The 54494-nt window shown below is 72.2% G+C and carries 48 protein-coding genes and 1 pseudogene; 30 read left to right on the top strand and 19 right to left on the bottom strand.

Annotated elements, in window-relative coordinates:
• The first annotated feature begins 349 nt into the window (after window positions 1–349).
• The 3 genes from groES (at window position 350) to ABZ807_RS15810 (ending at window position 4239) form a co-directional block, all read left to right on the top strand.
• Window positions 350–664, top strand: coding sequence for a co-chaperone GroES (gene groES, locus ABZ807_RS15800; RefSeq protein ID WP_121399825.1), 315 nt, complete (start codon window positions 350–352; stop codon window positions 662–664).
• 70 nt (window positions 665–734) lie between these two features.
• On the top strand, window positions 735–2381 hold the full coding sequence (groL, locus tag ABZ807_RS15805; RefSeq protein WP_357157420.1) for a chaperonin GroEL: 1647 nt from the start codon (window positions 735–737) through the stop codon (window positions 2379–2381).
• A gap of 121 nt (window positions 2382–2502) precedes the next feature.
• Entirely contained in the window at window positions 2503–4239 is a 1737-nt protein-coding gene (locus ABZ807_RS15810) for a molybdopterin-dependent oxidoreductase (protein WP_357157423.1), read from the top strand.
• A 195-nt stretch (window positions 4240–4434) separates the two neighbouring features.
• On the opposite strand, the gene ABZ807_RS15815 is transcribed toward ABZ807_RS15810, so the two are convergent.
• Window positions 4435–4818, bottom strand: a complete 384-nt coding sequence (locus tag ABZ807_RS15815; protein WP_357157426.1) for a WhiB family transcriptional regulator — start codon at window positions 4816–4818, stop codon at window positions 4435–4437.
• A gap of 255 nt (window positions 4819–5073) precedes the next feature.
• Here ABZ807_RS15815 and ABZ807_RS15820 point away from each other — a divergent pair, with 255 nt between their 5' ends.
• Window positions 5074–5898 (top strand): LuxR C-terminal-related transcriptional regulator, encoded by an 825-nt coding sequence (locus ABZ807_RS15820; RefSeq protein ID WP_357157429.1) that lies wholly within the window; start codon window positions 5074–5076, stop codon window positions 5896–5898.
• Window positions 5899–5980: 82 nt separating this feature from the next.
• Here ABZ807_RS15820 and ABZ807_RS15825 read toward each other — a convergent pair whose 3' ends face one another.
• Window positions 5981–6391, bottom strand: coding sequence for a DUF5319 domain-containing protein (locus ABZ807_RS15825; RefSeq protein WP_357157432.1), 411 nt, complete (start codon window positions 6389–6391; stop codon window positions 5981–5983).
• A gap of 196 nt (window positions 6392–6587) precedes the next feature.
• Between ABZ807_RS15825 and guaB the strand changes: the two genes are divergently transcribed.
• From guaB to ABZ807_RS15845, 4 genes are all read left to right on the top strand, one after another.
• Window positions 6588–8150 carry an IMP dehydrogenase gene (guaB, locus tag ABZ807_RS15830; protein WP_357157435.1) on the top strand — a complete coding sequence of 521 codons (1563 nt, stop codon included), beginning with the start codon at window positions 6588–6590 and terminating at the stop codon, window positions 8148–8150.
• Window positions 8151–8177: 27 nt separating this feature from the next.
• The gene (locus ABZ807_RS15835; RefSeq protein ID WP_357157438.1) at window positions 8178–9296 is read left to right on the top strand and encodes a GuaB3 family IMP dehydrogenase-related protein; all 1119 of its coding nucleotides are present in this window, start codon (window positions 8178–8180) and stop codon (window positions 9294–9296) included.
• A gap of 64 nt (window positions 9297–9360) precedes the next feature.
• Window positions 9361–10755, top strand: coding sequence for a M1 family metallopeptidase (locus ABZ807_RS15840; RefSeq protein ID WP_357157859.1), 1395 nt, complete (start codon window positions 9361–9363; stop codon window positions 10753–10755).
• Between the two features lie 60 nt (window positions 10756–10815).
• The gene (locus tag ABZ807_RS15845; RefSeq protein ID WP_357157862.1) at window positions 10816–12264 is read left to right on the top strand and encodes a M1 family metallopeptidase; all 1449 of its coding nucleotides are present in this window, start codon (window positions 10816–10818) and stop codon (window positions 12262–12264) included.
• On the opposite strand, the gene ABZ807_RS15850 is transcribed toward ABZ807_RS15845, so the two are convergent.
• On the bottom strand, window positions 12261–13391 hold the full coding sequence (locus ABZ807_RS15850) for an LCP family protein (RefSeq protein ID WP_357157441.1): 1131 nt from the start codon (window positions 13389–13391) through the stop codon (window positions 12261–12263). The two genes, ABZ807_RS15845 and ABZ807_RS15850, sit on opposite strands and share 4 nt — an antisense overlap.
• Before the next feature lie 138 nt (window positions 13392–13529).
• On the opposite strand from ABZ807_RS15850, the pseudogene ABZ807_RS15855 reads away from it, so the two are divergent.
• The 3 genes and pseudogenes from ABZ807_RS15855 to guaA form a co-directional block, all read left to right on the top strand.
• Window positions 13530–13639 (top strand): annotated as a pseudogene (locus tag ABZ807_RS15855) (FAD-binding protein); the annotation flags it as partial.
• The gene (locus ABZ807_RS15860) at window positions 13616–13870 is read left to right on the top strand and encodes a hypothetical protein (RefSeq protein WP_357157906.1); all 255 of its coding nucleotides are present in this window, start codon (window positions 13616–13618) and stop codon (window positions 13868–13870) included. The pseudogene ABZ807_RS15855 and the gene ABZ807_RS15860, both read left to right, overlap by 24 nt.
• A gap of 11 nt (window positions 13871–13881) precedes the next feature.
• Window positions 13882–15438, top strand: coding sequence for a glutamine-hydrolyzing GMP synthase (gene guaA, locus ABZ807_RS15865; RefSeq protein ID WP_357157444.1), 1557 nt, complete (start codon window positions 13882–13884; stop codon window positions 15436–15438).
• A 10-nt stretch (window positions 15439–15448) separates the two neighbouring features.
• Here guaA and ABZ807_RS15870 read toward each other — a convergent pair whose 3' ends face one another.
• Window positions 15449–15859, bottom strand: coding sequence for a PspC domain-containing protein (locus tag ABZ807_RS15870; protein ID WP_357157448.1), 411 nt, complete (start codon window positions 15857–15859; stop codon window positions 15449–15451).
• A gap of 144 nt (window positions 15860–16003) precedes the next feature.
• Between ABZ807_RS15870 and ABZ807_RS15875 the strand changes: the two genes are divergently transcribed.
• The 3 genes from ABZ807_RS15875 to ABZ807_RS15885 all read left to right on the top strand — a co-directional run bounded on the left by ABZ807_RS15875 (window position 16004) and on the right by ABZ807_RS15885 (window position 19268).
• Window positions 16004–16951: an NUDIX hydrolase gene (locus tag ABZ807_RS15875; RefSeq protein ID WP_357157451.1), complete on the top strand. Its 948-nt coding sequence runs from the start codon at window positions 16004–16006 to the stop codon at window positions 16949–16951.
• A 123-nt stretch (window positions 16952–17074) separates the two neighbouring features.
• Window positions 17075–18001, top strand: a complete 927-nt coding sequence (locus ABZ807_RS15880) for an NUDIX domain-containing protein (protein WP_357157865.1) — start codon at window positions 17075–17077, stop codon at window positions 17999–18001.
• 349 nt (window positions 18002–18350) lie between these two features.
• On the top strand, window positions 18351–19268 hold the full coding sequence (locus ABZ807_RS15885; RefSeq protein WP_357157454.1) for a CDP-alcohol phosphatidyltransferase family protein: 918 nt from the start codon (window positions 18351–18353) through the stop codon (window positions 19266–19268).
• Window positions 19269–19325: 57 nt separating this feature from the next.
• On the opposite strand, the gene ABZ807_RS15890 is transcribed toward ABZ807_RS15885, so the two are convergent.
• From ABZ807_RS15890 to ABZ807_RS15900, 3 genes are all read right to left on the bottom strand, one after another.
• Window positions 19326–20573 (bottom strand): phosphatidylserine decarboxylase, encoded by a 1248-nt coding sequence (locus ABZ807_RS15890; protein ID WP_357157457.1) that lies wholly within the window; start codon window positions 20571–20573, stop codon window positions 19326–19328.
• A 200-nt stretch (window positions 20574–20773) separates the two neighbouring features.
• Complete coding sequence (locus tag ABZ807_RS15895) at window positions 20774–21523, bottom strand: hypothetical protein (protein WP_357157909.1); 750 nt, start codon at window positions 21521–21523, stop codon at window positions 20774–20776.
• Window positions 21520–23130: a PspC domain-containing protein gene (locus ABZ807_RS15900; RefSeq protein ID WP_357157460.1), complete on the bottom strand. Its 1611-nt coding sequence runs from the start codon at window positions 23128–23130 to the stop codon at window positions 21520–21522. The genes ABZ807_RS15895 and ABZ807_RS15900 overlap by 4 nt, the downstream gene beginning before the upstream one ends.
• Before the next feature lie 191 nt (window positions 23131–23321).
• Between ABZ807_RS15900 and ABZ807_RS15905 the strand changes: the two genes are divergently transcribed.
• Both ABZ807_RS15905 and ABZ807_RS15910 read left to right on the top strand, forming a co-directional pair.
• Entirely contained in the window at window positions 23322–24572 is a 1251-nt protein-coding gene (locus ABZ807_RS15905; protein WP_357157868.1) for a PspC domain-containing protein, read from the top strand.
• 2 nt (window positions 24573–24574) lie between these two features.
• Window positions 24575–25261 carry a response regulator transcription factor gene (locus ABZ807_RS15910; RefSeq protein ID WP_357157871.1) on the top strand — a complete coding sequence of 229 codons (687 nt, stop codon included), beginning with the start codon at window positions 24575–24577 and terminating at the stop codon, window positions 25259–25261.
• A gap of 58 nt (window positions 25262–25319) precedes the next feature.
• Here the strand turns inward: ABZ807_RS15910 and ABZ807_RS15915 are convergent, their stop codons facing one another.
• The gene (locus tag ABZ807_RS15915; RefSeq protein ID WP_357157463.1) at window positions 25320–26054 is read right to left on the bottom strand and encodes a PIG-L deacetylase family protein; all 735 of its coding nucleotides are present in this window, start codon (window positions 26052–26054) and stop codon (window positions 25320–25322) included.
• Between the two features lie 430 nt (window positions 26055–26484).
• Between ABZ807_RS15915 and ABZ807_RS15920 the strand changes: the two genes are divergently transcribed.
• The 5 genes from ABZ807_RS15920 to ABZ807_RS15940 all read left to right on the top strand — a co-directional run bounded on the left by ABZ807_RS15920 (window position 26485) and on the right by ABZ807_RS15940 (window position 32223).
• Window positions 26485–28125 carry an ABC transporter substrate-binding protein gene (locus ABZ807_RS15920; RefSeq protein WP_357157466.1) on the top strand — a complete coding sequence of 547 codons (1641 nt, stop codon included), beginning with the start codon at window positions 26485–26487 and terminating at the stop codon, window positions 28123–28125.
• A 143-nt stretch (window positions 28126–28268) separates the two neighbouring features.
• Window positions 28269–29195: an ABC transporter permease gene (locus ABZ807_RS15925; protein ID WP_357157469.1), complete on the top strand. Its 927-nt coding sequence runs from the start codon at window positions 28269–28271 to the stop codon at window positions 29193–29195.
• The gene (locus tag ABZ807_RS15930; protein ID WP_357157472.1) at window positions 29188–30162 is read left to right on the top strand and encodes an ABC transporter permease; all 975 of its coding nucleotides are present in this window, start codon (window positions 29188–29190) and stop codon (window positions 30160–30162) included. The genes ABZ807_RS15925 and ABZ807_RS15930 overlap by 8 nt, the downstream gene beginning before the upstream one ends.
• Window positions 30163–30188: 26 nt before the next feature.
• Window positions 30189–31217 carry an ABC transporter ATP-binding protein gene (locus tag ABZ807_RS15935; protein ID WP_357157874.1) on the top strand — a complete coding sequence of 343 codons (1029 nt, stop codon included), beginning with the start codon at window positions 30189–30191 and terminating at the stop codon, window positions 31215–31217.
• Window positions 31210–32223 carry a dipeptide ABC transporter ATP-binding protein gene (locus ABZ807_RS15940; protein WP_357157476.1) on the top strand — a complete coding sequence of 338 codons (1014 nt, stop codon included), beginning with the start codon at window positions 31210–31212 and terminating at the stop codon, window positions 32221–32223. The genes ABZ807_RS15935 and ABZ807_RS15940 overlap by 8 nt, the downstream gene beginning before the upstream one ends.
• A gap of 161 nt (window positions 32224–32384) precedes the next feature.
• Here the strand turns inward: ABZ807_RS15940 and ABZ807_RS15945 are convergent, their stop codons facing one another.
• A complete protein-coding gene (locus ABZ807_RS15945) occupies window positions 32385–32729 on the bottom strand; it encodes a chorismate mutase (protein ID WP_357157479.1) in 345 nt (114 codons plus the stop codon).
• Between the two features lie 385 nt (window positions 32730–33114).
• Here ABZ807_RS15945 and pcrA point away from each other — a divergent pair, with 385 nt between their 5' ends.
• Window positions 33115–35520 carry a DNA helicase PcrA gene (gene pcrA / locus ABZ807_RS15950; RefSeq protein ID WP_357157482.1) on the top strand — a complete coding sequence of 802 codons (2406 nt, stop codon included), beginning with the start codon at window positions 33115–33117 and terminating at the stop codon, window positions 35518–35520.
• Window positions 35521–35587: 67 nt separating this feature from the next.
• On the opposite strand, the gene ABZ807_RS15955 is transcribed toward pcrA, so the two are convergent.
• Together ABZ807_RS15955 and ABZ807_RS15960 are read right to left on the bottom strand one after the other, a co-directional pair.
• On the bottom strand, window positions 35588–36391 hold the full coding sequence (locus ABZ807_RS15955; RefSeq protein ID WP_357157485.1) for a M23 family metallopeptidase: 804 nt from the start codon (window positions 36389–36391) through the stop codon (window positions 35588–35590).
• Between the two features lie 260 nt (window positions 36392–36651).
• Window positions 36652–37368: a M23 family metallopeptidase gene (locus ABZ807_RS15960; protein WP_357157488.1), complete on the bottom strand. Its 717-nt coding sequence runs from the start codon at window positions 37366–37368 to the stop codon at window positions 36652–36654.
• Between the two features lie 387 nt (window positions 37369–37755).
• On the opposite strand from ABZ807_RS15960, the gene ABZ807_RS15965 reads away from it, so the two are divergent.
• The 3 genes from ABZ807_RS15965 (at window position 37756) to sucD (ending at window position 40854) form a co-directional block, all read left to right on the top strand.
• The gene (locus ABZ807_RS15965; protein ID WP_357157492.1) at window positions 37756–38160 is read left to right on the top strand and encodes a cobalamin B12-binding domain-containing protein; all 405 of its coding nucleotides are present in this window, start codon (window positions 37756–37758) and stop codon (window positions 38158–38160) included.
• Between the two features lie 625 nt (window positions 38161–38785).
• Window positions 38786–39964 (top strand): ADP-forming succinate--CoA ligase subunit beta, encoded by a 1179-nt coding sequence (gene sucC / locus ABZ807_RS15970; protein ID WP_357157495.1) that lies wholly within the window; start codon window positions 38786–38788, stop codon window positions 39962–39964.
• 2 nt (window positions 39965–39966) lie between these two features.
• Complete coding sequence (gene sucD, locus ABZ807_RS15975; RefSeq protein ID WP_357157499.1) at window positions 39967–40854, top strand: succinate--CoA ligase subunit alpha; 888 nt, start codon at window positions 39967–39969, stop codon at window positions 40852–40854.
• A gap of 110 nt (window positions 40855–40964) precedes the next feature.
• On the opposite strand, the gene ABZ807_RS15980 is transcribed toward sucD, so the two are convergent.
• Window positions 40965–41231 (bottom strand): DUF4190 domain-containing protein, encoded by a 267-nt coding sequence (locus ABZ807_RS15980; RefSeq protein ID WP_357157502.1) that lies wholly within the window; start codon window positions 41229–41231, stop codon window positions 40965–40967.
• 156 nt (window positions 41232–41387) lie between these two features.
• On the opposite strand from ABZ807_RS15980, the gene ABZ807_RS15985 reads away from it, so the two are divergent.
• Window positions 41388–42725 carry a DUF6350 family protein gene (locus ABZ807_RS15985; protein WP_357157505.1) on the top strand — a complete coding sequence of 446 codons (1338 nt, stop codon included), beginning with the start codon at window positions 41388–41390 and terminating at the stop codon, window positions 42723–42725.
• Between the two features lie 57 nt (window positions 42726–42782).
• Here ABZ807_RS15985 and ABZ807_RS15990 read toward each other — a convergent pair whose 3' ends face one another.
• On the bottom strand, window positions 42783–43421 hold the full coding sequence (locus ABZ807_RS15990) for a hypothetical protein (RefSeq protein ID WP_357157508.1): 639 nt from the start codon (window positions 43419–43421) through the stop codon (window positions 42783–42785).
• A 27-nt stretch (window positions 43422–43448) separates the two neighbouring features.
• Entirely contained in the window at window positions 43449–43757 is a 309-nt protein-coding gene (locus ABZ807_RS15995) for a CD225/dispanin family protein (RefSeq protein WP_357157511.1), read from the bottom strand.
• Between the two features lie 178 nt (window positions 43758–43935).
• On the opposite strand from ABZ807_RS15995, the gene purN reads away from it, so the two are divergent.
• Window positions 43936–44556, top strand: a complete 621-nt coding sequence (gene purN, locus ABZ807_RS16000) for a phosphoribosylglycinamide formyltransferase (RefSeq protein ID WP_357157514.1) — start codon at window positions 43936–43938, stop codon at window positions 44554–44556.
• Window positions 44553–46124, top strand: a complete 1572-nt coding sequence (purH, locus tag ABZ807_RS16005) for a bifunctional phosphoribosylaminoimidazolecarboxamide formyltransferase/IMP cyclohydrolase (protein WP_357157517.1) — start codon at window positions 44553–44555, stop codon at window positions 46122–46124. The genes purN and purH overlap by 4 nt, the downstream gene beginning before the upstream one ends.
• A 214-nt stretch (window positions 46125–46338) precedes the next feature.
• On the opposite strand, the gene ABZ807_RS16010 is transcribed toward purH, so the two are convergent.
• The 5 genes from ABZ807_RS16010 to ABZ807_RS16030 all read right to left on the bottom strand — a co-directional run bounded on the left by ABZ807_RS16010 (window position 46339) and on the right by ABZ807_RS16030 (window position 52122).
• Window positions 46339–47367, bottom strand: coding sequence for a dipeptide ABC transporter ATP-binding protein (locus ABZ807_RS16010; RefSeq protein WP_357157520.1), 1029 nt, complete (start codon window positions 47365–47367; stop codon window positions 46339–46341).
• On the bottom strand, window positions 47351–48388 hold the full coding sequence (locus tag ABZ807_RS16015; protein ID WP_357157524.1) for an ABC transporter ATP-binding protein: 1038 nt from the start codon (window positions 48386–48388) through the stop codon (window positions 47351–47353). The genes ABZ807_RS16010 and ABZ807_RS16015 overlap by 17 nt, the downstream gene beginning before the upstream one ends.
• Before the next feature lie 4 nt (window positions 48389–48392).
• A complete protein-coding gene (locus ABZ807_RS16020; protein WP_357157527.1) occupies window positions 48393–49349 on the bottom strand; it encodes an ABC transporter permease in 957 nt (318 codons plus the stop codon).
• Between the two features lie 150 nt (window positions 49350–49499).
• Window positions 49500–50438: an ABC transporter permease gene (locus ABZ807_RS16025; protein WP_357157530.1), complete on the bottom strand. Its 939-nt coding sequence runs from the start codon at window positions 50436–50438 to the stop codon at window positions 49500–49502.
• A gap of 79 nt (window positions 50439–50517) precedes the next feature.
• The gene (locus ABZ807_RS16030) at window positions 50518–52122 is read right to left on the bottom strand and encodes an ABC transporter substrate-binding protein (protein ID WP_357157533.1); all 1605 of its coding nucleotides are present in this window, start codon (window positions 52120–52122) and stop codon (window positions 50518–50520) included.
• Between the two features lie 414 nt (window positions 52123–52536).
• On the opposite strand from ABZ807_RS16030, the gene ABZ807_RS16035 reads away from it, so the two are divergent.
• The gene (locus tag ABZ807_RS16035) at window positions 52537–53397 is read left to right on the top strand and encodes a bifunctional methylenetetrahydrofolate dehydrogenase/methenyltetrahydrofolate cyclohydrolase (protein ID WP_357157536.1); all 861 of its coding nucleotides are present in this window, start codon (window positions 52537–52539) and stop codon (window positions 53395–53397) included.
• A gap of 101 nt (window positions 53398–53498) precedes the next feature.
• Window positions 53499–54449 carry a malate dehydrogenase gene (gene mdh, locus ABZ807_RS16040; RefSeq protein ID WP_357157539.1) on the top strand — a complete coding sequence of 317 codons (951 nt, stop codon included), beginning with the start codon at window positions 53499–53501 and terminating at the stop codon, window positions 54447–54449.
• Window positions 54450–54494: the final 45 nt, after the last annotated feature.

Below are 54494 nucleotides of genomic sequence, written 5' to 3' on the forward strand. Positions count from 1 at the left end.
GCCGCCACCGGGCCGGCGGGGGCGGGGCGGGGCCACCGACGCCGTTTGCGGCGTGTCGCGGTGTCCCCGCCGCCGGGATGCCGCGACACGCCGCAAACGGCGTCGATCGTGGCCGTCCGACCCGACGCGCCGGGCGGCTGGTTGGCACTCTCCTTGACGGAGTGCTAGCCGAGGAATAACCTGCGATTAGCACTCTCACCCTGAGGGTGCCAGCTCCCGGGCCATCCGGCGCGGGCGCTGAACGCCAGGCGGACCGGCACCCGCGACGACGGCCCCGCCCGGTGGCATGTGGCAGATTGACGCTGGTCGGCCCAGCCGACCGGCAACGAAACCAGTACCCCAGGAGGGTATGCCCGTGACTACCGCGACCAAGGTTGCGATCAAGCCGCTCGAGGACCGGATCCTGGTCCAGGCGAACGAGGCTGAGACCACCACGGCGTCGGGCATCGTGATCCCCGACACCGCCAAGGAGAAGCCGCAGGAGGGCACCGTCCTCGCTGTCGGCCCGGGCCGCATCGACGACAAGGGCAACCGGATCCCGGTTGACGTCAGCGTCGGCGACACCGTCATCTACTCGAAGTACGGCGGCACCGAGGTCAAGTACGCCGGCGAGGAGTACCTGGTGCTCTCCGCCCGCGACGTCCTCGCGGTCATCGAGAAGTAAGCAACCGATCAGTGTCGTTGCCCCGGTCCGGCTCGCCGGGCCGGGGCAACGCCGCTTCGAAGGGACATTCATGGCGAAGATCCTGAGCTTCTCGGACGACGCCCGGCACCTGCTCGAGCACGGTGTCAACGCCCTCGCGGACGCGGTCAAGGTCACCCTCGGCCCGCGCGGGCGCAACGTCGTCCTGGACAAGAAATTCGGTGCGCCCACGATCACCAACGATGGCGTGACCATCGCCAAGGAGATCGAGCTCACCAACCCGTACGAGAACCTCGGCGCGCAGCTGGTCAAGGAGGTGGCGACCAAGACCAACGACGTCGCCGGCGACGGGACCACCACCGCGACCGTGCTGGCCCAGGCCATGGTCCGCGAGGGCCTGCGCAACGTGACCGCCGGGGCCAACCCGTCCGGTCTCAAGCGGGGCATCGACGCGGCGGCCGCCAAGGTCTCCGAGGCGCTGCTCGACCGGGCCGTCGAGGTCTCCGACAAGGAGTCGATCGCGCACGTCGCGACGATCTCCGCGCAGGACGCCACGATCGGCGAGCTGATCGCCGAGGCGATGGAGAAGGTCGGCCGCGACGGTGTCATCACCGTCGAGGAGGGCTCCGCGCTCACCACCGAGCTGGAGGTGACCGAGGGTCTGCAGTTCGACAAGGGCTTCATCTCGCCGAACTTCGTCACCGACGTGGAGTCGCAGGAGTCGGTCCTGGAGGACCCGTACATCCTCATCACCACGCAGAAGATCTCGGCGATCGAGGAGCTGCTGCCGCTGCTGGAGAAGGTCCTCCAGAACAACAAGCCGCTGCTGATCATCGCCGAGGACGTCGAGGGCCAGGCGCTGTCGACCCTGGTGGTCAACTCGATCCGCAAGACCCTCAAGGTCTGCGCGGTGAAGGCCCCCGGCTTCGGCGACCGCCGCAAGGCGATGCTCCAGGACATGGCGATCCTGACCGGCGCCGAGCTGGTCGCTCCGGAGCTGGGCTACAAGATCGACCAGGTCGGCCTGGAGGTGCTCGGCACCGCCCGGCGCGTCGTGGTCGACAAGGAGAACACCACCGTCGTCGACGGTGGCGGCCAGTCCTCCGAGGTCGCCGACCGGGTCGCGCAGATCCGCAAGGAGATCGAGGCCTCGGACTCCGAGTGGGACCGGGAGAAGCTGGCCGAGCGGCTGGCGAAGCTCTCCGGCGGCATCGCGGTCATCAAGGTGGGCGCGGCGACCGAGGTCGAGATGAAGGAGCGCAAGCACCGCATCGAGGACGCCATCGCCGCGACCAAGGCCGCCGTCGAGGAGGGCACGGTGCCCGGTGGTGGCGCCGCGCTGGCGCAGGTCCTGCCGGTGCTCGCCGACGACCTGGGCCTGACCGGCGACGAGAAGGTCGGTGTCTCGATCGTCCGCAAGGCGCTGGTCGAGCCGCTGCGCTGGATCGCCCAGAACGCCGGCCACGACGGCTACGTGGTGGTGCAGAAGGTCGCCGGCAAGGAGTGGGGCAACGGCCTCGACGCCGCCAGCGGCCAGTACGTCGACCTGGTGAAGTCCGGCATCATCGACCCGGTGAAGGTGACCCGCAACGCGGTCACCAACGCCGCCTCGATCGCCGGGCTGCTGCTCACCACCGAGAGCCTCGTGGTGGAGAAGCCGGAGAAGGCCGAGCCGGCCGCCGCCGGTGGGCACGGCCACGGCCACGGTCACGGCCACCAGCACGGCCCGGGTTTCTGACCCACGGCGTACGCCGACTCAGGGCGCACCGTCACGCGACGGTGCGCCCTGACGCGTTCAGGGGATTACGGAACGCTGACATGGTTGGCCGTCGGCCCGGTTGATCGACAACACTGATCCGATGAGCAGCACGCCCCGCGGCCTCGCCGCGCTCGCCGGGATCACCGCCGCCGCTGTGGCCATCGGCGTCGCCGAGCCGGTCGCGGTCCTCACCGGCCCCCGCTCCGCCCCGCTGATCGCGGTCGGTGGGCTGGTCGTGGACGTGGTACCGGGGCCGTTGAAGCAGTTCGCCATCGCCCTGTTCGGCAGGTACGACAAGATCGCCCTGCTGATCGGGACGGCGCTGCTGCTCGCCGCGTTCACCGCGCTGCTCGGGCTGCTGGCGGTCCGCCGGCTGTGGGTCGGCCTGGCCGGCATCGCGGCCTTCGCCGCCCTCGGCGTGGCCGCCGCGCTGACCCGGGCCGGCGCGGACGCCGCCGACGCGCTGCCCTCGCTGGTCGGCGCAGGGCTGGGCGGGCTGGTGCTCTGGGTCTTCCTCGCCGGCCCGCTGGAGGTCGACCCGTGGCCCTGGGCCCCACCGACGCCCCCACCGACGCCCCCGCCGACGCCCCCGCCGACGCCGCCGCTCGGCCCGCCGTCGACGCCCCCGCTCGGCCTGCCGTCGACGCCGCTGCCGGCCGGGCCCGGCCCGGAGGCCGACGGCTCGGCGCCGGCCGACTCGGACGTGGTGACCGGCCGGGGTTCCGTGAGCGGTCCGACGGCCGGGTGGGAGCCGTTGGAGAACACCGACCCCGAGTCGCGGCGCCGGTTCCTGCGTGGGGTGGGCGTGCTGGCCGGCGCGGCCGCCGTGGCCGGGCTGGGCGGGCACTGGCTCGCCGGCCGCCGGGGCGTGTCGGCCGCCCGCGAGGCGGTCGCGCTGCCCACCCCGTCGGCGGTGGCCCCGGCCGTCCCGGCCGGCGCCGACCTGTCGCTGGCGCAGCTCGCCCCCTACGTCACCCCGAACAGCGGGTTCTACCGGATCGACACCGCGCTGGTGGTGCCGCAGGTGGACCCGGAGACCTGGCGGTTGCGCATCCACGGGCGGGTGCGCAACCCGATCGAGCTGAGCTTCGCCGATCTGCTCGCCCGGCCGATGGTGGAGCGGTACGTCACCCTGGCCTGCGTCTCCAACGAGGTGGGCGGGGAGCTGATCGGCAACGCCCGGTGGCTGGGCGTACCCATCCGGGAGCTGCTGGACGAGGCGGACCCGGAGGAGGACGCGGACCAGGTGGTGGGGCGCTCGGTCGACGGCTGGACCTGCGGCACCCCGACGGCTGTGCTGCGGGACGGCCGGGACGCGCTGCTGGCGGTCGGGATGAACGGCGAGCCGCTGCCGGTCGAACACGGCTTCCCGGTCCGGATGGTGGTGCCCGGCCTGTACGGCTACGTCTCCGCCTGCAAGTGGGTGACCGAGCTGGAGCTGACCAGCTTCGCGGACTTCGACGCGTACTGGGTGCCGCGGGGCTGGTCGGCGCAGGGGCCGGTGAAGACGCAGTCGCGCATCGACACGCCCCGCCCGCGTAACCGGCTCACCGCCGGCCCGGTGCCGGTGGCCGGGGTGGCCTGGGCCCAGCACCGTGGGATCAGCCGGGTGGAGGTACGCGTCGACGGTGGCCCGTGGCGGGAGGCGACGCTCGCCCCGACGGTGTCGGTGGACACCTGGGTGCAGTGGTCCTGGCGCTGGGACGCCACCCCCGGCGAGCACACCCTCCAGGTACGGGCGACCGACGCTGCGGGCGAGACGCAGACCGGGCGGGAGCAGCCGGTCGAGCCGGACGGCGCCACCGGCTGGCACACGGTGAAGGTGACCGTCCGCTGACCCTGAGGGCACCGAGGGCGCCAGCGGGTGAGAAGCCTCACCGGCCCGGCTGATCCGTCCACGTCATCAGCTCCACAGCGTCTCCGACCCCCCTCTCGTCCTCCCGGACGGGGACCGTCCCGCCGCAGGCCGGGGGAACGCGCCGACGCCGTGCCCCGGTGCGGGGAACGGCGTCGGTCGGGGTTTGTGGGCGGGTCAGGCGATCTTCCGCTGGTCCGGCACGGCGGACTTGTGGGGGCGGCCCAGGCGGGCCTCCAGCCGGGCGACGTCGACCCGGGACTGCCGGCGGTCGGCCAGGTCCTCCCAGCCGAGCGCGAGCAGGCGCAGCCGCTCGGACTCGCTGAAGCCGCCCCAGACGCCGTACGGCTCGCGGACGGACAGGGCGTGCGCCGCGCACTCGGCCCGGACCGGGCAGGCCCGGCAGACGGCCCTGGCGCTGGACTCGCGGCGCAGCCGCGAGGAACCGCGCTCGCCGTCCGGGTGGAAGAACTGGGCGCTGTCGCGGCCCCGGCAGGCGCCGAGCCGCTGCCAGTCCCACAGGTCGACGATGGGTCCGGGCAGTCTACGTACGTTCGACATCAGCACCCCTCCTCCCGCGCGGCACCGCGGAGGTTCTCGTTCGCATCCGGTGTCCGGGCGGCGGTCCGCGTGGGCGCACCGTTCCGGCCTGGCGTCTCGGTACCCGACCTATCCCCGACTCACACGTCTGTGATCGAAAACGTCGGACAACTCGCGGCATATGACCTAGATGTCGGAAAAGTTCGGAGGATTGCCGGGAACCTCCACCCCGGCACAGCCCGCCATGGTCTGCTCTCTGCGGAGAGGAGACCCACCGTGCGTACCGTTCTCGTCTGCGTCCGGACACCACTCGCCGCGCAGCAGTTGACCTCGGCGGCCGCTCGGCTCGGCCTGGCCGCGGTCGTGCGGACCGCCGTCTCCGACCCAGAGGTGATGCTGCGGCTGGCCGAGCGCCCGGTCGACGTGGTGCTCGCCGACACCGCCCTCACCCGACCCGACAGCGCCGGCTTCGTCCGCCGGGTGCTGGCCCGCGCGCCGCAGGCCGCCGTGCTGCTGCTCGGCGCCGAGGAGTCCGAGGCCGCCGCCGCGACGATCAACGCCGGGGCCCGGGGGCTGATCCAGGGCACCGATCACGACCTGACCAGCGCGGTGGCCAAGGCCCTGCTGCTGCTCTCCGCCCCCGGCCGGGCGGCCCGCCACCGGGTCACCGACCCGGCCCGGGACACCGCCGCGGTCGGTGCGCCGCCCCGGCCCCCGGCCGGGCGTACCCCGGGCAAGCCGGGCCAGGGCTGGTCCCCGGGACCGGCCGAGGGACCCGGCGGCGCCCCGTCGGTGGTGCCGGTGCAGCGCGGCGACGACGAGGCCGAACCGGACACCGCCGAGCCGGCCGCACCCGCGTCCGGCGGCCGCCGTGGCGCGCCCGGCGCCCGGGGCGGGCGGAGCGCGGTCGGGCTGACCGAGCGGGAGCTCCAGGTGCTGCTCGGGATGGCCGAGGGGAAGAGCAACGCCGAGATCGGGCGGGAGTTGTTCGTCTCGGAGGACACCGTCAAGACCCACGCCCGGCGGCTGTTCCGCAAGCTCGGCGCCCGGGACCGCGCGCACGCGGTGGCCGCCGGCTTCCGCGCTGGCCTCGTCGCCTGAGCCGGCTTCCGCGCCGGCCTCGTCGCCTGAGCCGGCTTCCGCGCCGGCCTCGTCGCCTGAGCCGGCCGCCCGGCGGTCGGGCTCAGTCCTCGGAGGGGGACTCCTCCTCGGCGGACTCGGTGAGCGTGTCGTGCACCCCGTCGGCGTAGCCGCGCGCGTAGTCCCAGGTGACGTAGTGGTCCGGGTCGGGGTCGTAGGCCGGCTCGTGCACCCGGGGGCGGCCGGAGCTGAGCAGGTGGCGCAGGTTGCCCCGGAGCAGGTCCCAGTCGAAGTAGTGCGGCTCGCGACAGTCCTCGCATTCGATCACCAGCCCGCGCACCCCGATCGGCGCCAGCAGGGCCTGGTAGATCTCCAGGTCGGCCAGGTCCTCCAGGACGTCCTGGCGCTCGACCTCGGTCAGCGGGTCGAGCGCGTCGTCCTCACCGGGATCGTCCAGGCCAGCAGCCGGATCGGCCGGGTCGCCGTTGAACGGGTCGATGGGCTCGTCGTGCACCCCCTCACCGTAGTCCCAACGCTCGCCGGACGCGTCCCCCCGGCCGCCCCGGTGGCCCAGCCGACCCGCGCCGGCACCGCCGGGGACGGCCCAGCTCAGTGGGTACGATGAAACGACGCGCCGTCACCGTGGCGTGCGCCGGTGCCCGCGCGCGCCACCTCGCTGAAGCCCGTCCGAGCAGCTCAGGAGAGCAATCGTGGAGAATTCGCCCAGCACTGATCTTCCTGGCGGCGCCGGCGGCGGCGAGCCGGGTGGTCACCTCCCGGAGCTGCCGGCCGGTTCGGCGCGGGTGGTGCCGCTCGGCCTGACCTTCGACGACGTGCTGCTCCAGCCGGGCGAGTCGGACGTGGTGCCCAGCCGGGTCAACACCCGTACCCGGCTCACCCGCAATGTCGAGCTGACCGTGCCGCTGCTGTCCAGCGCGATGGACACGGTCACCGAGGCGCGGATGGCGATCGCGATGGCCCGCCAGGGGGGCATCGGCGTGCTGCACCGCAACCTCTCCGCGGACGACCAGGCGCTCCAGGTCGACCTGGTCAAGCGCTCCGAGTCCGGCATGATCACCAACCCGGTCACCGCCAGCCCGGACGACACCCTTCGCGAGGTCGACGAGCTCTGCGGCCGCTACCGCATCTCCGGCGTGCCGGTGGTTGACGGCGACGGGCAGCTGGTCGGCATCGTCACCAACCGCGACATGCGGTTCGTCTCCGACCCGGCCACCCGGGTCCACGAGATCATGACGCGTACCCCGCTGGTCACCGCGTCGGTCGGGGTGAGCAAGGACGAGGCCCTCGACCTGCTCCGCCGGCACAAGGTGGAGAAGCTGCCGATCGTGGACGGCTCGGGCCGGCTGCGCGGGCTGATCACCGTCAAGGACTTCACCAAGAGCGAGCAGTACCCGAACGCCACCAAGGACGACGCCGGGCGGCTGCGGGTCGCCGCGGCGGTCGGCGTGGGCGACGACGCGTACAAGCGGGCCCGGACGCTGGTGGACGCCGGCGTCGACGTGCTGATCGTGGACACCGCGCACGGCCACCAGCGGGCGGTGCTGGACATGGTCCGCCAGCTCAAGAAGGACGTGCGCATCGACATCGTCGGCGGCAACGTCGCCACGTACGCCGGGGCGAAGGCGCTGGTCGAGGCGGGCGCGGACGGCGTCAAGGTGGGTGTCGGCCCGGGCGCGATCTGCACCACCCGGATCGTCGCCGGGGTGGGCGTACCGCAGGTCACCGCGATCATGGAGGCCGCGCGGGCCGCGCGCCCCGCCGGCGTCCCGGTGATCGGCGACGGTGGCATCCAGTATTCCGGCGACATCGCCAAGGCGCTGGTCGCCGGCGCCGACACGGTGATGCTCGGCAGCCTGCTGGCCGGCTGCGAGGAGAGCCCCGGCGAGTTGATCTTCATCAACGGCAAGCAGTACAAGGCGTACCGGGGGATGGGCTCGCTCGGCGCGATGCAGTCCCGCGGCCAGGGCAAGTCCTACTCCAAGGACCGCTACTTCCAGCAGGACGTGCTCGCCGAGGACAAGCTCGTCCCCGAGGGCGTCGAGGGTCAGGTGCCCTACCGCGGGCCGCTGTCCGCGGTCGCCCACCAGCTCACCGGTGGGCTGCGCGCCGCGATGGGGTACGTCGGCGCGGAGAGCATCCCCGAGCTGCACCGCCGCGGCCAGCTCATCCGGATCACTGCGGCCGGGCTCAAGGAGAGTCACCCGCACGACATTCAGATGACCGTCGAGGCGCCCAACTACCACTCCCGCTGACCATCCCCTGCGACAACTGGAGTCCCCATGCGTGACGTGGTCGAGATCGGGCTGGGCAAGACCGCGCAGCGCGGTTACCACCTGGACGACATCGCCATCGTGCCGAGCCGCCGGACCCGGGACGTCGACGACGTCTCCACCGGCTGGCAGCTCGACGCGTACCAGTTCGGCATCCCCTGCGTCGGGCACCCGTCGGACGCGACGATGAGCCCGGCCACCGCCGTGCGGCTCGGCGGGCTCGGCGGGCTCGGCGTACTCAACGTCGAGGGCCTGTGGACCCGGTACGAGAACCCGACCAAGATCCTGGAGGAGCTGGCCGGCCTCGGCGAGGACGCCCGAACGACCAAGCGGCTCCAGGAGGTCTACTCCGAGCCGATCCGCCCCGACCTGATCGCCGAGCGGGTGCGCGAGCTGCGCGCCGGTGGCGGCACGGTGGCCGTCCGGGTCTCCCCGCAGCACACCCTGGCGCTGGCCCCGGTGATCCTCGACGCCGGCGTCGACATCCTGGTCATCCAGGGCACGATCGTCTCGGCCGAGCACGTCTCGACCACCGACGAGCCGCTGAACCTCAAGGAGTTCATCGCAGACCTCGACCTGCCGGTCGTGGTGGGCGGCTGCACCGACTACAAGACGGCGCTGCACCTGATGCGCACCGGCGCGGCCGGCGTGATCGTCGGCATCGGCGGCGACGACTGGTCCACCACCGAGTCGGTGCTGGGCATCCGGGTGCCGATGGCCACCGCGATCGCCGACGCCGCCGCGGCCCGCCGCGACTACCTGGACGAGACCGGTGGCCGGTACGTGCATCTGATCGCCGACGGCGACATCCAGACCTCCGGCGACATCGCCAAGGCGCTGGGGTGCGGCGCGGACGCGGTGATGCTCGGCGAGCCGCTGTCGCTCTGCGAGGAGGCGCCGGCCGGGGGCGCCTGGTGGCACTCGGCTGCCAGCCACCCGTCCCTGCCGCGCGGCGCGTTCGAGGTCGCCGGTGAGCCGATCGGCTCGATGGAGCAGCTGCTCTTCGGCCCGGCCGACGAGCCGGACGGCCAGCTCAACCTCTTCGGCGGGCTGCGCCGCGCGATGGCCAAGTGCGGCTACCGCGACCTCAAGGAGTTCCAGAAGGTCGGCCTGGTCCTGGACCGCTGACCCGGACAAAACCACCCGACGCACCGGTCGCGCCGATTAGGCTCGGCCGGTGCGTCGTACCCGGCTGAGGTCCACCGTCGCCGTCGCCCTGGCGGCGGTGACCGTCGTGGGCGCCGGGTGCACGTCCCACCGGGCCGACCCGGGCGCGTTCCGGCCCGGCGCCGCCGACGCCGGTGACTCGTACGTCCCGGGTCGCGGCAACGGCGGCTACGACGTCTCCGGGTACCAACTACGGGTGCGGTACGACCCGGCGACCGACCGGCTGACCGGCCGGGCGACCGTCACCGCCACCGCCACCGCCGCGCTCTCGCGGTTCAACCTGGACCTGATCGGGCTGGACGTCTCCCGGGTGACCGTCTCCGGGGCGGCGGCCCGGCATCGCCGCGACGGCGGCGAGCTGGTGGTCACGCCGCCGCGCGGGCTGCCCCGCGGCGCCGGGTTCACCGTCGAGGTCGACTACGCCGGGGTCCCGACCGCCGTCCCCGACGGCGAGCTGGGCAACGGCGGCTTCCTGCACACCGCCGACGGCGCGATCGCGCTGGGTCAGCCCGAGTCGGCCGCCACCTGGTTCCCGGTCAACGACCACCCGTCCGACAAGGCCACCTACGACATCGAGGTGACGGTCCCCGACGGGCTGGCCGCGCTGAGCAACGGGGTGCCGGGCGAGCGGACCAGCGCCGGCGGCTGGACCACCTGGCGGTGGGCCGAGCGGGCGCCGATGGCCAGCTACCTGACCACCCTCGTGATCGGCGACTACCGGGTCGAGACCGGCACGCACGCCGGCAAACCGATGATCACGGCGGTGCCGGCCAACCTGCCGGCGACCGGTCCGGAGGCCTCCTCGCTGGCCCGCACCGGCGAGATCGCGGACTTCCTCGCCAGCCGGTTCGGGCCGTACCCGTTCGACTCATACGGCGGCATCGCGGTCACCGACAGCCGGATCGGGTACGCGCTGGAGACCCAGTCCCGCCCGGTCTACGGGCCGGGCTTCTTCCGGGGCGGCCGGCCGAACCCGTCCGTGGTGGCCCACGAGCTGGCCCACCAGTGGTTCGGCGACAGCGTCTCGCTGGCGAGATGGCAGGACATCTGGCTCAACGAGGGCTTCGCCACGTACGCGGAATGGCTCTGGGCGGAGCACGACGGCGGCCGGACCGCGCAGCGGGCCTTCGAGCTGCGGTACGCCGCCACCGACTGGTCCCAGCCGGCGGTGGACCCCGGCCGGGCGGCGATGTTCGGCGACGGGGTCTACCAGCGGGGCGCCCTCGCGGTGCACGCGCTGCGCCGGACCGTCGGCGACGAGACCTTCTTCCGACTTCTGGAGGGCTGGACCGGGCAGCGGCGCGGCGGCATCGCGACCACCGCCGACTTCGTCGCGTACGCCGAGCAGGTCGCCGGCCGCCCGCTGCGCCCGCTCCTCGACGCCTGGCTGGCCGGCGGCGTCGCCCCCGCCCTGCCCTGATCCGGCGGTGATCGCCGGTCGATAGGCTGCCGCGGACGGCACGGGAGGTGGCGGGTGGCCATGGCGCGGATGCGGCGGGGCGTCGGTCTGGTGACGGTGGCGATCCTCGGGCTCGCCGGCTGCGGGTCCGACCCGGAGCCGGAGCGGACGCCGGCCACGGCGTCGGCCCCGATGGCCGTGCGGCAGTTCGCGCCGGGCGCCGCCGGGGTCGGCGACGCCTACTACCCGAACTACGGCAACGGCGGGTACGACGTCGGCCGGTACACGGTCAAGGTCCGCTACGACCCGGCGACCGACCGGCTCACCGGCACCACCACCGTGCAGGCCACCGCCACCACCGACCTGTCCGCGTTCCACCTGGACCTGGCCGGGCTGACCGTGCGGAAGGTGACCGTGGACGGCGCGCCGGCCCGCCACGCGCGCGAGGCCGACGAGCTGATCGTCACCCCGGCCGCCGGGCTCACCTCCGGCAACGGTTTCACCGCCGAGATCAGCTACGAGGGGAAGCCGGAGTCGCTGCGCAACGAGGTGCTCGGCGAGAGCGGCTGGCTGCACACGACCGACGGCGCGATCGCCCTCGGCCAGCCGGAGTCGGCGAGCACCTGGTTCCCGGTCAACGACCACCCCTCGGACAAGGCGACCTACGACGTCGAGATCACCGTCCCGAAGGGGCTGACCGCGGTCAGCAACGGGGTGCCGAAGGGTCGGTCGGACCGGGGCGGCTGGACCACCTGGAAGTGGTCCGAGGCCGCCCCGATGGCCAGCTACCTGAGCACCGTGGTGATCGGGGAGTACCAGGTCGAGACCGGCGAGCACAAGGGACGGCCGGTGTTCAGCGCGGTCAGCACCAAGCTGGGCATGGGGGCCGCCGACGCGTCGATGGCCCGCACCACCGAGGTCGCCGACTACCTGGAGAGCGTCTTCGGGCCGTACCCGTTCGCCGCGTACGGCGGGGTGGTGGTCGCCGACGACCGGATCCGGTACGCGCTGGAGACGCAGAGCCGCCCGGTCTACGGGTCGGGCTTCTTCCGGGGCGGCGAGAACACCGGTGTGGTCGCCCACGAGCTGGCCCACCAGTGGTTCGGCAACAGCGTCTCGGTGGCGAGGTGGCAGGACATCTGGCTCAACGAGGGGCTGGCCACGTACGCCGAGTGGCTCTGGGCCGAGCACCGGGGCAACGGCACCGCCCAGTCGGCCTTCGACCAGCGGTACGCCGGTTCGTCCAGCCGCATCTGGCAGACGCCGCCCGGCGAGCCGGGCCGGGAGAACCTGTTCAGCGAGTCGGTCTACCAGCGGGGCGGGATGACCGTGCACGCGCTGCGGGTGGCGGTCGGCGACCCGGCGTTCTTCACGATCCTCAAGACCTGGGCGGCGGAGAAGCGCAACGGCAACGCCACCACCGCCGAGTTCGTCGCGCTGGCCGAGCGGGTCTCCGGCAAGCAGCTGGACAAGCTCTTCGACGCCTGGCTGCACGGCACCGACCGGCCGCCGGCCCCGGGGCGTCGCTAGTTCTTCACCCGCAGCTCGGGGTGGGCGGCGAGGAACGTCTCGGCGTCGCCGGCCTTGAGCGCGGTGAGGAAGGCCCGGCCGACCGCCTTGAGCTCCTCACCCTTGTATGCGCTGCCCTTGCCCACCCCGCTGCCGGGGAGCGCGACCAGGGTGAACCGGTCGACGCCCAGCCCGCCGAGGGCGTACGCGAGGTCGACGATGCGGGGGCCGCCGGCGTAGATCAGGGTGTCGCCGAGCGCGTCGACCACCTGCTGGACCCGGTCCGGCTGCCGGGCCAGGTTCTCGTCGAGGATCTTGGTGGCCAGCGCCCGGAGCAGCTGTTGCTGGTGGCGCTGCCGGGCGTAGTCGCCGCCGGGGATGTAGCGCTGCCGGGCGTAGTCCAGTGCCTGCCAGCCGTTGAGGTGCCGCTCGCCCTTCTCGTAGACCATCTGCGGCCCGACGTAGCCGCCGCCGGAGGGCGCCGGGTCGCGGTGCTTGCCGTCCGGCCTGCGGTGCAGGGAGACCACCCGCTCGTCGACGTAGATGTCCACCCCGCCCAGGGTGTCCACCAGCTTGTCGAAGCCGTTGAAGGTGATCACGGCGCCGGCGTCGATCCGCAGCCCGGTGTAGCCGCTGACCGTGCTGCGCAGCAGCTCGTATCCCTGGGCGGCGCTGGGCTCCTTCGGCTTGCCCGGGACCCGGCTGCCGTAGCTCATCGCGTGGGTGAGCTTGGTCTTCCCACCCCGGTAGTTCGCCTTGGGGAAGGCCGGGATGTCCACCAGCAGGTCGCGGGGGAGGGAGAAGAGGTACGCCCGGTCCAGCCCCGCCGGCACGTGCAGCACCAGCACCGAGTCGCCGTGCGGCTCCCAGCCGGGGACGCTGACCCGGGTGTCCACCCCGACCAGCAGCAGGTTGAGTGGGCCGGTGATGCCGGCCCCGGGCGGGGTGGTCGGGCTGGGCTCGGCAGCGGCGCTCGGCGTGGCCGTGGCGGTGGTGGTGGCGGTGGCCGCCCCCGGCCGGCGCTCCGGCCGTTCGCCGGCGACCAGCCGGCTGACCACCAGGGTGCCCCCGACGACCAGGACGACCGCGGCGAGGGCGGCCAGCAGCAGCGCCCGGCGCGGGCGCCGCGCCCCTGTCTCGTGAGCCATGCAGGACACCCCCGTTGAGGACAACGATCCGACGGGTGCTCCGCGTTGCGGGCCGGACCTGACGGATCGGCTGACGCGAGCATGATCGCGCGTGAACGGCCCCTGGCGCGATGGCTACTCAGCGGTAATGATGCGTCCATGCGGTACGACGTGGTCGTCATCGGGTCCGGTTTCGGCGGCGGCGTCACCGCGCTCCGGCTGGCCGAGAAGGGTTACACGTCGGCGTGCTGGAGGCCGGCCGGCGGTTCGACGGGGTGGTCGACCCGTGGCACCGGGTGTACGGCAACCCGGGGCTGCCCACCCGGCGGTGCCGGCGGGCGCCCCCGGCGCGCTGCACGGCTGAGCGCCCGACCGGGAGCGCCGGGGACCGCGGCGGGCCTGCGGTGCACGGCGCCGGGGTCCGCCGGCTGGCCGGCCGCGACGTGACGCGGCACGCCCGGAACCCGACCCCTGCCCGGGGCCGGGGTGACTGTGGGTAGGCTTTCTGCACATGAGCACGCCTCGCCCCGTCCTCGTGGTGGACTTCGGAGCCCAGTACGCCCAGCTCATCGCGCGCCGGGTGCGCGAGGCAAAGGTCTACTCGGAGATCGTCCCGCATTCGATGCCGGTCGCCGAGATGCTGGCGAAGGACCCGGCCGCGATCATCCTGTCCGGCGGCCCGTCCAGCGTCTACGCGCCCGACGCCCCGCAGATCGACGCCGGGATGTTCGACTCCGGCGTGCCGGTCTTCGGCATCTGCTACGGCTTCCAGGCGATGGCACAGGCGCTCGGCGGCACGGTCGCGCGGACCGGTAACCGGGAGTACGGCGGCACCCCGCTGCGCCCCCGCCTCCTCGACCCCGGCGTGCTGCTCCGCGACCTGCCGGCGGACCTGCCGGTCTGGATGAGCCACGGCGACTGCGTGACCGAGGCGCCCGAGGGCTTCACGGTGACGGCCGAGTCGGCGGGCGCGCCGGTCGCCGCGTTCGAGGACGTGGTCGGCCGCCGGGCCGGCGTGCAGTTTCACCCAGAGGTCGGGCACACCGCGCACGGCCAGGAGATGCTGACCCGCTTCCTGTACGACATCGCCGGCATCGCCCCGACCTGGACGCCCGAGAACATCATCGACGAGCAGGTCGCCCGGATCCGCGAGCAGGTCGGCGACAAGGAGGTCATCTGCGCCCTGAGTGGCGGCGTGGACTCGGCGGTCGCCGCCGCGCTGGTGCACCGGGCGGTCGGTGACCAGCTCACCTGCGTCTTCGTCGACCACGGCCTGCTGCGCGCCGGTGAGGCCGAGCAGGTGGAGAAGGACTACGTCGCGGCCACCGGCATCAGGCTGAAGGTGGTCGACGCGCAGGAGCGGTTCCTCGGCGCGCTGGCGGGGGTCACCGACCCGGAGCAGAAGCGCAAGATCATCGGCCGGGAGTTCATCCGCGTCTTCGAGGCCGCCGCCCGGGAGGTCGCCTCCCACGGCGACGTCGAGTTCCTGGTGCAGGGCACCCTCTACCCGGACGTGGTGGAGTCCGGTGGCGGCACCGGCACCGCCAACATCAAGAGCCACCACAACGTCGGCGGCCTGCCGGAGGACCTGAAGTTCGCCCTGGTAGAGCCGCTGCGCACGCTCTTCAAGGACGAGGTCCGCGCGCTCGGCCTGCAGCTGGGCCTGCCCGAGGCGATGGTCTGGCGGCACCCGTTCCCGGGCCCGGGCCTGGCCATCCGGATCATCGGCGCGGTCGACCGGGAGCGGCTGGACCTGCTCCGCAAGGCCGACCTGATCGCCCGGGAGGAGTTGTCCGCCGCCGGCCTGGACCGGGGCGTCTGGCAGTTCCCGGTGGTGCTCCTGGCCGACGTGCGCAGCGTCGGCGTGCAGGGTGACGGGCGCAGCTACGGGCATCCCGTGGTGCTGCGCCCGGTCTCCAGCGAGGACGCGATGACCGCCGACTGGTCCCGGTTGCCCTACGAGGTGGTCGCCCGGATCTCCACCCGGATCACCAACGAGGTCGCCGAGGTCAACCGGGTGGTCCTGGACGTGACCAGCAAGCCGCCGGGCACCATCGAGTGGGAGTGAGCCGAGCGGCTCACGCGGTCGGCGGCGCAGGCGCCGGACGGGGCTCCGGCTCCGGCCGCGGGGCCGGGACCGACTCGGTGGGCTGGCCGGGCTGCGCGGTCGCGCTCGGCCACGGGTACGGGGCCGGCTGCGGCGCCGGGGTCGGCGTGGTTGCCGGGCCGGCCTGGGGCGCGGCGCCCGCCGGGTGCGGCCAGGCGGGCGCGCCCGCCGGCTCCTCCGGCATCAGGAACCACATGATCGGGTACGCCAGCGCGGCGATTCCGCCGGTGAGCAGGGTCGCCACGGCGAAGACCACCCGGACCAGGGTGGGGTCGACGGCGAAGTAGCGGCCGAGGCCGCTGGCGACGCCGGCCACCATCCGGTCGGTGGTGGGTCGGCGGAGCTGCTTGTACGGGGCCTGGGGTGGGGTCGTCGAGGTCATGTCTCCACGTTCCGCGCGGGGCGGTCGGGCGACCTCGGTGGTCGCCCGGATCCTTACCCTGACCGGCCCCTGACCTGCCAGCGCTGAGTCAGGAATCTGACTCTTTTCGATACAGGTAACCGTGGGCTGGGAGAATTTGGCTCCGTGACCACCTTGCTGGAGCCGCTCCGCAGGATCGCGGCATACGCAGTCTGTGCTGATTCAGTCGACCGGGTGTTGCTGGTCCGCGCGTCGGAGCGCTCCGGCACCCCCGGAGTGTGGTCCCTGCCCGGCGGGGCGGTCGACCACGGCGAGGACCCGAAGCACACCGTCGTCCGGGAGACCGCCGCCGAGACCGGGCTCTCGGTCGCCGTCTCCGCACTGGAGGACGTCCTCGCCGACATGCGGGCCCTGCCCGAGCGGGGCATCACCATCCACACCGACCGCCTGCTCTACCGGGTCTCGGTGCGCGGCGGAACGCTCACCGACCGGGTCGAGCGCCCCACCGACCTGGCCCGCTGGTACACCCTCGAAGAGGCCCGCGAGCTGCCGCTGCGCTCGTTCACCGCGCGCGCCCTCGGCCTGGCCGCCTCCTCCGCCGACATCGTCCCGGACGAGCCGCCGGAGTTCCCCTCCTTCTACGCCGTGCCCGGGCCGGACGGCCTGCACCGGGCGCAGCGCTTCGCCGCCTACGCGGTGGTGACCGACCCCGACGACCGGGTGCTGCTGACCCGGGTCTCCGACGGGTACCCGGGGGCCGGCTGCTGGCATCTGCCCGGCGGCGGCACGGACTACGGCGAGCAGCCCGGCGCCGCGCTGATCCGGGAACTGGTGGAGGAAACCGGCCAGACCGGTCGCCTGGTCGAGTTGCTCGGCGTGGCCAGCCACCGGGACGCCGCCTCGCTCGGCCCCGAGGGCTACCCGATCGACTGGCACGGGGTGCGCGCCTTCTACCGGGTGGTGGTCGACAAGCCGGCCCCGCCCACCGTCGCCGACGTGGGCGGCTCGACCTGCGAGGCCCGCTGGTTCGCCCGTGAGGAGCTGGGCGCACTCCCCACCGACCGCCTCACCGAGGTCACCGCCGAAGCCGTCCAGGCCGCCCGCCTGACCTGACCCACCCGCCCCTCCCGCGCAGCCCCGCCGTCGACCACGGGGCCGACCACCTGATACCGCGCCCCGGCTGCCGCTAACGTCATGATCGACGTGGTGGCGGCCGGACGGCGGGGAGTGGTGGGGTTGCAGCGGCGGCGGAGGGTGGGGGCGTACGGGGTGCTGCGGGGGGCCGGCGGGCGGGTGCTGCTGGCTCGGGGAGCGGCGTCCTGCCCGTTTCCGGGGGTGTGGCAGCTGCCGGGGGGCGGCGTCGAGCATGCGGAGCACCCGGCGCGCGCGGTGGTCCGCGAGTTCGCCGAGGAGACCGGGCTGGTTGTCGAGGTGACCGGGGTGCGGGCCGCCCTGGCCGACGTCACCACCTTCCCTGCCACCGGCGTCGCCGTGCACACCGACCGGCTGATCTTCGACGTCCGGACACGCGGCGGTGAGCTCCGCCCGGAGCCGGCCGGCGGCAGCGACGAGCTGGCCTGGTGCACGCCGGAGGAGGCGGCGGCCGTGCCGCTGATGCCGTTCACCGCCGAACTGCTCGGTCTTCCCGTCACGCCCTTGCCGGCCGACCTGCCGGGCGTCCTGCCGGGCGTCCTGCCGGCCGGGCAGGCCGCCGCCCCGCCGGCCGACCGGCGACAGCGCTTCGCCGCGTACGGGCTGGTCACCGACCCGGCGGGCCGGATCCTGCTGACTCGGATCGCACCCGGCTATCCGGGTGCCGGCCGGTGGCACCTACCCGGGGGTGGCACGGATCACGGCGAGCAGCCGGCCGCCGGGCTCCTGCGCGAGCTGGTGGAGGAGTCCGGGCAGCTCGGGACGGTTGTCGACCTGGTGACGGTCGACAATCTGCACAACCCCGCCGCGCTCGGCCCGGAGGGGCGCCCGCTGGACTGGCACGCCGTCCGGGTGGTCTACCGGGTGGTGGTCTCCGCGCCCACCGAGCCGGTGGTGACCGAGCTGGCCGGCGGGTCGACGGCCGAGGCCGGCTGGTTCACGTCCGTGCAGGTGGAGAGGCTGTCGCTGACCGAGGTCGCCGCGCTGGCAACGGGACGCCGGAGCCGATAGCACCCGCTCACCGGGCCGAGGGTGGGGCGCTCCGGTACAGTCGGACGTGGGGCTGGCGGAGGAAACGGGCGATGAGGCCCGAGATGGGAACAAGGCAGCGGTTTGCGCGGCTTGACGGAGATATAAGTACCGCCGACAGCTATCGCCAATCACCGCTTCCCTGTGCAATGGTGTACTCCGCTTGAACGGGCTGCCGGGCCAAGAGCGGTCCGGCAACGAGACAGCCGGACACCCGCCCCCGTGGGCGGTCAGCCGATCCGGTGATGGAGGAAACGTGCCGAGAGCCCCATGGCGCCGGCGTCGTACGACTGACAGTCCGCGCCCCGCAGGGCGTCGCTGGGCGGGCCCGTTGCGCCGCAGCAGCACGTTCGCCCGCCAGGTGCTGCTGGTCCGGGTGGGCCGCCGCGACGGCGACCCGCGTATCGGCACCGACCTGGTGCTCCCCGAGCGCCTCGTCGACCGGCCCCGTCGCCGGTATGGCCTCGACCGCTTGGGTCGCGCCGAGGTCGAGGCGGTCATGCCGGTGAGCCCCGCCCTCGCCCCCACCTCGCCGGTCGACGACTCGCCCGCGATGTCGATCCCGCTGCTCCCCGGCGAGCGCACCGCGTCGCGCCGGATGAAGTTCGCGCTGGTCAACGCCTGCACCCTGGCCAGCCTGGTGATCGGCATCAACGCCATCTTCGTGGCCATGGCCGGCCAGGCCCGGGTGGCCGCGCTCCTGCTGATCGCCTGCGTCGCCTTCGACGGCCTCGACGGCGCGCTCGCCCGCAAGCTCGGCGTGGCCAGCCCGTTCGGCGCCCAGATGGACTCGCTGGCCGACATGTGCTCGTTCGGCCTGGCTGCCCCCGTGGTGGTCTACGCCTCGCTGGCCGGGTCGGCCCCCACCGCGGCCGCCGCGGTGGCCGCGGCCCTCGTCGCGGCCTGCGCCGCGATCCGGCTCGCCCGGTTCAACGTCTCGCCGAAGGACGGCCGGTTCTTCTGTGGGGTGCCGACGACCATGGCGGCCGCGGTGCTCGCCCTCACGGTCGCCATCGGCCTGCCGCTGCCCGCCGTGGTGCAGATCGCCGGGGTGGCGTTGCTGGCCTTCGCGATGGTTTCCAGCTTCCCGTACGCGAAGCTCGCCCGGCTGCTCAAGCTGCCGCCGTGGCTGTGGCTGGCCCCGGTGATCGGCGCGTTGGTCGACATCCGGCTCACCTTCGCCCTGGTGGTGGTGGGCTACCTGGTCAGCGGCCCGCTGCTCTGGTTGCACCAGCGCCGCACCGCCTGATCCGCCCGTACGTAGGCAGAGGGGGCGCCGCGACCGCGGCGCCCCCTCTGCCGTTCCTCAGCGCCAGCGGGCGATGACGGTCGACCCGCCGACCACCTTGTCGCCCGGCCCCACCAGCGGCTCCGCCGCCTCGGCAGGCAGGTAGACGTCGGTGCGCGAGCCGAACCGGATCAGGCCGAAGCGCTCGCCCCGGGCCAGCAGCGCGCCGATCGGCGCCCGCTGCACGATCCGCCGGGCGATCAGCCCGGTGCGCTGCGCCACCACCACCGTGCCGTGATCGGTGTCCAACACCGTGTACGCGGCCACGTTGTGCTCGGCGTCCGGCTTCATCGCGTTGACGAAACCGCCGTCGGCGACGAAGTAGTCGACCACCTTGCCGGGCACCGGTGCGCGGTTGACGTGCACGTCCAGCACCGACAGGAAGACCGCGACGCGCAGCCACTCGCCGTCGCCGAAGCGCTCGTCGTGCAGCCGCTGCACCGAGAGGACCTGGCCGTCAGCGGCCGCGACCACGGCCGACGGGTCCTCCGGGACGTCCCGCTCCGGGTCTCGGAAGAAGGCGGCCACCGGGCCGGCCGCCAACGCCGGCAGCAGCCAGAGCTTGGACTTCGGGCGCACCACCCGGGCCACCGCGGCCAGGCCGAGGGCGATGCCGGCCGCCGCAACGCCGTTCGAGTCGATGTGCATGCCGCGGGTCAGCGGCACGCTGGAGGGGCGGTGCGCCGGGGCCAGCCGGGCGGCGAGCGCGGCGCTGGCCGGGGTGAAGCGCAGGCGGTGCACCCGCACCGGCGGCTGGTTGCGCAGCACCAGGTCGGTGCCGACCCCGTGCAGCACGCCCTGCCGGTCCAGCTCGGCGGCGGCGCCCTCGGTGCGGAACACCGGCGCGGCCACGCTCAGCACCGAGCCCTCGCTGAGATACTTGGCCAGGCCGTCGATGGTCGTCCGGGCCTGTTCGGCAGTGCCGGTCAGCGGCTCGGCGGCGATGACCACCTCGGCGGCGTCCGCCTCGGCGAGGGAGTCGAGGACGCGTACCCGGTCGGCGACCCAGCGGCCCTGGGCCGTCACGTGCTCGCGCAGCGCGGTGGCGCTGGCCGTCTCGGCCGGGACGACGGTGAGCCGGTCGCCGGGCAGCAGCGCGTCGACCGCCGCGGCGAGCACCGCGGACTCGGGGGACGCGTCGACCAGGAGAGCGGCCTTCGGGTCGTTACGCCGGGCGAGCTCGGTGACGAGGGTACGGGCGGCGCGCTCGCCGATCCGGACCGGACCGGACCGGCCGGGGGTGCGCTCGGCGGGGGACTGGGTCATGTCGGACGGGCTCCTGACGAGGTAGAGACGGGCTGTCGCGGCGGGACCGCCACGTGCGACCTGGTCCGCTCGGCCCCGGACGGGACCGGTGACCGGACGGCTCGGCCGTGGGCGAGGCCTGGCGGCACGGGCCGGCCGGCGGAGGCGGGATCTCCACCGGCCAGCATACGAGTCCGTGGACGGCGACCGCACCGCCGCGGTCAGTCGGGCGACCGCCGTTCCCCGGCGGGCGGGCCGGTGACCGGGGCGGCGGGCGACGGCTGGGCCGACCCGTCCGGCGCGTCGGCCGGCCGGTCCTCGACCGCCTCGGCGGGTCGGTCGCTGATCGCCGCCGTGGGCCACTCGTCCGCCACGCCGGCCGGGCCGATCGCCCGGGTCTGCGACCCGGTAAAGCGGTCGCTGGTGCCGTCCCGGCCCCACACCGGGGCCGTGGCGTCGTCCGGACCGGCGAGCCGGACCTCCGCGGTCTCCTGTCCGGCGAGCCGGACCTCCGCGGTCTCCTGCTCGACGGCCGGGGCGTCGGTCGCCTCCGGGCCGGTAAGCGTGGCCTCCTCGTCCTGCGGGGCGGTGTACCGGACCTCGGGCGTCTCCCGCTCGGCGAACGGGACCCCGGCCGTCTCCCGGTGCCCGAACGGGGCGTCACCCGGCCCGGGGAACCCGTCGGCGGCGGTGCCCACCGGGCCACCGGGCGGGCCCGGCCAGCTGGCGGCGGAGCGGTCGGGCTCGGTCTGCTCCGACCCGGCGGCCGCCGGCTTCTTTCGGTCGTGCCGGCCCGACCGCAGCGCGCCGATCAGGCCGAGCAGCCCTGTGACCAGCAGTGCGCCGGCCAGGAACCAGCCCACCGGGGGCAGAGCGAGCCCGAGGATCTGGGCGAGCAGCCACCAGACGGAGAGCCCGAGGAAGAGCAGCCCGAAGGCGAGCGAGACGAGATCCGTGCGGTGCACCCTCACCGGGTCACCTCCAGGTTGCCGGCGTTGACGTGGACGTTGAGGCGCAGCGTGCCGCCGCCGGGCCCGTCCAGGCCGAGGTCGGTGGTTTCCTGGGAACGGCCGTCCAGCCCGCCCGAGCGCCGGCCGAAGACCGTGGCGTCCCCGGCGTTGACGTCGGTCACGGTGGTCACGTCCACGTTCGGCGGCACCACGATGGTCGCCTTGCCGAAGTTGACCACGACGGTGATCTCGGTGGTCCGCTTGTCGAGGTTGAGCCTGCGCAGGTCCAGCGTGGCGTCGCCCAAGCTGTTCTCGTACCGGGTGGCCAGGCCGTGGAGGTCGGTGGGGGTCCAGGTGACGTTCCCGTCCACGCCGCGGATCCGGTCGTAGGACTCGGTCACGGTGGCCACGCCCAGCGCGGCCGCGGTCACCAGCCCCAGCGCGATCAGCCAGCGGGCCCGGCCGAACCAGGTGCCCACCAGCAGCCCGAGACCGATGGTGGCCAGCGCCGCCGCGAAGTAGGCCGCGGCGCCGACCGGGAAGATGTCCAGGAGGTCCAGGATGGCCACCACGCCCAGGGCGAGGAAGATCAGCGAGAAGGTGACCGCGCCCAGCGCCGACCGCTCGCGCGGCCGCTTCGGCGGCTTCACCCGCGGCGGGGGCGGCGGCGGCAGGGGTGGCCCGGCGTACGGGCCGCGTGGCGCGAACGGCGGGCGGTAGCCGCCGGCCGGCAGGGCCGCCCCCACCGGGGGCACCGGAACCGGTGCGGTCGGCTCGGCGGCCGGTGACCCGGACGGCCAGGCGGCCGGCGCGGGCTCCGCGGTCCCCGGCGTGGCCGGCCAGGCCGCGGTCTCCGCGCCCCGCTCGGCGCCGGGTGGCGCGGGCGACCAGGCGGACAGCTCGGCGGCGCGCTCCGCCGGCACGGTCACCGGCAGCGGCGCTGCCGGCGCGAGTGGGCCGGTCGGGACCGGCTGCCCCGGGGTGAAGAGGCCCGGCGCGGGGTAGCTGACCGGCGGCACCGGGCCGGGTGGCGCGGTGGCCGGGGCCGGTGGGCCGGCGGGGACGCCGGCGGGCGGGGTGCGGCCGTCCCGGTTGAGCAGCAGCGCGCCGCCGATGAGGGCCGCCGCGCCGAGCAGCACGGCCCGGAACGAGTCGGTGACGATGTAGCCGAAGATCACCGCGACCAGGATGCTCAACACGATGACGGTGACCGGCGACATGCTGGACCGGCCCCGGCCGAGCATCGACTCCACCGGGGAGGCGCTGTCGCCCTCGCCGGGGATGACCAGCAGGGCCGCGACGTAGAGCAGGATGCCGACGCCGCCGAAGAAGCCGAGCACAGCGAGGACCACCCGCCAGAGCACCGGGTCGGTGTTGGTGGCCCGGCCGATCGCCGCGCAGACGCCAGCCAGGTAGCGGCCCTCACGCGGCCGGACCAGCCCGTACCGCGAGGTGAAGCCGGCGCCGCCGGAGGGCGGCGGAGCGTACCCCCCGGGTGGTGGCGGCGTGTGGTCGCCGCCGTGGTTCGACGCCCACGGGCCCGGCGCGCCCGGGCCTGCGGTGGTGGGCTGCGGACTCTCCGGCTCGGTCGCCCACGGGCGGGGCGGCGGGGCAGCTTCCTCGGTCATGCTCCGATCCTGCTGTGCCGGACGCCTGAGCGTCCTCCGGACCCGACCCTGACCCCACCCTGAGATCCCGGGGGCGCGAATGTCCGGGGCGTCCCCGTGGCCGGTGGGCGTCGCCCCGTGTGACGATCGGAGCCGCAGCCGGAACCGTCCGGCGTCCCGCGCCGCACCGGCCCTGACCAGGGGAGCCTCAGATCAGCACCGCGACGACCCAGCCGCCCCGCCTCTACCGGGCACCCGAGCACCGGCTGGCCGCCGGCGTGGCCGCCGGTATCGCCGACCACCTCGGCATCCCGGTGCTGCGGGTACGGGTCGCCTTCATGGTCCTGCTCGGCCTCAGCGGCCTGGGGCTGCTGCTCTACGCCGCCTTCTGGGCGGTGGTCCCGCTGCGCCCCGGCGACACCACCGCCCCGCCCCGGCGGGACCTCTCCCAACTGCTGCCGTTCGTGCTGATCGGGCTCGGCGTGCTGTTGGTTCAGGTGATGGTCTTCGACTCGGTGGGCGCGACGGGCACCGCCGGCTGGCTGGTTGCGATCATCGCGGTGGGCGCCGGCGTGATCTGGCACCAGTCCGCGCCGGAACGCCGCCGCCAGTGGGGCGAGTCGATGCCGGTGCCCTGGCTCGGCGCGGTGGTCGAGGAGAGCGACCGGCGGGCCTTCGTGCTCCGCTTCGTCGGCGGCGGGGTGCTGGTCGCGGTCGGCATCATCGGCGTGGCGGCGGTCTACTCCCCGGCGCAGAACTTCGACGCGGTGGTCAACGGCGTGATCTTCGCGCTGGTCGGGCTGGCCGGCGTCGGCGTGGTGACGGCCCCGGTGCTGTGGCGGACGTACAACCAGCTCCGCTCGGAGCGGGAGGGGCGCATACGCGAGCAGGAGCGCGCCGAGCTGGCCGCCATGGTCCACGACCAGGTGCTGCACACCCTCGCCCTGATCCAGCGCAACGCCACCGACGTCAAGGCGGTGCAGCGGCTGGCCCGGGGCCAGGAGCGCTCCCTGCGTAACTGGCTCTACAAGCCCACCGGCTCGCCCACCGAACGCTTCGCCGCCGCGCTGGAGCAGGCCGCCGCCGAGGTGGAGGACACCTTCGCGATCACCGTCGAAACGGTGGTGGTGGGCGACCGGGAGACCGACGAGCGGGTCGGCGCGCTGGTCGCCGCGGCCCGGGAAGCGCTGGTCAACGCGGCCCGGCACGCCGGGGTGCAGACCGTGTCCCTCTACGCCGAGGTCGAGCCGGAGCAGGTGAGTGCCTTCGTGCGGGATCGGGGTAAGGGCTTCGACCCGGATACGGTGGAGGATCACCGGCACGGCGTACGAGGATCGATCGTCGGGCGGATGAAGCGGCACGGCGGCCGGGCGGAGATCCGGTCCGGGCCGGGAGAGGGAACCGAGGTCCGGTTGATCCTGCCGATCACCGGTAACGGCTCCACGGCGGAGAGGGACAGATGACCATGGCGGAGCAGTCGATGGAACCGGCCGAGGGCGCGGATGCCCGGGTGGAGCGGCTCCGGGTCTTCCTCGTCGACGACCACGCCATGTTCCGGGCGGGCGTACGGGCCGAGCTGGGCGCGCACGTCGAGGTGGTCGGGGAGGCGAGCACGGTGGCCGAGGCGGTCACCCGGATCGCCGCGGCCCAGCCCGACGTGGTGCTGCTCGACGTGCACATGCCCGACGGGGGCGGCCGGGCGGTGCTGGACGCGATGCGGCGTACCCACCCGCAGGTCAGGTTCCTGGCGCTGAGCGTGTCGGACGCCGCCGAGGACGTGATCGGGCTGATCCGGGCCGGCGCCCGGGGCTACGTCACCAAGACCATCTCGCCGGAGGAGCTGACCGCCGCGATCCGCCGGGTGGCCGACGGCGACGCCGTGTTCAGCCCCCGGTTGGCCGGGTTCGTGCTGGACGCCTTCGCGGCCCGGCCGGACGCTCCGGTCGCCGATCCCGAGCTGGACCAGCTCACCAACCGGGAGCGGGAGGTGCTGCGCCTGCTCGCCCGGGGGTACGCGTACAAGGAGATCGCCAAGGAGCTGTTCATCTCGATAAAGACGGTCGAGACGCACGTGTCCAACGTGCTGCGCAAGCTCCAGATGTCCAACCGGTACGAGCTGTCCCGCTGGGCGGCGGATCGCCGGCTGGTCTGAAGGGCGGCAGATTCGGGGGACCGGCGGGCCGCTGGCTCGATCCGCGCGCCGGCGGGTGCTACTCGGTGCGTAGCACGGTGAACGCCTCGGCCAGCCGGCCCGACGGCAGCCCGGCGTTGTCGGCGACCGTGGTGAGCCGGTCGCGTACCCAGGTCTCCACGTCCAGGCGACCGGTCTGCGAGGAGTGCGCCCGCATCGCGGCGATCTTGCGATCGACGTGGTCGGTGACGTCGACGGCGTGGTCCGGGGCGGGGCCGCCCGCGTACCAGATCTCCCGGACCACCCACGGCTCGAGGCCCTCGGCGAGCAGTTCGGGGTGGGCGAAGGGGTTGCGGGAGTCCGGGTAGACGGCGCAGGTGGTGGCCTCGCCCACGGCGAGGTGGTCGGGGTGGCTCGGCCCGGAGAGATGCTCCCACCGGCGCAGCGGCGAGTTGGTCAGCACCCGGTCGGGGCGGAATCGCCGGATGGCCGCGGTGACGTCCCGGCGCAGGTCGAGCGTCGGCGCGACGGTGCCGTCGGCGTACCCGTCGAGGAAGTCGACCCGGGTCACCCCGACGGCGGCCGCCGCGGCACGCTGCTCGGCCTCGCGTACCAGGGGCATCCGGTGGCGCGCGGTGTCGTCGAAGCCGCCGGCGTCGCCGCGGGTGACGATCAGGTATGCGACCTCCACACCCTCCTCCACCCAGCCTGCTATCGTGCCCGCGCAGCCGAAGTCGACATCATCCGGATGGGCGAAAACGGCCAGCGCCCGGTGGACGTCGGAGAGCGCTGGAGCGGAGGCGGGGAAGCTCACAAGTCCTCAGCCTACGGGTGGCGCGGCGATGCGATGCCTTGATGTCTTACCTGGTCAGAGCGGTACGACCAGGGCACTTCATGATCTTCTCTCAGGTATCGGCAACGTGGCGGGCAACTAACGGCTTGATAACGGCACCTTCACGTAATGGGCCGGTGGGTGTCACAGTGGCAGCACCTCACCCCTGGCGTGAGGCACCCCGTACGTCCCGTTGACCATGGCACCGCCCTCCAACGCGGTTCGTGGCCGTCGAGCCTGCGCGGTGTCGAGCGCGAGAGGTGCGGTGGCCCGGCGGATCGGTCCCCCTGGGGTGTCCCGATTTCTCTGCGGTAGTACCGGCGACCTGCGCCACGGGGTCACTGGCGGCGTCACCCCCCATGCGTGCGTGAAACCCACGACGAACCAGGTTAGAAAGAGGAGGCCCCTCGGAATGAGAGTCTCGAAGCGGGCGAGCGGCGCCATCGCCGTGGGCGCGGCGTTCGCGCTCATCGCGTCCGGCTGCTCCACCAACGACGACGACGGCAGCGGCGCCGTCAAGAGCGCTGACGGCAGCATCGTCGTCGACGGCACGGAGCCGGAGAACCCCCTGGTTCCGGCGAACACCACCGAGACCGGTGGCGGCCAGATCATCGACTGGATGTTCACCGGCCTGGTCGAGTACCCGAACAACGGTGGCGCGCCGCAGAACGCGCTGGCCGAGTCGATCGAGACGGCCGACTCCAAGCTCTACAAGATCAAGATCAAGCAGAACACGAAGTTCCACGACGGCACCGTCGTCAAGGCCAAGAACTTCGTGGACGCCTGGAACTGGGGTGCCTACTCGCCGAACGGCGCGCAGAACTCCAGCTTCTTCGCCGACATCGCCGGCTTCGAGGACGTCAACACCTCCGACCCGGACGGCGAGGGCCCGAAGAAGGCCCCGGAGCCGGCCAAGAAGGAGATGACCGGCCTGAAGGTGGTCGACGACTGGAACTTCGAGGTCACGCTCGCCGCGCCGACCGCCGTGTTCCCGACCAAGCTCGGCTACAGCACCTTCATGCCGCTGCCGGACGCCTTCTTCGCCGGCAAGGCGGAGGACTTCGGCAAGAAGCCGATCGGTAACGGCCCGGTCAAGTTCGTGTCCTGGGAGAACAACGTCGCGATCAAGCTGACGCGGTTCGACGACTACTCCCTGCGCGACCAGATGAAGATCAAGGACGTCACCGTCAAGATCTACCAGGACGACACGGGGGCCTACAGCGACCTGGTCTCCGGCAACCTGGACTTCATGCAGCAGGTCCCGGTCTCCTCGCTCGCGGGTGACAACTGGAAGAACGACCTGGGCGACCGGGCCATCTCCTCCACCACCCCGGTGACCGGCATCATCGCCTTCCCGATCTACGACGCCCGCTTCAAGAACGCGGACCTGCGTAGGGCGATCTCGATGTCGATCGACCGCCAGCAGATCAGCGACAAGATCTTCTTCGGCAACCGCAAGCCGGCCGACAGCTGGGCCAACCCGCTGACCCCGGGCGCCAAGGCGGGCAACTGCACCGCTTGCACGTATAACCTGGAGCAGGCCAAGGCGCTGTACGCCAAGTCCGGCGGCTTCAAGGGCCAGATGAAGATGTACTACAACGCCGACGCCAGCCACAAGGAGTGGATGGAGGCCGTCGCGCAGCAGGTCAAGACCAACCTGGGCATCGAGGCCGTCGCCGTCGGCGTGCCGACCTTCGCGGTCTTCCGCCAGAACATCAACGCCCACAAGATGGACGGCGCCTACCGCGCCGGCTGGCAGCAGGACTACCCGGACGTCGAGAACTGGATCAACCCGCTCTACGTGACCGGCGGTTCCTCGAACGACGGTCTGTACAGCAACCCCGAGGTCGACGCCCTGGCCAAGCAGGCCGCCGCCGCCCCGAGCCTCGAGGCCTCGCACGAGCTGTACGCGAAGGCGGTCGAGAAGATCGACGCCGACGTCCCGACGATGCCGATCTACTTCGGTGGCCAGCAGTCCGGCCACTCGCAGAAGATCAAGAAGATGGAGCTGAATAACGTCGGCGAGCTCGACATCACCTCGGTCGAGCTCTGATCCGAACGGTCTGACCCCGGGTCGGGCTCGCCTACCGGTGAGCCCGACCTTGGGCCGTTCCGCGAGGGGGTGTACAACATTCCCTCGCAACGTTGTCACCACGTGTCGGCCGCCGACGCGCCCCCTGTCTGGAGGACCACCCCATGGGCCGTTATCTGTTGAGACGGCTGCTCCAACTCGTCCCGGTGTTCATCGGTACGACGTTAATGATCTACGCGCTCGTCTGGGCGGTACCCGGTGATCCGTTCGCCGGCAAGTGCGGTGATCGGGGCTGCCCGGATAACTACGTCGCCATGATGACTGAGAAATACCATCTCAACGAGCCGTTTTTCGTGCAGTACGCCATCTACATGAACGACCTCTTCCACGGGGACTTCGGCTCGACCTGGTCCGGGCGCTCGGTCAACGACATCATCGCGACGTCGTACCCCAACACTCTGAAGCTGGCCGCGGTCGCCCTGCTCATCGAGGCGGTCATCGGTCTCACCGCCGGTGTGCTGAGCGGTCTCCGGCGTAACGGCTTCCTGGACAACCTGGTCCTGGTCTCGACGCTCTTCCTCATCGCGCTGCCGGTCTTCGTCGTCGGCTTCGTGCTCCAGTGGCTCTTCGGCGTCCAGTGGGAGATCGTCCACCCGACGGTGTCGCCCGAGATGCGCTTCACCGAACTGATCCTCCCAGGCTTCGTGCTCGGCAGCGCGTCGATGGCGTACATCGCCCGGGTGGCGCGCACCAGCATCGCGGAGAACCGCCGCGCCGACTACGTGCGGACCGCCATCGCCAAGGGTCTGCCCATGCGCCGGGTGGTCGGCGTCCACCTGCTGCGCAACTCCCTGATCCCGGTGGTGACGCTGCTCGGCACCGACCTCGGCGCCCTGATGGGTGGCGCGATCATCACCGAGGGCATCTTCAGCATCAACGGGATCGGCCGCCAGGTCCTCCGGGCGATCGTCACCAAGGAGAGCGCTACGGTTGTCTCCATCGTGGTGGTACTGGTGCTCGTCTATCTCCTGATGAACCTGCTGGTGGACCTGCTCTACGCCGCCCTGGACCCGAGGATTCGCTATGAGTGACCCGAGCGCCGCTTCCATCGTCAGTACCCCTCGACACGAGCAGCCGACCCAGATGGTGCCGGCGACCCCGGGCCAGCCGGAGAACGCCCGCAACGAGAAGCCCCGCGGCCTGCTCGGCGACGCCTGGCAGGACCTGCGGCGCAAGCCGCTGTTCTGGGTCTCCGCCACCTTGATCGTGCTCTTCGTGCTGATGTCGGTCTTCCCGTCGCTGTTCACCTCGGGCGATCCCGAGAACGGCGTGCTGGCCCGCAGCCGGGTGGAGCCCTCGGGCGACGCCTGGTTCGGCTACGACGTGCAGGGCCGGGACGTCTTCGCCCGGACGATCTACGGCGCCAACGCGTCGATCGTGGTGTCGCTGCTCTCGGTGATGGGCACCATGCTGATCGGCGGGACCATGGGCATCATCGCCGGCTACCGGGGCGGCTGGGTTGACGCCGTGCTCTCCCGGGTCGCCGACATCTTCTTCGGCCTGCCGTTCGTGCTCGGCGCCATCGTCATCCTGACCACCTTCAACGGTGCCGGCACCGACAACAGCGAATGGCAGATCAAGGGCCTGGTCATCGGGTCCCTCGTCCTGCTGGGCTGGCCGGTGGTCATGCGGCTGATGCGCTCCTCGGTGCTGGCCACCAAGGAGGCCGACTACATCGTCGCCGCGCGGGCCATGGGCGCCAGCACCGGCCGGATCATCCTCAAGCACCTGCTGCCGAACTGCCTGGCGCCGCTGCTCGTGTACGGGACGATCATGGTCGGCTCGTTCATCGGCGCCGAGGCCACGCTCTCCTTCCTGGGTATCGGCCTGAAGCACCCGGTGGTCTCCTGGGGAATCATGATCAACGAAGCGCAGCAGTACCTGCGGCCGTCGCCGTACCTGCTCTTCTTCCCCTCCGCGTTCCTCGTCACCGCCGTGCTGAGCTTCGTCATGCTCGGTGAGGTTGTCCGCGAGGCCCTCGACCCGAAACTCCGCTAGGGGAGACTGAGTTGTCTCACATTCTCGTGTCCGAGCAGACCGCGCCGGGCGCCGACGGATCCGGCCGCCCCTCCGGCCGCCTGCTCGAGGTCGACGACCTGCGGGTGGAGTTCCGCACCCGGGACGGCGTCGCCAAGGTCATCAACGGAGTCACCTACCACGTCGACGCGGGGGAGACCCTCGCCGTGCTCGGCGAGTCCGGCTCCGGCAAGAGCGTCACAGCGCAGACCATCATGGGCATCCTGGACATGCCGCCCGGCTACGTCACCGGCGGTCAGGTCCGCTTCCACGGCAGGGACATGCTCAAGATGTCCGCCGAGGCGCGCCGCCGCATCCGCGGCGAGGGCATCGCGATGATCTTCCAGGACTCGCTCTCCGCGCTGAACCCCGTCTTCACCGTCGGGTTCCAGATCGCCGAGCAGTTCCGCATCCGTCGCGGCCTGAGCCGCGCGGACGCCAAGAAGCGCGCGATCGAGATGCTCGACCAGGTCAAGATCCCGAATGCCAAGGGCCGGTTCAGCAACTACCCGCACCAGTTCTCCGGCGGTATGCGGCAGCGCGCGATGATCGCGATGTCGCTGGCGCTCGACCCGGAGGTGCTGATCGCGGACGAGCCGACCACCGCGCTGGACGTGACCGTGCAGGCCCAGATCATGGACCTGCTTGGCGAGCTCCAGCGGGAGCGGCGGATGGGCATGATCCTGATCACCCACGACCTCGGCGTGGTCGCCGACGTCGCGGACCGGATCGCGGTCATGTACGCCGGCCGGATCGTCGAGGAAGCCGACGTGTACGACCTGTACGCCAAGCCGGGGCACCCGTACACCCTGGGTCTGCTCGACTCGATCCCCCGACTGGACGAGAAGGGCCAGCAGCTCCGGACGATCAAGGGCCTTCCGCCGAACCTGATGAACATCCCGCCGGGCTGCCCGTTCAACCCGCGCTGCCCCATGGCGCAGCCGGTGTGCCGCGAGAAGCTCCCCCCGTTGCTGCAGATCGGCGCCGGTCGGGCCAGCGCCTGCCACTTCGCCGAGGAGCTGGTGAACCGTGTCTGAGAACATCCTCGAGGTACGCGACCTGGTCAAGCACTACCCCGTGACCCGGGGGATCGTGTTCAAGAAGACCATCGGTCACGTCAAGGCCGTCGACGGCGTCTCCTTCGACCTGCGGGCCGGCGAGACGCTGGGCGTGGTCGGCGAGTCCGGCTGTGGCAAGTCGACGCTGAGCCGGGTGCTGATGAACCTGGAGAAGCCGACCGCCGGCAGCGTGTTCTACAAGGGTCAGGACATCTCCAAGCTGTCCGGCGGCGCGCTGCGTCGGCTGCGCCGGCAGATCCAGCTGGTCATGCAGGACCCGTACACCTCGCTGAACCCGCGGATGACGGTCGGTGACCTGGTCGGCGAGCCGTTCGAGATCCACTCGGAGGTGGCGCCGAAGGGCAGCCGCCGGGGCAAGGTCAAGGAACTGCTCGACCTGGTCGGCCTCAACCCGGAGCACATCAACCGGTATCCGCACCAGTTCTCCGGCGGCCAGCGGCAGCGCATCGGCATCGCCCGGGCGCTCGCCCTGCGGCCGGAGATCATCATCTGCGACGAGCCCGTCTCGGCCCTGGACGTCTCGATCCAGGCGCAGGTGATGAACCTGCTGGAGAAGCTCCAGAACGAGTTCGGCCTGTCGTACGTCTTCATCGCCCACGACCTGTCGGTCGTGCGTCACCTCTCCGACCGGGTTGCGGTGATGTACCTGGGCAAGATGGTGGAGGTCGGCACCGAGGACGAGATCTACGAGCGGCCGACCCACCCGTACACCCAGGCGCTGCTCTCGGCGGTGCCGGTGCCGGACCCCACGCTGCGGGACAACAAGGCGATCATCCGGCTCACCGGTGACGTCCCGTCCCCGGTGAAGCCCCCCTCGGGCTGCCGGTTCCGCACCCGGTGCTGGAAGGCGCAGGCCATCTGCGCCGAGCAGCCGCCGCTGCTGCAGATCCGGCGGGGCTCGGACCACCCGAGCGCCTGCCACTTCGCGGAGAAGCGGGAGATCGTCGCCACCCACGAGGTGTGACCGGTCCGAACCGCCTGCCGGCGTCCGCGTGACGCCGGCAGGCGGTTCGTCGTATCCGGGCCCGACCCGGTCCGGGCCGTGCGCCGGTCAGGGCTTCGAGGGGGTACGCCGCACGACGGCAGGCCGGGCGTCCCGCCCGGCTCCCGGGCCGACCGCACCCGTCACAGCGGCCCGCGGCCGGCGCGGAGCAGGAGCAGGGCCAGCTGGGTGCCGTCCGCGCCGAGCGCCTGCCGGAACCGCTCCAGGATCTCCCGCTCCCGGGACAGCACCAGCCGGGTGCCGCCCGAGGCCATCCGGGTGGCGCCGACCTGCTGGGAGAGCTCGGCCCGCTCCTGCCAGAGCCCGATCAGCGTCCGGTCGATCTCGTCGATGCGCTCCCGGATGGCCGCGATCCGGGCCGCCGCCGCCGGCTCGTCGGTGCCGAACCCGGGTGCCGCGTTCCGGCCGGTCTGGCCCGCCTGCGGGCGCGCCGTGTTGCCGCTCTGTTCCGCCACGTCTGTCATCATCGGTCGTACCTCTCTGACGTCGTGCCCGGCGTCGGGATCCCGGAACGCAGAAAGCCCCGGGCTCCAGGAGCCCGGGGCTTTTCGTAGGTCTGGTTGATCAGGCGCGACCCACGGCTGCCGGACTCCCGGTGCCGTAGTAAAAGTAGAAGCGCTGACCGAACACGGAGTCGAGTATGCCGACCGCGGGGGCGGCCGCGCAAGGATTCCGCCAACAGATGGGAATGCCGCGCGGCCCCCGACGCCGGGGCCGTGCGACATCCCGTCGGCCGAGCCGGGTGATCCCGTCGGCCGGGCCCGGGCCGCCGGCGTGCCGGCGCCCAGGTACACCGCGCCGGGGCGTGCGCGGACGGGAAGTGTCCGGCCGGCAGCATAGACTTCCCGTGCGATGCATCCTCTCTTCGACATCCCCGCGTCCCCGCCCGCGCCCGAGCCTGCCCGCACCCTGCCGCGCCGGCCCGGGCCCACCGCCGTGCACCTCGATCCGCAGGCCCTGGTCGAGGGGCTGAACGGCCCCCAGCGGGACGCGGTGACCCACGCCGGCTCGCCGCTGCTGATCGTGGCCGGCGCCGGCTCCGGCAAGACCCGGGTGCTCACGCACCGGATCGCGTACCTGCTCGCCGCGCGGGACGTGCACCCCGGCGAGATCATCGCGATCACCTTCACCAACAAGGCAGCCGGCGAGATGAAGGAGCGGGTGGCCCACCTGGTCGGCCCGCGCGCCCGGCTGATGTGGGTGTCGACCTTCCACTCCGCCTGCGTGCGGATCCTGCGCGCCGAGCACGAGCACGCCGGGCTCAAGTCCACCTTCTCGATCTACGACGCCGACGACTCGCGCCGGCTGATGCAGCTGGTCACCCGCGAGCTCGACCTCGACCCGAAGCGCTACCCGGCGCGCGGGTTGGCCGCCCAGGTCTCCAACCTCAAGAACGAGCTGGTCGACCCGGAGGAGTTCGCCGCCCGGGCCAAGGGCCCCAACGAGCGGGCGCTCGCCGAGGCGTACACGCTCTACCAGCGCCGGCTGCGCGAGGCGCACGCGCTGGACTTCGACGACCTGATCATGACAACGGTGCACCTGCTCCAGTCGCACCCGCACGTCGCCGAGAGCTATCGCCGCCGGTTCCGGCACGTGCTGGTCGACGAGTACCAGGACACCAACCACGCGCAGTACGTGCTGATCAAGGAGCTGGTCTCCGGCACCGAGGGGATCGAGCCGGCCGAACTCTGCGTGGTGGGCGACGCCGACCAGTCGATCTACGCGTTCCGCGGCGCGACGATCCGCAACATCCTGGAGTTCGAGCGGGACTTCACCGACGCCCGGACGATCCTGCTGGAGCAGAACTACCGCTCCACTCAGACCATCCTCAACGCCGCCAACGCCGTGATCGACCGGAACACCTCCCGCAAGCCCAAGCGGCTGTGGAGCGACGCCGGGGCCGGCGAGCAGATCGTCGGCTACGTCGCTGACACCGAGCACGCCGAGGCGGACTGGGTGGGCCGGGAGATCGATCGGCTGGTCGACGCCGGCGACACCCGCCCCGGCGACGTCGCCGTCTTCTACCGCACCAACGCCCAGTCCCGGGTCTTCGAGGAGGTGTTCATCCGCGCCGGCCTGCCGTACAAGGTCGTCGGCGGGGTGCGCTTCTACGAGCGCAAGGAGGTCCGCGACGCGCTGGCCTACCTGCGCGCGGTGGTCAACGACGACGACACGGTCAGCCTGCGCCGGGTCCTCAACACCCCGCGCCGGGGCATCGGCGACCGGGCCGAGGCGTGCGTCGAGGCGCTCTCCAGCCGGGACCGGATCTCCTTCGGCGCGGCGCTGCGCCGGGCCAAGGACGCCCCGGGTATCTCCACCCGGGCCGCCAACGCCATCGCCGAGTTCGTCGCGCTGCTCGACGGCGCCCGTGAGCTGGCCGAGACCGGCACCCCGGAGGAGGTGCTGGAGGCGCTGCTCACCCGCTCGGGCTACCTCACCGAGCTGGAGGAGAGCCTCGACCCGCAGGACGCCGGCCGGGTGGACAACCTCCAGGAACTGGTCAGCGTCGCCCGGGAGTACACCGAGCGGATCGAGGCGCTGGGCGCCGACGGCGAGCGGGCCACCGTGGCCGGGTTCCTGGAGCAGGTGGCGCTGGTCGCCGACGCCGACCAGATCCCCTCCGACGACCCGGACCACCAGGGCGTGGTCACCCTGATGACGTTGCACACGGCCAAGGGCCTGGAGTTCCCGGTGGTCTTCCTGACCGGTCTGGAGGACGGCGTCTTCCCGCACCTGCGCTCGCTGGGCGACAGCCGGGAACTGGAGGAGGAGCGCCGGCTGGCGTACGTGGGCATCACCCGCGCCCGGCAGCGGCTCTACCTCTCCCGGGCGGTCACCCGCTCGGCCTGGGGGCAGCCGGCCTACAACCCGCCGTCGAGGTTCCTGGAGGAGCTGCCGCCGGAGCTGGTCCGCTGGGAGCGCACCGAGGGGTCGTACACCTCGTGGGCCGGCGGGGGCGGCGGCGTGGGCGGCCGCGCGGACCGCGTGGCCGGCGCGCGGGGCGGCTTCATCGGGGGTACGCCGAAGGCGGCGCAGCTGGCGAAGCGGCTCGGGGTGGACGGCAGTCGGCTGGCCACCGCCAGCGAGCTGCCGCAGGGGCCGAAGGTGGCGGCCGGGGACCGGGTCAACCACCAGCGCTACGGCCTCGGCCGGGTGCTCGCCGTGGAGGGGCACGGCCCGGGCGCCCGGGCGCAGATCGACTTCGGCGACCAGACGATGTGGCTGGTGCTCCGGCACGCGCCGATCGACAAGCTCTGAGCGACGGCGGGGCCCGGCCCGGCGAACCGCCGGACCGGGCTCTCGCGTGTCGTCGGCGGGAGTGGGCTCAGCAGGCGACGTCGATGCCCTTGGCGCGCAGGAACGGCGCCGGGTCGATCTGACTCCACATCTGACCCTGGTGCACCTCGAAGTGCAGGTGCGGACCGGTGGAGTCGCCGGTGGAGCCTTCGTAGCCGATCACCTCGCCGGCGCTGACCTTGTCGCCGGCGCTGACCTTGAGGCTGCTCTGGTGGGCGTAGTGCGTCAGGTAGCCGTTGCCGTGGTCGATGAAGACCGAGTTGCCGTACCCGTCGCCGGCGTCGCCGGCCTTGACCACGGTGCCTGCGGCGGCGGCGTGGATGGGCGTGCCGGCGGGCATCGCGAAGTCGATGCCGGCGTGCAGGGTGCCCCACCGCTGCCCGTAGCAGGAGGTGATCTCGGCGCCGGCCATCGGGATGACCCAGGACGGCTTCGGCTTCGTCGTCTTCTTGGGCGTGGGCTTCGGCGTCGCCTTCCGGGTCGGCGTGGCCGTCGGGCTGGCGGTCGGGCTGACTGTGGTCGGGCTGACCGTGGTCGGGCTGACCGTGGTCGGGCTCGGGGTGGCGGACGGGCTGGCCGGGGTCGCGGACTCGCGGGCGGAGCGGTCAGCCCGGTCGGCGGCCTCGGCCCGGGACTGGGCGTCCAGCGAGACGGCGGTGGGGGCGGGGGCGTCGTCCCGGCCGAACGCGACGGTGGAGACGCCGGCGAGGCCGAGGGCGACCAGCGCGACCGCGCCGACGACGAGGGCGCGCCCGCCGCGACGCTGCCGCAGCCGGTGCCGGCCGGGGGCGGCCACGGTCTTCTCGTTCTGGGTGGGGGTGTCTTCCTGCACGGCTGACCTTCACACTCAGGGGGCTGGGACCTGCCCATCCTGGGTGTCGACGGGGCCCGCGCCGGGTACCGGTACCGGGGCCGCCGGCCCGTCGCCGGGGCAACTGTCCGGCATTGGGCCGGGGTGACCGCTTCTGCCCGATACCTGATCTTGTTCCGCCGTGGTCTCGCTCACAGTCCTGGATGTGATCCAGCAGACTTGTGGCCACGAAAAACCGCCCGGATCGCGTGATCCGGGCGGTCAACGGGCGATACGGAGCGTCAGGAGCCAGCTACCTCGCTGTAATATGCCTCGACTTGGAGCTTGATGTCCACTCCGCGCTGCTGGAGCCAGGGCACCGGGTCCAGCGGCTCGCCCTTGACATGGATCTCCAGGTGCAGGTGGGAGCCGTACGAGTGGCCGGTGTTGCCGACCAGGCCGAGCTGGTCGCCCGCCTTGACCTGCTGCCCGTCCTGGACGTTCACCGAGGAGGAGTGGCCGTAGATGGCCTCGCTGCCGTCGGCGTGCTGCACGATCACGGCGTAGCCGTACCCGCCGAACCAGCCGGCCTTGGTGACGGTGCCCGAGTGGATCGCGACGTAGGGGGTGCCTTCGGCGGCGACCAGGTCGATGCCGGTGTGCAGCTTGCCCCAACGCATGCCGTAGGGGGAGTTGAAGTCGTAGCCCTGCAGGGGCAGCAGCCACGGGTCCTGCTCGCTGGAGTTGACCTCGGCGTCGCGGGTGTTGTCCCGGGAGGCACGGTCGGCGGAGTCGGCACGGGCCGCCGCGTCCTGGCTGGTGATCGAGGCTTGCTTGAGCTCGTCGAGGACCGACGGGCTCACGCTCTTGGCATCGGGGAGCGCGTTCGCGCCCAGCGCGACGATGCCGGCGCCGACGAATGCGGTCGTGACGACTGCCGCGTAGCGGCTACGTGGGGGGGTGGGTACGCGGCGGCGGCCGCGATATCTATCGGGCTCAGACGACAGGCGCTGGCGCACGCACACCCTCCGTTGTCGGGGATCCGATGCGACCTCCGGCCGTTCCTTGCAGCTCGGTCGAACGTCCGTTGGCCGCGTCGTCACCCGTCCGTGGACCTGATGACAACCGTGGACACGTTAGCCCTCCGCCGCGCCGGTCACAAGCGGAAGCGCCGAATTGGCGCGTCTTTCTGTCCCTTTCCGTCCATCATTGTCATAGCTCAGGACGCCGGACGGCCAGCCCCGCTACTGCCCGTTCGTCGCGCAGAGTGACCGTTCGGCGGAGGCGTCCGGCTTCCCGTCGGGGCGACCGGACGGTAGGGGTGCGGCCCGGATTTCCCGCCCCCGCCCGGGCGGGTTACCGTTCGTTCAGGTGATAGCCGCGGAGCCCGTGAAAGGTGTGCGCTGATGAGTTCTCGTATCCGGGTCGTCGTCGCGAAGCCGGGCCTCGACGGCCACGACCGCGGCGCCAAGGTCGTCGCGCGTGCCCTGCGCGACGCCGGCATGGAGGTCATCTACACCGGCCTGCACCAGACCCCGGAGCAGATCGTGGAGACCGCGATCCAGGAGGACGCCGACGCGGTCGGCCTCTCCGTGCTCTCCGGGGCGCACATGACGCTCTTCCGCCGGGTGCTGGAGCTGCTCGCCGAGCGGGACGCCCGCGACATCGTCGTCTTCGGCGGCGGCATCATCCCGGAGGCCGACATTCCCGAGCTGCAGCAGCTCGGCGTGGCGAAGATCTTCACCCCGGGCGCGACCACCCAGTCGATCGTCGGGTGGGTCCGGGAGAACGTCGCTCAGGCCGTCGCCTGACGGCAGCCGCAGCGCCGGGGTGACCGACTTCCCTGCGGGGCCTCCGCCCGGCGCCGTGACCGGCACCATGTCGCGAATGTGGCGGTATTCCGAGGACCCGGATCCCGCCAGGTCGCGTATTGCCGTGGATCATGGGGTCGGCGACGAGGGCCGGGTCGCCGGCGACGGGATCGCCGGGACGGCGGTGCGGGCCAGAGGTGCCGACGACGGCGGTGAGAGTCAGCCGGATCCGGGCACGGGGGAAGGGCCGGACGCACCCCTCACACGCCCGGCCCTTCTATGCACGATGCCCCGCCGCCACCCCTCGACCGACAGGGCATCGGCCGCTCCCGTCATCGCGCTGAATCAGCGCTCCGACATCAGACTCAACGACGCCTCCACCAGCGGGTTACGCGTCCCCGGGGACATCCTTGGCGGCGGCTGCCGGCCGCGCCCGCGTACCGGCGAGTCGTGGGCGACGCGCTGTGCATTACCGCACACCGCGCACCCGCTCGGTTGCCGCTGGTGCCCATCTCGCTAGGCTGCGGCCGACGGCCTGTTTCAACTGATGCCGGGCGTCAACGGAGTTTCCACAACGCTGGTGGCGGCGCGACGGCGCGCCGCGGAGACGGGACGGGACGCGCAAGTGGACCTGTACGAGTACCAGGGGCGGGACCTGTTCGAGCGGCACGGGCTGCCCGTGCTCGCCGGCGGCGTCGCCACTACCCCGGAGGAGGCCCGCGCGATCGCCGAACGCCTCGGCGGTCGGGTGGTCGTCAAGGCGCAGGTGAAGGTCGGCGGCCGAGGCAAGGCCGGCGGCGTCAAGCTGGCCGAGGGCGCGGAGGAGACGGTGGCCCGCGCCACCGACATCCTCGGCATGGACATCAAGGGTCACACCGTCCACAAGATCATGATCACGGTGACCGCGGACGTGGCCGAGGAGTACTACTTCTCGTACCTGCTCGACCGGGCGAACCGCACCTTCCTCTGCATCGCCAGCGTCGCCGGCGGCATGGACATCGAGCAGGTCGCCGCGGAGGCCCCCGACAAGGTGGTCAAGGCCCCGATCGACGCCGTCAAGGGCGTGGACGAGGCGAAGGCCCGCGAGATCGTCAGCGCCGCCGGCTTCCCGGCCGAGGTCGCCGACCAGGTCGTCGAGGTCGCGGTGGACCTGTGGAAGGCCTTCGTCGCCGAGGACGCCACGCTGGTCGAGGTGAACCCGCTGGCCAAGACGGGCGAGGGCAAGCTGCTGCTGCTCGACGCCAAGGTCACCCTGGACGAGAACGCCGGGTTCCGGCACCCGGACCACGAGGCCCTGGTCGACCAGGCCGCGGTGGACCCGCTGGAGCAGGCCGCCAAGGAGAAGGACCTCAACTACGTCAAGCTCGACGGCGAGGTCGGCATCATCGGCAACGGCGCGGGTCTGGTTATGTCCACGCTCGACGTGGTCGCGTACGCGGGCGAGCGGCACGGCAACGTCAAGCCGGCGAACTTCCTCGACATCGGCGGTGGCGCGAGCGCCGCGGTGATGGCCAACGGCCTGGAGATCGTGCTCTCCGACCCGTCGGTGAAGAGCATCTTCGTCAACGTCTTCGGCGGCATCACCGCCTGCGACGAGGTCGCCAACGGCATCGTGCAGGCGCTGGCCCTGCTTGAGCAGCGGGGCGAGAAGGTCACCAAGCCGCTGGTCGTCCGTCTCGACGGCAACAACGCGGAGGCCGGTCGGGCGATCCTCGACGGGGCCAACAACCCGCTCGTGCAGCGGGTCGACACCATGGACGGCGCGGCCGAGCGGGCCGCCGAGCTGGCAGCTGCGGGGGTCTGATCATGGCTATCTGGCTGACCAAGGACTCGAAGGTCATCGTCCAGGGGATGACCGGTTCCGAGGGTTCCAAGCACACCCGGCGGATGCTCGCCGCGGGCACCAACGTGGTCGGCGGCGTCAACCCGCGCAAGGCGGGCCAGACGGTCGACTTCGACGGCACCGAGCTGCCGGTCTTCGCCTCCGTCGCGGACGCGATGAAGGAGACCGGGGCCGACGTCACGGTCATCTTCGTGCCGCCGCAGTTCACCAAGGGCGCCGTGGTCGAGGCGATCGACGCCGAGATCCCGCTGGCCGTGGTGATCACCGAGGGCGTCCCGGTGCACGACACGGCCGCCTTCTGGGCGTACAACGTGGGCAAGGGCGCCAAGACCCGGATCATCGGCCCGAACTGCCCCGGCATCGCCTCCCCGGGCGCCTCCAACGCCGGCATCATCCCGGCCGACATCACCGGCTCCGGCCGGATCGGCCTGGTCAGCAAGAGCGGCACGCTGACCTACCAGATGATGTACGAGCTGCGCGACATCGGCTTCTCGACCTGCGTCGGCATCGGCGGTGACCCGATCATCGGGACCACCCACATCGACGCCCTCGCCGCGTTTGAGGCCGACCCGGAGACCGACGCCATCGTGATGATCGGTGAGATCGGCGGCGACGCCGAGGAGCGGGCCGCCGAGTTCATCAAGGCCAACGTCACCAAGCCGGTGGTCGGCTACATCGCCGGCTTCACCGCGCCCCCCGGCAAGACCATGGGGCACGCCGGTGCGATCATCTCCGGCTCGGCGGGCACCGCCGAGGCGAAGCAGGCGGCCCTGGAGGCCGTCGGCGTGAAGGTCGGCAAGACGCCGACCGAGACGGCCAAGCTGATGCGGGAGATCATGTCCGGCCGCTGAGCGGACGGGTGGCGTTTGAGCCGGCCGCTGAGCGAACGAGTGGCGTTTGAGCCGGCCGCTGAGCGGACGGGTGAGACACCGAGGGGGCCGACCGGGGATGGTCGGCCCCCTCAGCCGTTCTTCCAGAACGGGTACGTCCCGCTGGCCCGCCAGATCGCGGTGCCGATGATGTTGATCACGCCGAAGGCGATCGCCAGGTAGCCGAGCACCGGCGACTGGCCGTACCGCCTGGCGTCGCGGAGCGACAGGTAGCCGAAGACGATGCCCAGGACGCCGCAGCAGATCAGACCCAGGACGATGCCGAGGACGCCCCACAGCGTGGTGCGGTCCCTGCCGGCCGCTGGCGGAGGTGGGGGCGGCGGGTACGGAGCGTTCACGGCTTCCTCCCAGCGCTTCGTGCCGCGACGACAGTCACGTCCTGCGCCGAGGCTAGACCGGTTCGGGGTCCGGAAGCCGGTGGATCACGGAACTCGCCGGGGCCAGGTGGGGCGGTCGGGCAGCCGACGCCCGTGCGGCGTGCCAGAGTAGAGCCGATGTCCTCGGTCACCCCTGATCAGCCCCGCCGTCCCGCCGCCGGCGTCCGCGCCGATGCCCGCCGGGGCGACGCCCGCCCGGCCGGCGCCCGCCGGGATGCCCGGCGGGACGACGCCCGGCCCGCGCCGGGCGTCCGGGTGCCCGCGTCCCGCCGGCCGGAACCGACCCGGGGGCGGGCGCCGCTCGTCGTCGCCGCCGGGGTCGCCGCCGGCTGGGCGGCGCTGACGTCGTACCTGCCGGTCGCCCTGGTGCTGGGGCTGGCCCAGTTCAGCGAGGACGCCGGCTCCGTCGTCAATGCGCTGCGGGCCGGGCTGGCCGGCTGGCTGCTCGGCCACGGGGTGCCGTTGCAGACCACCGCCGGCCCGCTCGGCCTCGTCCCGCTGCTGCTCTCCGGGCTCGCGCTCTGGCGGCTGACCCGGGCCGGCGTGCACACCAGCCGCGCCATGGGCGCGCGGGGCGGGCGCTCGCCGCGGCAGGCACTCACCGCCGCGGTCGCGGTCGGCCTCGGGTACGGGCTGCTCGGCGCCCTCGCCGCGGTGCTGGTGAGCACGGACGGCCTGCGGATATCCCCGGTCCGCGCCGGGGTAACCCACGCGATCTTCGGCGCGCTCGCCGCGCTGATCGGAGCACTGCGCACCACGGGGGTGGCCGGTCTGCTCGCCGAGCGCGCACCGGCGGTGCTCCGCGACGGGGTGCGCACCGGGCTGGTCGCCGGGCTGCTGCTGCTCGGTGCGGGGGCCGGCGCGGCCGGGCTGGCGGTGGCGACCGGCGGGGGCGACGCGGCCGACATGATCGGCGCGTACCGGACGGGGGTGGCCGGGCAGGCCGGCATCACCCTGATCAGCCTCGCGTACGCGCCGAACGCCACGGTCTGGTCGACCGCCTACCTGCTCGGGCCCGGCTTCGCCGTCGGCACCGGCACGGCGGTACGCACCAGCGAGGTCTCCGTGGGCTCGCTGCCGGCCGTACCCCTGCTCGCCGGCCTGCCCAGCGGGCCGGTCGACGGGTTCGGAGCGGCGCTGCTCGCGGTGCCGGTGCTCGCCGGGATGGCCGCGGGCTGGCTGCTCGCCCGGCGGCTGCTCCGCGACGCGGAGGAGCGCGGGGCGCCCGACTGGGCCGCTCTGCTCGGCCCGGCGGCGCTCGCCGGCCCGGTGGTCGGCCTGCTCGCCGGCCTCGCCGCCGCAGCCTCCGGCGGGCCGCTCGGCGGCGGCCGGCTGGCCGAGATCGGCCCGGTGCCCTGGCAGGTGGCCGCGGTCTCCACCGCGGTGATCACGGTCGGTGCGCTGCTGGGGGCCACCGCCGCCAAGGTCGTGGCCCGGCCGGCGCCCCGCGCCTGACCAAACGACAAAGGGGCGCCCCGGAGAGAACCGGGACGCCCCTTTCCTGAGGTCGGATCAGGAGTTCGGCATGCTCATGCCGACCGCGAGCAGCACGATCTGCAGGATCCCGAGCGCCAGCCCGACGCCGCCGCAGATCAGACCGGCGAGGGCCTGACCGGCGTTGTTCGCCAGCCCCTGGGCGGCCTTCTGCCGGCCCAACCAACCGGTGACCGCCGCGGCGATGCCCAGCGGGATGCCGAGGTAGCAGCAGACCATCGGGATGGCGGCGATGCCCAGGATCATCGAGACCAGGCCGAGCGTGTTCTGCTGGCCCTGCGGCTGCGGGTAGCCCGCGTTCGGGTAGGCCTGCGTGCCGTAGGGCTGCTGGCCGTACGGATCCTGGTGGGGCTGCTGCCCGTACGGCTGGCCCGGCGTCCCGTAGGGCTGGCCCGGGGCGGGCTGGCCGTAGGGGTCGCCGGAGACCGGCTGCCCGTACGGCTGGCCCGAGGTGGGCTGCTGGCCGTACGGGGCCTGCGGCGGCTGGGCGTACGGGTCGTGCGGCTGCTGCCCGTACGGCGCCTGCGGGGGCTGGGCGTACGGGTCGTGCGGCTGCCCGTACGGTTGGCCGGCTGGCTGGCCCGAGGTGGGCTGGCCGTACGGGTCGTGCGGGGGCTGCTGGCCGTACGGGTCCTGACCAGGGTGTCCGGGCTGCATGTCGGGATGCTCCTCAGTCGCTGATGGTCAGTAGCTGCTGCTGCTGCTGGTGTCGGAACCCATGAGGCCGGCCAGACCACCCGCGAGGCAGCACAGCAGGACGATCACGAGCCAGACGATGCCGATGATGAGGGCCCACTTGGACCACTTCTTCGACTCGGCCGCCGCGGCCTGGGCGCCCGCGTAGTCGCCCTGCTGCAGCGCCGGGTTGACCTTGGAGGCGTTGATGATCGCCGGGATGGCCAGCGGCCAGAAGAAGAAGATGGCGACGATGGACATCGTCATGTTGTTGTTGATCGGCGGCTGCTGCGCGGGGTTGGGGTAACCGGGCTGCATGGTGCTCCTCGCTCCGTCGGCACTGTCCGTGCCTGATCATTGGTGAAGGGTGCGGCGGCGGGCGTGGCGCCCGCGCCGAGCGACGGGCAGCGTATCGCGTGCGTGCCACCCGCGTGATCACCCGAGTCGCCGCTGCCCGATCGCTGGGAGGCCCGACCTGCCCGCTAGGGTTGGCCACGTGACCGAGCCCGCGTCCGTCGCCCGCCTCGTCGTCCTCGTCTCCGGCTCCGGCAGCAACCTCCAGGCGCTGCTCGACGCCGCCGCCGACCCCGCGTACGGGGCCCGGGTGGTGGCCGTCGGCGCGGACCGCGACGGGATCGCCGGCCTCGACCGGGCCGCTGCCGCCGGGGTGCCGAGCTTCGTCGACCGCGTCAAGGACCACCCGACCCGGGAGGACTGGGACGCCGCGCTCACCGCGCACGTCGCCGCCCACCGACCCGACCTGGTCATCTCCGCCGGTTTCCTGAAGCTGGTCGGGCCGCACTTCCTGGCCGCCTTCGGCGACCGCTACCTGAACACGCACAACACCCTGCTGCCGGCGTTCCCCGGCATCCACGGCCCCCGCGACGCGCTCGCCTACGGCGTGAAGGTCACCGGGGCCACGCTCTTCTTCGTCGATGCCGGGATGGACACCGGCCCGATCGTCGCGCAGGTCGCCGTGCCGGTGCGCGACGACGACGACGAGGAGACCCTCACCGAACGCATCAAGGAAGCCGAGCGGCGCCAGCTCGTCGAGCAGGTCGGTCGGCTGGTCCGTGAAGGTTGGACGATCACCGGAAGAAAGGTCACTGTTCCGTGAGTTCCACTGAGGACGGGCGTCGCCCGATCAGGCGGGCGCTGGTCAGCGTCTACGACAAGAGCGGCCTGGTCGAGCTGGCCCGGGCCCTGCACGACGCCGGGGTGGAGATCGTCTCGACCGGCAGCACCGCGTCGACGATCTCGGGCGCGGGCGTGCCGGTGACCGCGGTCGAGCAGGTGACCGGCTTCCCGGAGATCCTCGACGGCCGGGTGAAGACCCTGCACCCGAAGATCCACGGTGGGCTCCTGGCCGACCTGCGCAAGGACTCCCACGCCGCTCAGCTCGACGAGCACGGCATCGTCGGGATCGACCTGCTGGTCTCCAACCTCTATCCGTTCCAGGCCACCGTGGCCTCCGGCGCGAGCCAGGACGAGTGCGTGGAGCAGATCGACATCGGCGGCCCCGCGATGGTCCGGGCCGCGGCCAAGAACCACGCCTCGGTCGCGGTGGTCACCGACCCGGCGGCGTATCCGGCGCTGGTGGCCGCCCTCGCCGAGGGTGGCTTCACGCTGGCCCAGCGTCGGGCGCTCGCCGCCCGCGCCTTCGCCGACATCGCCGAGTACGACCTCGCCGTCGCCGAGTGGTTCGCCGCGACCCTCGCGCCGGCCGCTGACGGCTGGCCGGAGTTCGCCGGACTGAGCCTGCGCCGCCAGGCGGTGCTGCGCTACGGCGAGAACCCGCACCAGGCGGCGGCCGTCTACGCCGACCCGTCCAGCCCGGCCGGCCTGGCCCAGGCCGAGCAGTTGCACGGCAAGGAGATGTCCTACAACAACTACGTCGACGCGGACGCCGCCTGGCGGGCCGCGAACGACTTCGCCGACCAGCCGGCGGTGGCGATCATCAAGCACGCCAACCCGTGCGGCATCGCGGTCGGCGCGGACGTGGCCGAGGCACACCGCAGGGCGCACGCCTGCGACCCGGTGTCGGCGTACGGCGGGGTGATCGCCGCGAACCGGCCGGTCTCGGTCGAGCTGGCCCGGCAGGTCGCGGAGATCTTCACCGAGGTGCTGGTGGCGCCCGGCTTCGACCCGGGCGCGGTGGAGATCCTCCAGGGCAGGAAGAACATCCGGCTGCTGCACGCCCCGGCCTTCGACCCGCTGCCGGCGGAGTGGCGGCAGGTCACCGGTGGTGTCCTGGTGCAGATGCGGGACAAGGTCGACGCCGAGGGCGACGACCCGGCGAACTGGCGGCTGGCCACCGGCGACCCGGCCGACGAGGCGACCCTGCGGGATCTCGCCTTCGCCTGGCGGGCGGTCCGCGCGGTGAAGAGCAACGCGATCCTGCTGGCCCGGGACGGCGCCACGGTCGGGGTCGGCATGGGCCAGGTCAACCGGGTGGACTCGGCGCGACTGGCGGTCGACCGGGCCGGCGCCGAGCGGGCCCGCGGCGCGGTCTGCGCCTCGGACGCGTTCTTCCCGTTCGCCGACGGCCCGAAGATCCTCATCGACGCCGGCGTCCGCGCGATCGTGCAGCCCGGCGGCTCGATCCGCGACGAGGAGGTCGTCGCCGCCTGCAAGGAGGCCGGCGTGACCATGTACCTCACCGGTACCCGGCACTTCTTCCACTGACCCGGCTCATGGTGCGCCGCCAGGCGGGGGGGGAAGTGGCCGACGCCCCATCATGCCCGACGCCGCCACCGCGGCCAGGAATCGACGAGTCTCCATCAGCACAGTCTCCCGTGCCTGTCCAGTCCACAGCCGCGCCGACCATGACGTTGTCGCCCGGCAGCTCGGTGTGTCGGGACGACAACTTCATGATCGACGGGTCCGGCTGGGGATGGGGTCAGGCTGCGGGGCGAACCTCGGCGAAGTGGCAGGCGGAGGGGTGCGGATCGGCGGCGCGCAGGACCGCGTGCGGCTCCTGGGTGGCGCAGATCTCCTGGGCCTTCCAGCAGCGGGTGCGGAAGCGGCAGCCGGACGGCGGGTCGGCCGGGCTCGGCACGTCGCCGGTGAGCCGGATGATGGTCCGGTCGTTCCGGACGTCCGGGTCCGGCACCGGCACCGCCGAGAGCAGCGCCTGGGTGTACGGGTGGGTGGCCCGCTCGTAGATCTCGTCCTCGGTGCCGATCTCCACGATCTTGCCCAGGTACATGACCGCGACCCGGTCCGAGATGTGCCGGACCACCGACAGGTCGTGCGCGATGAAGATGTACGACAGCCCGAACTCGTCCTGCAGCTGCTCCAGCAGGTTGATCACCTGCGCCTGGATGGAGACGTCCAGCGCGGAGACCGGCTCGTCGCAGACGATCACCTCGGGGCGCAGGGCGAGCGCCCGGGCGATGCCGATGCGCTGCCGCTGGCCGCCGGAGAACTGGTGCGGGTAGCGGTTGACGTGCTCCGGGTTGAGCCCGACCACGTCCAGCAACTCCTGCACCCGCCGCTGCTTGCTGCCCTTCGGGGCCGCATCCGGGTGGATGTCGAACGGCTCGCCGATGATGTCGCCGACCGTCATCCGCGGGTTGAGCGAGGTGTACGGATCCTGCATCACCATCTGCATGTTGCGCCGAAGTCGGCGCAGCTCGGCCCCGGAGGCCTTGAACAGGTCCTTCCCCTCCAGGGTGGCCCGGCCGGAGGTGGGCGTCTCCAGCCGCATCAGCAGCCGGGCCAGCGTCGACTTGCCGCAGCCGGACTCGCCGACGATGCCCAGGGTCTCGCCCCGGCGCAGCTCGAAGCTCACCCCGTCGACGGCCCGGACCGCGCCGGTCTGCTTCTGGAACAGCACGCCCTGGGTGATCGGGAAGTGCTTGACCAGGTTGTCGACGGAGAGGATGGTCTCGCCCCGGACCTTGGTCGGGCTAGCGGGCGCTGTCATCTCGGACCTCCTGCGCGAAGTGGCACGCGCTGGTCCGGCCGTCGCCGAGGACCAGGTCGTGCGGCACCACGTCCACGCAGACCTGCTGCGCGTACGGGCACCGGGGGTGGAACGGGCATCCGGAGGGGATCCGCATCAGGTTCGGCGGCAGCCCCTTGATCGTCGACAGCTCCTGGCCGCGCACGTCCATCCGCGGGATCGACTCCAGCAACCCCTTCGTGTACGGGTGGGAGGGCGACCGGTACAGCGAGCGGACGTCGGCGTGCTCGACGATCCGGCCGGCGTACATGACCGCGATCCGGTCCGCGACGCCCGCGACCACGCCGAGGTCGTGGGTGATCAGGATCATCGCCATGTTGAGATCCCGGCGCAGGTCGGCCAGCAGGTCCATGATCTGGGCCTGCACGGTGACGTCCAGTGCGGTGGTGGGCTCGTCGGCGATCAGCACCTTCGGGTTCATGGCCAGCGCCATCGCGATCATGACGCGCTGCCGCATGCCGCCGGAGAACTGGTGCGGGTAGTCGCCGAGGCGCTTGGCCGCGGCCGGGATCCGGACCAGGTCCATCAGCTCGACGGTGCGCCGGCGGGCGTCCGCCTTGGACATCCCCTCGCGCTGGCGCAGCGTCTCGCCGATCTGCCAGCCGACCGGGAAGACCGGGTTCAGCGCGGAGAGGGCGTCCTGGAAGATCATCGCGATCTCCTTGCCCCGCACCTGGCGGCGCTGCTCCTCCGACTGCTTCAGCAGGTCCCGGCCCTGGTAGAGGATCTGACCGGAACGGATCACCGCCGGCGGCGTGTCGAGGATGCCCATGATCGCCTGGGCGGTGACCGACTTGCCGGAGCCGGACTCGCCGAGCACCGCGAGGGTCTCGCCGGCGTCCAGGTGGTAGGACACCCCGTTGATCACCTTGGCAACGCCCTCGCCGGTACCGAACTCGACGTGCAGGTCCCGGACGTCGAGCAGGTGGCCGCCCTCGGGCGTGGGAGAGGCCGGCGTCGGGTGGACAGCGGACTGGGTCATGGGTTCACCGCAGCTTCGGGTCGAAGGCGTCGCGGATGGCGTCGCCCAGCATGATGAAGGCGAGCACGGTCAGCGCGAGGAAGGCGGACGGGACGACCAGCGGCGTCGCCGACTCGCGCATGTGCACCCGGCCGGCGTCGATGTCGATGCCCCAGGAGATGGTCGGCGCCTTGAGGCCGATGCCGAGGAAGCTCAGCGTCGCCTCGGCGGCGATGAACGAGCCGAGTGCGATGGTGAGCACCACGATCGCCGGGGCGAGCGCGTTCGGCAGGATGTGCCGCCACATGATCCGGCCGTTGCCGGCGCCGAGCATCCGAGCCGCCGCCACGTAGTCCTGTTCCTTGGCGGTGATCACCGAGGAGCGGACCACCCGGGCCGCGGTGGTCCAGCCGAGCACCGCCAGCACGAAGATCACCGCGAACAGCCGCACGGTGTCGCTGCTGGTGCTCACCCGCTTGAGCAGCACGATCGCGGCGAGCAGCAGCGGGATGCCGAGCACGATGTCGATCACGCGGGAGAGCACCGCGTCGACCCAGCGGCCGAAGTAGCCGGCCAGCATCCCGACGACCAGCGCGATGATGCCGGTGAACAGCGCGGAGAGCGCGCCGACCAGCAGCGAGGCGCGGGCACCGTAGACCGCCCGGGCGTAGGTGTCGCAGCCCTGGAAGTCGTACCCGAAGATGGCCCCGCCGGACGCCCCGGCGTGCTGGCGGGAGAGCACGCAGTCGCGCGGGTCGTTGGCGGTGAAGAGCGAGGGCACGGCGGCCATCGCGGCGACCACCAAGACCAGCGTGAGGCTGACCCAGAAGATCGGGTTGCGGCGCAGGTCGCGCCAGGCGTCGCCGGCCAGGCTGCGGGCCTTCTGCGGTGCGCCGACCTGGTTGGGCGCCCCGGGCTCGCCGGACACGCCCCGCCGGGCGGCCTGGTTCTCCGTGGCCGCCACGGTTTCAAAGTCGCTCATGCCGGTACCTCGCTCCGCTCGGTGCCGGCCTGAGCGCCCATGCACGCTGCGTTGATGATTCGTTCGCTGCGCGCTGTCGGCGCACCCCCTCGCTGCGCTCCGGGGCGCGCCGAGCCGCGAAACGCTGCGTTGATGATTCGTTCGCTGCGCTCACTCATAGCGGATCCTCGGGTCGAGTACGGCGTACAGGACGTCCACCACCAGGTTGGAGAGGAGGTAGACCACGACGAGCACGCTGACGATGCCCACCACCAGCGGGCCGTCCTCGGTGCGGATGCCCCGGAAGAGGTTGAAGCCGACGCCCGGGATGTTGAACACGCCCTCGGTGATGATCGCGCCGCTCATCAGGTTGCCCAGCTCGACGCCGAGGAAGGTGACCACCGGGATGAGCGAGTTGCGCAGCACGTGCACGCTGACGATCCGCCGCTTGACCAGGCCCTTGGAGCGGGCCGTCCGGACGTAGTCGGCGCGCAGGTTCTCCGCCACCGAGGCCCGGGTCAGCCGCAGCGCGGTGGCCAGCGAGAGCGAGCCGAGCACGATGCCGGGGAGCAGCAGCGCGTACAGGTCGGGCTGGGCGCCGGCGGTGGGCGGGAAGAGCTGCCACTTGACGCCGAGGAAGTACTGCGCCAGCGGGGCCAGCACGATGGTCGGGATGCCGAGCACCAGCAGGGTCAGCACCAGCGTGGAGTTGTCGAAGATGCTGGCCCGGCGGATGCCGGCGAGCACGCCCGCGGTGACGCCGAAGAGGATCGTCACGGCCATCGCGATGAGCGCCAGCTTGACGGTCACCGGCCAGGCGGCGGCGAGGATGTCGCTGATCTGGCGGCCGGTCAGCGACTGCCCGAGGTCACCCTGGAGCAGGTTCTTGATGTAGTCGAAGTAGCGGTAGAAGAAGCCGCTCACCCCGGTCTGGTCGAGGTGGAACTTCTCCGTCAGGTATGCCCGCTGGGCGGCGGTGACCGGGCGTTCGCCCGCGAGTGCCTGGATGGGGTCGCCCTGGCCGGCGAACATCAGTGCGTAGACGATCAGCGTGGTCCCGAAGAAGGCGAGGACCATCTGGAGCAGTCGCCGCAGGATAAAGCGGAACATACTGTGAAGTCTCTCTGAAAAGGGGCAAAGGGCGTGGCGGGTCGGGTCACCTCGCGGTGACCCGACCCGGCCGGCGCTGTTACTTGACGGCCTCGATCTTCAGCAGGTTGACCCGGTCGAAGAGATCCATCTCCACGTTCTTGACCTTGGTCGAGTGCCCGAAGTTGTTCTGGCCGTACCGCAGCGGGATCACTGGCAGGTCCTCGGCCAGGAGGTCCTCCGCCGCCTGGTACTTCTTGATCGCCTCTTCCTCGTTCGGCGCCTTGGCGCCCTCGGCCAGCAGCTTGTCGAACTCGGGGTTGCTGTAGCCGTAGTAGTTCGAGGAACCGTTGCTGCTGTACAGCGGGCCGAGGTAGTTCTCCATGGACGGGTAGTCCATGACCCAGCCCATCCGGAACAGGCCGACCGGCTGCTTGGCCTTGACCTTGGTCAGCAGGTCCGCGAACTTGGGCTCGGCGGTGCCGACGCACTCCACGCCCAGGTTGGCCTTGAGCTGGTTGCAGGTCGCGTCGACCCAGTCCTTGTGGCCACCGTCGCCGTTGTACGACAGCTCGATCTTGGACGGGCCGCCCGCGGCCCGGTACATCTCCTTGGCCTTGGCCGGGTCGAACTCGCCGGCCGCGCCGATGGTGTTCTCCCGGTAGCCGGCCACGACCGGCGAGACGAAGGAGCGGGCCGGCTGCTGCGAGCCCTTGAAGATCGACTTGGTGATCTCGTCCCGGTCGATCGCCATCGAGATCGCCTTGCGGACCTCGGGCTTGCTGAATTCCTTCTGGAACGTCGGGACCGCCAGCACCTGCAGCGACGAGGCCGGGCTCTGCTGGAACCGGTCACCGAGGTCGGTGGCGGCCGTCGACAGGTTCTCGGTCGGGATGGTCTTGATGACGTCCAGGTTGTTCGAGAGCACGTCCGCGTACGCCGCGGTCGGCTGCTGGTAGATCCGGAACTCGACGCCGGCCACCTTCGGCTTCTCGCCGGGGAAGGCGTCGTACTTCTCGACCTCGACCTTGGCGTCGTGCTGCCAGCTGCCCTTGATCTTGAACGGGCCCTGACCGATCGGCGCCTGCTCGTAGCCCTCGGCCAGCACGCCCGGGGCGGAGAAGGCCGCCTTCGGCAGCGGGTAGAAGGCCGTGTAGCCGAGCATGCTCCTGAACTCGCTGTACGGCTCGGTCAGCGTCACGGTGAAGGTCAGGTCGTCGACCTTCTTCAGCCCGGAGAGCGTCTTCGCCGCCGGCTTCTCGCCCTGCAGGTCGTCGTAGCCGGCGACCTTCTCGAAGAAGTAGCTCGAGTTCTGGCCGTTGGGGGCGTACGCGCCGTAGTTCCAGGCGTCGATGTAGTTGTCGGCCGTGACCTTCTCGCCGTTGTGGAAGGTGTAGCCGTCCTTGAGCTTGACCGTCCAGACCTTGTTGTCCGACGACGTCACCGACTCGGCCGCCACCTCGTACGGCTTGTTGGCCTCGTCGTAGTCGACCAGCGGGCTGAACAGGGCGGAGAGCACCTGGGAGCCACTGGTCTCGTTGGTGTTGGTGGGCACCAGGTGCTGCGGCTCCGCGATTTCGATCCGCACGGCCGCGTTGGGGTCGCTCTGACCTGATCCGCCATCGCCGCCCGAGCCGCAGGCCACCAGGCCCAGGGTCGCCGCGAGCGGGAGGGCGGTCCAGGCGGCAAGCCTACGAACTCGCATTGAGTCTCCTCATCTCCTCACGCTGCGCAGTCAGGCCCGGCACTGGGTGACGCTGCGCAACGATCGGCAACGGTAGGTCGCGGACGGCCGCTTCGGCAACGAGACCGTTGCGAACGGGTAACGGATGGCCCGACCCGGTCTTGTCCGCCCCGGGTCACTCTGCTATGAGCAGAGCCGCAAAAGTGCTGCTCAATGTCGGTTGTAGGCGGGGATTCCAGGGCCTCTCGGGCGCTCAGGACCGGCCTGAGTGGTTGTCGGTCCGCTGTCCGCTCTGTGTCCTTTAATGATCCGCTGTCCGCACCGACATGTGGGGAACTCCACATGATGTAACTGTGGGTGATGAAGGCCACGTAACGGATCGTCACCGTTGGCCGTCGTCCCAACCATGGCCGGTTGCCGTGAGACGATCTGGACGTGACGGCGACGATCCTGGACGGCAAGGCGACCGCGGCGGAGATCAAGGACGAGCTGCGGACGCGGGTCAAGGCGCTCGCGGAGCGCGGCGTCATCCCCGGTCTCGGCACGGTCCTGGTCGGGGCCGACCCCGGCTCGCAGGCGTACGTCAACGGCAAGCACCGCGACTGCGCCGAGGTCGGGATCGCCTCCATCCGCCGCGAGCTGCCGGCCGACGCCACCCAGGAGCAGGTCGACGCCGTCCTCGCCGAACTGAACGCCGACCCGGCCTGCCACGGCTACATCGTCCAGCTGCCGCTCCCGGCCCACCTGGACACTCAGCGTGCGCTGGAGATGATCGACCCGGACAAGGACGCTGACGGCCTGCATCCGGTCAACCTCGGCCGGCTGGTGCTCGGCTACGACGGCCCGCTGCCCTGCACCCCGCGCGGCATCGTCGAGCTGCTCCGCCGGCACGAGGTGCCGCTGCGCGGCGCGACGGTCGCGGTGGTCGGCCGGGGCAACACCGTCGGCCGCCCGCTGGGCCTGCTGCTCACCCGGCGCAGCGAGAACGCCACCGTGACGCTCTGCCACACCGGCACGCTCGACCTCGCCTCGCACACCCGCGCCGCCGACGTCGTGATCGTCGCGGCGGGCGTACCCGGGCTGCTCACCGCCGAAATGATCAGCCCGGGCGCGACGGTGGTCGACGTCGGCATCACCCGGGTGATCGGCACCGACGGCAAGGGCCGGTACACCGGCGACGTGGACCCGGAGGTGGCCGGGGTGGCCGGCAGGGTGGTGCCGATGCCCGGCGGCGTCGGGCCGATGACCCGGGCCATGCTGCTCACCAACGTGGTGGAACGGGCCGAGCGGGGCTGAGTGGGTCCATCGGCGGCATAACCGTCCGCCCCTGGCCCGATCGGTGCCAGGATGGCTGATACGGTCCGGAAAACCGACTGGTAGCAGGGAGTGGGACGACCATGGGTAAGAAGGTCACTGTCGTCGGGGCCGGCTTCTACGGCTCCACCACCGCACAGCGCCTGGCCGAGTACGACGTCTTCGACACCGTTGTGATCACCGACATCGTGGAGGGCAAGCCGGCGGGTCTCGCGCTGGACCTCAACCAGTCCCGCGCGGTCGAGGGCTTCGAGACCAAGGTCGTCGGCGTCACCACCGGCCGCAACGGCGAGGGCTACGAGGCCATCGAGGGCTCGGACGTCGTCGTCATCACCGCCGGCCTGCCGCGCAAGCCGGGCATGAGCCGGATGGACCTGCTGGAGACGAACGCCAAGATCGTCCGCCAGGTCGCCGAGAACGTCGCCAAGTACGCCCCGAACGCCGTCGTCATCGTGGTGTCCAACCCGCTGGACGAGATGACCGCGCTGGCCCAGCTCGCCACCCAGTTCCCGAAGAACCGGGTGCTCGGCCAGGCCGGCATGCTGGACACCGCCCGGTTCACCAACTTCGTCGCCGAGGCGCTGAACGTACCGGTGAAGTCGGTGAAGACGCTGACCCTCGGCTCGCACGGCGACACCATGGTCCCGGTGCCGTCGAAGAGCACGGTGAACGGCAAGCCGCTGCGCGAGGCGATGCCGGCCGAGCAGATTGAGGAGCTGGTCGTCAAGACCCGCAACGGTGGTGCCGAGGTTGTGGCGCTGCTGAAGACCGGCTCGGCGTACTACGCCCCGTCGGCCGCCGCCGCCCGGATGGCCAAGGCCGTCGCGGAGGACTCCGGCGAGACCATGCCGGTCTGCGCCTGGGTCGACGGCGAGTACGGCATCTCCGGCGTCTACCTGGGTGTCGAGGCCGCGATCGGCGCCGAGGGCGTCAAGCGGATCGTCGAGACCGACCTGGACGCCGACGAGCTGGCCAGCCTGAAGGAGGCCGCCGAGGCCGTCCGCGCCAAGCAGGGCGACATCGCCAGCATGTGATCCACCCGACCCAGGAAGGGGCGCGCCGGCACCGCCGGCGCGCCC

The sequence above is a fragment of the Micromonospora sp. NPDC047548 genome, from assembly GCF_040642975.1.
Classification (GTDB): Bacteria; Actinomycetota; Actinomycetes; order Mycobacteriales; family Micromonosporaceae; genus Micromonospora.

Bases quoted from the DNA above. Each gene is read 5' to 3' on its own strand.
- ABZ807_RS16030 (WP_357157533.1), bottom strand. From the start codon at position 52,122: ATGCGAGTTCGTAGGCTTGCCGCCTGGACCGCCCTCCCGCTCGCGGCG.
- ABZ807_RS16025 (WP_357157530.1), bottom strand. From the start codon at position 50,438: ATGTTCCGCTTTATCCTGCGGCGACTGCTCCAGATGGTCCTCGCCTTC.
- groL (WP_357157420.1), top strand. From the start codon at position 735: ATGGCGAAGATCCTGAGCTTCTCGGACGACGCCCGGCACCTGCTCGAG.
- ABZ807_RS15815 (WP_357157426.1), bottom strand. From the start codon at position 4,818: ATGTCGAACGTACGTAGACTGCCCGGACCCATCGTCGACCTGTGGGAC.
- ABZ807_RS15920 (WP_357157466.1), top strand. From the start codon at position 26,485: ATGAGAGTCTCGAAGCGGGCGAGCGGCGCCATCGCCGTGGGCGCGGCG.
- ABZ807_RS15835 (WP_357157438.1), top strand. From the start codon at position 8,178: ATGCGTGACGTGGTCGAGATCGGGCTGGGCAAGACCGCGCAGCGCGGT.
- ABZ807_RS16015 (WP_357157524.1), bottom strand. From the start codon at position 48,388: ATGACCCAGTCCGCTGTCCACCCGACGCCGGCCTCTCCCACGCCCGAG.
- sucD (WP_357157499.1), top strand. From the start codon at position 39,967: ATGGCTATCTGGCTGACCAAGGACTCGAAGGTCATCGTCCAGGGGATG.
- guaA (WP_357157444.1), top strand. From the start codon at position 13,882: ATGAGCACGCCTCGCCCCGTCCTCGTGGTGGACTTCGGAGCCCAGTAC.
- ABZ807_RS15890 (WP_357157457.1), bottom strand. From the start codon at position 20,573: ATGACCCAGTCCCCCGCCGAGCGCACCCCCGGCCGGTCCGGTCCGGTC.
- ABZ807_RS15810 (WP_357157423.1), top strand. From the start codon at position 2,503: ATGAGCAGCACGCCCCGCGGCCTCGCCGCGCTCGCCGGGATCACCGCC.
- ABZ807_RS15845 (WP_357157862.1), top strand. From the start codon at position 10,816: ATGGCGCGGATGCGGCGGGGCGTCGGTCTGGTGACGGTGGCGATCCTC.
- ABZ807_RS15930 (WP_357157472.1), top strand. From the start codon at position 29,188: ATGAGTGACCCGAGCGCCGCTTCCATCGTCAGTACCCCTCGACACGAG.
- ABZ807_RS15870 (WP_357157448.1), bottom strand. From the start codon at position 15,859: ATGACCTCGACGACCCCACCCCAGGCCCCGTACAAGCAGCTCCGCCGA.
- ABZ807_RS15995 (WP_357157511.1), bottom strand. From the start codon at position 43,757: ATGCAGCCCGGTTACCCCAACCCCGCGCAGCAGCCGCCGATCAACAAC.
- pcrA (WP_357157482.1), top strand. From the start codon at position 33,115: ATGCATCCTCTCTTCGACATCCCCGCGTCCCCGCCCGCGCCCGAGCCT.
- groES (WP_121399825.1), top strand. From the start codon at position 350: ATGCCCGTGACTACCGCGACCAAGGTTGCGATCAAGCCGCTCGAGGAC.
- ABZ807_RS16020 (WP_357157527.1), bottom strand. From the start codon at position 49,349: ATGAGCGACTTTGAAACCGTGGCGGCCACGGAGAACCAGGCCGCCCGG.
- ABZ807_RS15965 (WP_357157492.1), top strand. From the start codon at position 37,756: ATGAGTTCTCGTATCCGGGTCGTCGTCGCGAAGCCGGGCCTCGACGGC.
- ABZ807_RS15945 (WP_357157479.1), bottom strand. From the start codon at position 32,729: ATGATGACAGACGTGGCGGAACAGAGCGGCAACACGGCGCGCCCGCAG.
- ABZ807_RS15925 (WP_357157469.1), top strand. From the start codon at position 28,269: ATGGGCCGTTATCTGTTGAGACGGCTGCTCCAACTCGTCCCGGTGTTC.
- ABZ807_RS15990 (WP_357157508.1), bottom strand. From the start codon at position 43,421: ATGCAGCCCGGACACCCTGGTCAGGACCCGTACGGCCAGCAGCCCCCG.
- ABZ807_RS16010 (WP_357157520.1), bottom strand. From the start codon at position 47,367: ATGACAGCGCCCGCTAGCCCGACCAAGGTCCGGGGCGAGACCATCCTC.
- ABZ807_RS15910 (WP_357157871.1), top strand. From the start codon at position 24,575: ATGGCGGAGCAGTCGATGGAACCGGCCGAGGGCGCGGATGCCCGGGTG.
- ABZ807_RS15900 (WP_357157460.1), bottom strand. From the start codon at position 23,130: ATGACCGAGGAAGCTGCCCCGCCGCCCCGCCCGTGGGCGACCGAGCCG.
- mdh (WP_357157539.1), top strand. From the start codon at position 53,499: ATGGGTAAGAAGGTCACTGTCGTCGGGGCCGGCTTCTACGGCTCCACC.
- ABZ807_RS15850 (WP_357157441.1), bottom strand. From the start codon at position 13,391: ATGGCTCACGAGACAGGGGCGCGGCGCCCGCGCCGGGCGCTGCTGCTG.
- ABZ807_RS15985 (WP_357157505.1), top strand. From the start codon at position 41,388: ATGTCCTCGGTCACCCCTGATCAGCCCCGCCGTCCCGCCGCCGGCGTC.